Raw genomic sequence first — 44066 nt, 5'->3', positions numbered from 1 at the left:
CGGCCCCGGCCCTCTCCCCGCACGGCATCGATCTCGACGGCGGTCCGCGCTCGGTGGCGATCATGGAGGACCTGTTCGCGGCGCGAACGGCGGGTCCGCCTGCGGCGAACGTGCCCGGCACGCGGCGCGTGGGCGACCCGGTCTCGGCCGCGCTCGCCCGCCTCCGCGCGGGGCTCGATGCCGCGGCCCGCGAGGGCGCGCGGGTTCCGGTCTGGTGGCGGGACGACGACGCGGTCGCGGCGACGCCCGCCTTCGACCGGCTGCTCGCCCTCTCCGAGCAGGCGGGCCTGCCGGTGCTGATCGCGGCCATTCCGGGCCGGGTCGAGCCCTCGCTCGCGAGACGCGTCGATCGCGCGCCGGGGGCCTGCCTCGCCGTCCACGGCCTCGTCCACGCCGATCACGCGCCGCCGAGGAGCCGCCCCGCGGAGTTCGGCCCGCACCGGTCCCTGCCCGTCCTGATCGCGGAGGCGGAGGAGGCGCTGCGGCTTGCGCGATCGCGGCTTCCGGCCGACCAGCTGCTGCCGGTCTTCGTGCCGCCCTGGAACCGGCTGGACGGACATCTCGCCGCGGCCCTGCCGGATCTCGGATACGAGGCGCTCTCGGCCGCGCCCGGTGCGGCCGGGGAGGTCCCCGGCCTCCTGCGCCACGACCCGCAGATCGATCCGATCGACTGGCGTGGCACCCGCAGCCTCGTCGACCCGCACCGCCTCGTCGATCGCCTGCTCGCCATCCTGACGGAGGCGCCGGAGACGCCGATCGGGCTCCTCACGCACCACGGCGCCCACGACGCCGCGCTCTGGGATTTCCTCGAACGCCTCCTCGACTTCCTCGCCCGGCATTCGGCCGTGCGCTTCGCCGACCCCCGCCGGCTGTTCCGGGCGGCACTGGCGGCCGCGCGACCCAGGGCCAGGAGCGCCGCCTGCGCGAGGCTGCCGTGAGCCCGCTCCTGTCGATCCGCGACCTGTCGGTCGCCTTCCGGACCGATACCGGGAGGGCCGAGGTCCTCCACGGCCTGTCGCTCGACGTCGGGGCCGGCCGGACGCTCGCGCTCGTCGGCGAGTCGGGCTCCGGCAAGTCGGTGACGGCGCAGGCGGTGCTGCGGATCCTGCCCCCTGCCGCAGAGATCACCACCGGCCGCATCCTGTTCGCGGAGGGGGCCCAACCGACTGACATCGCTGCTCTTATCCCCGATGGAGCGGTGATGAGCGCTCTACGCGGCCAGCGCATCGCGATGATCTTTCAGGAGCCCATGACATCCCTGTCGCCGCTCCACACGATCGGCGACCAGATCGGCGAGGCCCTGCGCGTCCACACCGGGGCGAGCCGCCGGCAGGCGGATGCCGAGACGCGCGAGGCGCTCGCCCGCGTCGGCTTTCCCGACCCGGCCCGCGCCCTCACGACCTACCCGTTCGAATTGTCGGGCGGCCTGCGCCAGCGCGCCATGATCGCCATGGCGCTGATCCTCAAGCCCGCCCTTCTCGTCGCCGACGAGCCGACCACCGCCCTCGACGTGACGACGCAGGCGCAGATCCTCGCCCTCCTGCGCCGCCTGCAGGACGAGACCGGCATGGCGATGCTGCTGATCACCCACGATCTCGGCATCGTCGCGAACATCGCCCACGACGTCGCCGTGCTCTATCGCGGCCGGCTCGTCGAATCGGGACCGCGCGACACCGTCCTGCGCCGGCCCGGCCATCCCTACCTGCGCGCCCTGATGCGGGCGGTGCCGCGCTTCGACATGGCGCCGGGCGAGCGGCTCGCGCCGATCCGCGCGGCGCGGGCCGAGATCCCGCCGATGGACCGGCACGCCGCGCCGGCCGGGGACATCCTGCGGGTCGAGGGCGTCGGCAAGAGCTTCGTGCTGCGGGCCGGCCGCCTGTTCGCGAAGCCCCGTATCGTGCGGGCGGTGTCGGACGTGTCCCTGCGCCTCGCGGGCGGCCGGACCCTGGGGCTCGTGGGCGAATCCGGCTCGGGCAAGACCACCGTCTCGAAGATGGTGATGCGCGCCCTGGCACCCGATTCGGGGCGAGTCCTGTTCGATGCCGGCGCCGGCCTCGCCGACGTGCACGACCTCGAAGGGGCAAGGCTGTTCGCCTATCGCGGCCTCGTCCAGCTCGTGTTCCAGGATCCCTACGCCTCGCTCGATCCGCGCATGAGCGTGCGCCAGATCCTCGGCGAGCCCATGGAGATCCACGGGGTCGAGCCCCGGCTCCGGAGCAGGCGGGCCCGCGACCTCATGGCGATGGTGGGTCTCGATCCGGCCGCGCTCGCGCGCTATCCGCACGCCTTCTCGGGCGGCCAGCGGCAGCGGATCTGCATCGCCCGCGCGCTCGCGCTGAATCCGCGCCTGCTCGTCCTGGACGAGCCGGTCTCGGCCCTCGACGTCTCGGTCCAGGCGCAGATCCTCAACCTTCTCAAAGACCTGCAGGCAGCCCTCGGCCTCTCCTACCTGATCGTGTCCCATAATCTCGCGGTGGTCGACTACATGGCCGACGACATCAGCGTGATGTGCCGAGGCCGGATCGTCGAGGAGGCGCCGCGCGCCGCCCTGTTCCGCAATCCCGCCCATCCCTATACCCGCGCGCTGCTCGCGGCCGTGCCGGATCCCAGCCTCGACCACCCGCTGGATTTCGCCGCCGTGACCGGGGAGGCGTCCGACCCCGACCGATGGCCGGAGCCCTTCCGCCTCGCCCCGGACGAGGCGGGAACGATGCGGGCGATCGAGCCGGGCCACCGCATTCGCGTCGGCGCCGCGCACGCACGGGAGGCGGCCTGATGCGGGCGCGGCCGATCCTCCTCGAACGGCTGCGCCGCCGGATGCTCGTGCCGTTCTTCGACCGCCTCGGCTACGATCTCGTGCCGGCCGATCCCGACTGGATCCACCGGCCGCTCTCGGGCCGGGAGGTCGAGCATCTGCTGGCGAACGCGGCAGCGATCCTCGAGGCGGACCTCGCCGCCGCCGGCATCCCGGTGCGCGGCTCCGTGCGCGCCATGGTCGAGGAGTTCTGGTCTCTCATCCCACACGCACCCGTGAGGCAGCGCCGTGGGGGCAGCGGCTTCAACGGCGCCCTGCAGCTCTACGTCGCGATGCGCGCCCTCGCGCCGCGCTTCGTTATCGAGTCCGGCGTGTTCCGCGGCCTGACGACCTGGGTGATCCGGCAGGCCTGCCCCGAGGCGCAGATTCGGTGCCACGACCCGGACCTGTCCGGCCTCCAGTACCGCGACGCGCGCGCGCACTACGCGACCGTCGATTGGGCGCGGGCGGATCTGAGCGCGCTCGATCCCGACGCGACCGTCGCCTTCTTCGACGATCACGTCTCGCAGGCCCGTCGCGTCGTCGAGGCCAGGGCGCGCGGCATCACGCGGCTCCTGTTCGACGACGACGCGGCCGGCCACCGCATCCATGCCCACGGAGGCCCGGCCCACCCGACCATCGCCATGGTCACGGCCCTGCGCGACGATCCCGAGCCGATCCGCTGGCTGCACAACGGCCGCGCCTTCGAGCAGCGTCCCGACGACCCGCTGATGCGCGAGGCCGCCGCCTGCATCGCGCGCGCCCACGCCTTCGACGACCTGCACCGCGCGACCGGATACGCGCCGGCGCGGCTGACCGCCGTGACCCTGCGCCGGCGCGGGGCCGGCCCCGAAGGGGCGAGCCCGTGAGCGTCGATCGGACCGGCCTCCCGCAGGAAGCGCCCGGGCGCGAGCGCGCGGCCGCGGAGGGCGGCCTGTCCCGGCGCAGCCTTGTCACCGGCCTGACGGCGGCCGCCCTTCTGCGCCCGGCCGCGCCGCAGGCCGCCCCGGAGGCGGGTGCGGCCACGCGCCTGCCCGAGACCCCGCTCGTCGTCGATCTCGCCGCCCGGGGGCGCCGGCGCGGCACGGCCGGGGGCAGCATCCGCACGCTGATCGCCAGGGCGCGGGACGTCCGCTATCTCTCCGTCTACGGCTACACCCGCCTCGTCGGCTACGACGCCGATCTCGTCCTGCGGCCGGACGTGCTCGAGCGCTGCGACGAGGAGGGGGGCCGCTTCACCTTCCGCCTCCGCAAAGGGCATTGCTGGTCGGACGGCCACCCGTTCACGACCGAGGATTTCCGCTACTACTGGGAGGATGTCGCCAACGAGCCCGAGCTCAGCCCCGGCGGTCCTCCGGACTTTTTCCTCGTCGACGCCAAGCCGCCGCGCGTCGAGATCCTCGACGACATCACGATCCGCTATCTCTGGGAGCGGCCGAACCCCCGCTTCCTGCCGGCGCTCGCCGCACCGCGCGACCCGCTGATCTACCGCCCGGCCCACTACCTGAGGCCGTATCATCCACGCCATGCGGGCCGCGAGGCCGCGGAGGCCGCCGCGAAGGCGCAGAAGCTGCGCGGCTGGGCGGCGCTCCACAACCGCCTCGACGACAATTACGAACTCACCAACCCCGATTGCCCGACCCTTCAGGCCTGGCGGCCGCGCACGCCGAGCCCGGCCACGCGCTTCGTCTTCGAGCGCAACCCCTCCTATCACCGCGTCGACCGCGACGGCACGCAGCTGCCCTATCTCGACGGCATCCTGATGGATGTGACCGCGTCCGGCCTGCTCACCCCGAAGACGAATGCGGGCGAGGCCGACCTCATGTTCCGCGGCCTGTCGATGTCGGACATTCCGAGCCTGAAGGAGGGCGAGCGGGCGCACGGCTACCGCACGCTTCTCTGGCCGATCGCCCGCGGCTCCGAGATCGCGCTCTACCCGAACCTCACCACCCTCGACGCGGGCTGGCGGGCGCTCAACCGCGACCTGCGGTACCGGCGGGCACTCTCGCTCGCCATCGACCGGCGCACCCTCAACAACACGCTGCTCTTCGGCCTCGGCACCGAGGGCAACGACACGGTCGTCGCCGAGAGCCCGCTCTTCGCGCCCGAATTGCGGACGCTCCACGCGGTCTACGATCCGGAGGAGGCCGTCCGCTTGCTCGACGCGGCGGGTCTCGACCGGCGCGACGCGGCGGGCATCCGCCTGATGGCGGACGGGCGCCCGGTCGAGGTGGTGGTCGAGAGCGACGGCGAGGCGGCCATGATCCTCGACGGTCTCCTCCTCATCACGGAGTTCTGGCGCGAGGTCGGCATCCGGCTCGTGGTCAAGCCGCAGGAGCGCACCAACCTGAGGCGCCGGTCGCTCGCCGGCATGACGGTGATGGTGGCCGCGCAGGGGCTCGACCTCGCGGTCGCGACCGCGATCATGCCGCCGACGGGCCTGAGCCCGGCCCAGCCCGACCATTATGCCTGGCCGCGCTGGAGCCTGAATGTCGAATCGCGCGGCCGGAGCGGCGAGCCCTGCGACGTGGCGGCGGTCCAGCGCCTGATCGCGCTGAATGAAGAGTGGAACGGGACCGACGACGCAGGCCGCCAGGGCGAGATCTGGCGCGAGATGCTGCGCAATCACGCCGAGAACCAGTGGGTGATCGGCACGGTCGCGGGCGCGCTGCAGCCGGTCGTCGCGGCCGACCGTCTCGCCAATCTCCCCGAGCGCGCGCTCTTTTCCTGGGAGCCGACCGCGATGATCGGCGTGCAGCGCCTCGACGAGGTGTTCTGGGATCGCCCCGCCGACCGAAGGGCCGAGGCCAAGTGATCGGCCTCGTCCTGCGCCGCTGCGCCACGATGGCGGTCACGCTCCTCGTGATCTCGGCCCTCGTCTTCCTGGTGATCAAGCTGCCGCCGGGCGACTTCCTGACGAACCGCATCGCCGAATTGCGCGCGAGCGGCGAGGCCGCCTCCGTCGCGAAGGCCGAGCTCTTGATCCGGCAATACGGCCTCGATCGCCCGGTCACCGAGCAATACCTGATGTGGATCGGCCTGTGGCCCGGCCCGGCGGGGTTTTCCGGCCTCATCCAGGGCGATTGGGGCTGGTCCTTCGAGTACGACCGGCCGGTCGCCGAGGTGGTGGGCGACGCGCTCTGGCTGACCCTCGTCGTCAACCTCGCGGCGGTGATCTTCGTCCACGCGGTGGCGATCCCGATCGCGCTCTACTCGGCGACCCATCGGCACTCGGCCGGCGACGCGCTCGTCACCGTGCTGGGCTATGTCGGGCTCGCGGTGCCGGGCTTCCTGCTCGCCTTGATCCTCCTGTTCTACGCCAATCGATGGTTCGGTCTCTCGATCGGCGGCCTCTACGACGCGGAGTTCACCGGCAAGCCCTGGGATTGGCCGAAGGTCCGCTCGCTGCTCGCCCACCTCGTCGTGCCGACCCTGGTGATCGGGCTCGGCGGCACCGCGGCGATGATCCGGCGGATGCGCGCCAACCTCCTCGACGAGCTCGCCAAGCCCTACACGGTCACCGCCCGCGCCAAGGGCCTGCCGCCGCTGCGCGCCCTCCTGAAATACCCGTTCCGGATGTCGCTCAATCCCTTCGTCGCCGACATCGGCAACCTCCTGCCGCATGTGGTCTCGGGCTCGGTGCTCGTCTCCCTCGTCCTCAGCCTGCCGACGGTCGGCCCCCTGCTGCTCGACGCCCTGCGCAGCCAGGATCAGTTCATGGCGGGCTTCATCCTGATGTTCATCGCCGGGCTCACCCTGGTCGGCATGCTGATCTCGGACCTCGTGCTGGTCTGGCTCGACCCGCGCATCCGCCTCGGTGCCCGATGATGGAGAGGGTGGGCGGTCCCGGTCATTTCGTCGACACCGGCCCCTTCGATCCCGATGCGGGCGATCCGGGCCGCGGGGAAGCCGCCTCCGCGTGGAGGCTGTTCCTCCGGCGGTTCCTGCGCCACCGGCTCGCCGTCGCCTCGGCCCTCGTCCTCGCCGCCCTCTACGCGAGCGTGCCGTTCGTCGAGTGGCTCGCACCCTACGGGCAGGCCCGGCGGAACGGGGACTTCATCCACGCGCCGCCGCAGGGTCTGCACCTGTTCCACGACGGACGATTCGTGGGGCCCTTCGTGTATCCCTATCGCGCCGAGCTCGACCTGCAGACCTTCCGGCGCGACTATCGCAGCGATCGCAGCCGCCCGCAGCCGCTGCGCTTCCTGTGCCGCGGCGACGGCTACCCGTTCCTCGGGCTCTTCCCCGCCGACCGCCACCTCGTCTGCCCGCCCGAGGGCGGCACCCTGTTCCTGCTCGGCACCGACCGGCTCGGGCGCGACCTGCTCTCGCGCCTCGTCTACGGCGCCCGGGTGTCGCTGATCATCGGGCTCGTCGGCGTCTCGATCTCCTTCGCGCTCGGGCTGATCCTCGGCGGGATCGCCGGATATTTCGGCGGCGCGGCCGACGCGGCCGTGCAGCGCCTGATCGAGATCGTGCGCTCGCTCCCCGAACTGCCCCTGTGGCTCGCCCTCTCCGCCGCGCTCCCGCCGACCTGGAGCCCGCTCTGGGTGTTCTTCGGGATCACGATCATCCTCGGCCTGCTCGACTGGCCGGGCCTCGCCCGGGCGGTGCGCGCGAAGCTCCTCGCGCTGCGCGAGGAGGATTTCGTGCAGGCGGCCGAACTGATGGGCGCGACGCCCGCCCGCGTGATCGCGCGCCACCTGATCCCGAACTTCATGAGCCACCTGATCGCCTCGGCGACGCTCGCCATCCCCACCATGATCCTCGGTGAGACGGCCCTCTCGTTCCTCGGCCTCGGCCTGCGCCCTCCGGTGACGAGCTGGGGCGTCCTCCTGAACGAGGCCCAGAACCTCGCCGCCGTCCAGCTCTACCCCTGGCTGCTCTGGCCGGTCGTGCCCGTACTCGTGACGGTGCTCGCCTTCAACTTCCTCGGCGACGGGCTGCGCGACGCGGCCGACCCCTACCAGTGAGGCGACGATGTCCGACCTCGTCCACCGCCTGGCAGAGCGCGACGCCGAGATCGGCGTGATCGGCCTCGGCTATGTCGGCCTGCCCCTGGCCCTCGCCGCCGTGCGGGCGGGCTTCCGGGTCACGGGGTTCGACATCAATCCGGATCGCGTCGCCCGGATCAACGCGGGCGAGCCGGTCATCGCCCATCTGGACACGGACGGGTTGCGGGCGGCTCTCGCGACCGGGCGCCTCCGGGCGACGGCGGACATGACCGGGTTGTCGCGCCCCGACGCGATCCTGATCTGCGTGCCTACGCCCCTGACGCGTCAGCGCGAGCCCGATCTCTCCTACGTCGAGGCCACCGCGCGGGACATCGCGGCGACGCTCCGGCCCGGTCAGCTGATCGTTCTCGAATCGACCACGTGGCCCGGCACCACCACGGAGGTTCTCAAGCCGATCCTCGAAGCCACCGGGCTCCGGAGCGGGCGCGACTTCCACCTCGCCTTCTCGCCCGAGCGCGAGGACCCCGGCAACAGCCGTTACGCCCTCGCCGACATGCCCAAGGTCGTCGGCGGCGACGGGAACATCGCGCGCGATCTCGCCTGCCTGCTCTACGACGGCATCGTCGCGCGGACGGTCCCCGTCTCGTCCACCGCCGCAGCGGAGGCCGTGAAGCTCACCGAGAACATCTTCCGCGCCGTCAACATCGCCCTCGTGAACGAGCTGAAGGTCGTCTACGACGCACTCGGCATCGACGTCTGGGAGGTGATCGAGGCCGCGGCCACGAAACCCTTCGGCTTCATGCCGTTCCAGCCGGGGCCTGGCCTCGGCGGCCATTGCATCCCCATCGACCCGTTCTACCTGACTTGGAAGGCGCGGGAGCACGACGTCGTCACGCGGTTCATCGAACTCGCGGGCGAGATCAACCGGCGCATGCCCCACTCCGTCGTCGAGCGCCTGGCGCTCGCTCTCGAACGGCAGCTCGGCCGGCCCCTGCGCGGCGCGCGCATCTTGCTGGTCGGCATGGCCTACAAGCGCAACGTCGACGACGTGCGCGAGAGCCCGGCCCTCAAGCTGATGGACCTGATCGAGGCGCGCGGCGCCGACGTGACCTTTCACGATCCTTTCGTGCCGGTGATCCCGCCGACCCGGGCGTTTCCCCACCTCGCCGGGCGACGCTCGACCGACATCAGCCCGCAGATCCTCGCCAGCGCGACGGCCGTCCTCATCGTGACGGATCACGACGGTGTCGCATACGAAACCATCGTCCGGCACGCACGACTTGTCGTCGACACGAGGAATGCCTGCGCGAGAGCCGGCCTCGCTTCCGAAACCGTCTTCAAGTGCTGATCGGCGTTTCCCGGCCCTCGAAGGGCCGGCTCATGACGGTCCGATCCGATGCCCTGACTGGATGGCCCGGTGCCCGCACGAGGGGAGGGGCGGGGGCGCCCGCAACGAAGGTCGAGCGGATCCACGGGCGCAGCCCTCCTGGATTGCCGCACCGACCGGCCCGGTCCGTTCCGGCCTGCGTCCGCCCTCAGGAAGACCCGGCCCGGGTGCGCTCACGGAACCCGAGGTGCACGATGCCGCCGGAGCCCTCACGGTCTCGAACGCTGCGATGCGGACACGACCCTCGGTGAACGGACTGTCGGCTTCAAGCGCGCCGCGAGTTCACGGTGATCGGCTCGCCAGCAAATAGAGCACGACGAGCCCGAGCAGGACGGAGAGCAGCTTCCAGAAGAGGACGGGATGTCGCTCCAGGAGGGGTGCCCGCCGCACGCCCGGCAGCGACGGGTTCGGGTGGCGCAGGTCGTACACGAAGGCGGAGAGGGCCTCGTAGCGGTGGGACGGGTTCGGATGCACCGCCTTGCGCAGAGCCGCGTCGACGTAGGGCGGCAGGCCCGGGCGCGCGGCGGCGACGGAGACGTAATGCAGGCGCCGAGCCCGGGCCTCGCTGAACGCGCGCGAAGCCTCGGCGCCGTAGGGTAGGCGCCCGGTGAGCATCTGGTAGGCGATGACGCCCACCGAGAAGAGGTCGGCGCTCTGCGTCGCGGGATGGCCGGCGAGGCATTCCGGCGCGGTGTACTGGACCGTTCCGAGCAGCGGCTCGTCCACCGAACCCTCCTCGGCGAGGCCGGCGACCCGGGTCGAGCCGAAATCGATGATCCGCACGGTCCCGGCCCCGTCGATGAGGATGTTCTGCGGGCGCAGGTCCCGATGGACCATCTCCCGCCGGTGCAGGGCGCGCAGGCCGCGGGCAATCTGCTCGACGATCCGCCGCACCTCCTCCAGATCCGGTTCCGGATGATCGCGCATCCACTGCGCGAGGGTCTGGCCCTCGACATACTCCATCACCGTGTAGAGGTGGCTCCGTCGGCGGGTCTGCGGAGGCGCGCTCAGCACGTGCGGGCTGTCGACGCGCCGCGCGATCCACTCCTCCATCACCAAGCGGCGCAAGCCCGCGGGATCGCTGCGCAGCTCGGTCGAGGGTACCTTGAGGGCGACCGTCGCGCCCGTCTCCGGATCGGCCGCGAGATAGACGTGGCTGCGGTGGCTCGCATGCAGCGTGCGCAGTACCCGGTAACCGTCGAAGAGGGTCGGCGGATCGAGGAGCGGGGCCGGCGGCAGCTCATCGGCCCTGCCCGAGAGCTCGATCGGCTCCCCGTCCGGAACGGAATCGACGCGCACGATCTGGACGGTGAGATTGTCGCCACTGCCGTTCTCGTAGGCAAGATTGGCGATCGTCCGGGCGGCCCGGTCAAGATCGTCGCCGTGGCGGGCGATGGCTGCGACGACGGCCTCGGGCCGCAGATGCTCGTGCACGCCATCCGTCGTCAGGACGAAGACGTCGCCCCGCTCGATCCCGACCGGGTGGTGGTCGATCTCCACGTGGGACGACGCGCCGAGCGCCCGGCCGAGATAGGATTCGCCCGGTGAGAGGACGACGCGGTGATCCTCCGTGAGAATTTCGAGCGACCGGCCGATCACGCGCGCGATGCGGGCGTCACCCACGTGGAAGACGTGGGCGGTCCGCGATTTCAGCACGAGCGCACTGAGGGTGGTGACGTAGCCCCGGTCCCGGCTCCCCTCGGGATCGTGCAGGTCGCGGTTGCGCCGCGTCTCGGCGTGGAGCCAGGAATTGGCGGCGGCGATGACGCGGCGCGCCGACAGCTTCACCGGCCAGGTGTCGGGCGTGTCGTAGTAGTCGGTGAGGAAGCTCTTGACCGCCGTCTCGCTGGCGACGTGGCTGACGGCGCTGCTGCCGATCCCGTCCGCGATCGCGACCGCGGCGCCCTTGAGCGCCAGGGTGGGGCGCTCGGGGATCAGGGCGCCGTGGAAATCCTGGTTGGTCGCCTTGCGGCCGCGCTCGCTGTGCTGCCCGAGGGAGAGCGTCAGGTCTGAGGGCATCGCGAGCCTCGGCGGGGCGAGCCCCGGGCCATGCGGCCCGAGGTCCTTCCGGTCAAGCCCGGGATCAGGCCGCGAGGCGGCGCTCGGTGCGGATCGCGGTCCGCTTCGGAGCGGTGCGGACGTGCGTGGTGTAGAGCGTCAGGCCGGTGAAGGCGAGGCCGCCGACGAGGTTGCCCAGCACGGTCGGAATCTCGTTCCAGAAGAAGTAGTCGGCGATCGAGAAATGGCCGCCCATCAGCAGTCCGAAGGGGAACAGGAACATGTTCACCACCGAGTGCTCGAAGGTCATGTAGAAGAACACCATGATCGGCATCCACATGGCGATCACCTTGCCGCTGACGGTGGTGGAGATCATGGCGCCGACGACGCCGGTGGAGACCATCCAGTTGCACAGCATGCCGCGGATGAAGATCGTGAACCAGCCGCCCATCCCGTGCGCTGCGTAGCCGACCGTGCGGCGCTCGCCGATGCCCGCGATGTAGGTGCCGACCTGATCGGGGGGCGAGGTGAAGCCGAAGGTGAAGACGAAGCCCATCATCAGGGCCACGGTCAGGGCGCCGAGGAAGTTGCCGAGGAAGACGAGCCCCCAGTTGCGCAGCACGCCGCTCCAGGTCACGCCCGGCCGGCCGTCGAGCAGGGCGAGCGGCGCCAGCACGAACACGCCCGTGAGCAGGTCGAAGCCGAGCAGGTAGAGCATGCAGAAGCCGACCGGGACCAGGGCGGCACCGAGGATCGGGATGCCGGTCTGCTGCGTGATGGTGACGGCGAAGACCGCGGCGAGGGCCAGGATGGCGCCGGCCATGTAGGCGCGGATCACGGTGTCGCGGGTCGACATCAGGATCTTGGATTCACCGGCATCCACCATCTTGGTGGCGAATTCTGCAGGCGCGAGATAGGCCATGTCGTGTCCTTGTCGGTTGAGAGCTTCTGCAAAGCGTGCCGGCGTCGCCGGGCAGGATCCCGGCATCCGGCCGCGCTCCGTTGCGCGGCTTGCAGCAGGCGTGCTGGGCGGGAAGCCTGCACGACGCCTGTCGGCAGCCCGCAAGGCAAGATCCGGACCCTTTGCGGCCGCGGACTCCTCAGCGCCCTCTGAGCCCGTCCCCGGACACGCGGGTCCGGCCGCTCTGGCCTCGCCCCGACGGGCCGGGTTTACTGGGCGTATCGCGACGCCGGATCGATCGGGCTCGCGCGTCGACGGGTGGAATCCGATGGATGCTCTGCCGGCCTTCGTCGGGCTGTTCGTCACCGCGCTGATCGCCGGCACGTTCCTGCCGTTCCTGCCCGGGTCTTCCGAGATGGCCATGGCCGGCCTCATGGCTGCCCAGGCCGGAAGTCCCGTCGCCCTCGTGGCGACCGCCGTTGCCGGGAACGTCACGGGCGCGACCGTCAACTACCTGATCGGCCGCAATCTCGCCGGCCTCGCGGGGCGCCGCTGGTTTCCCCTGTCCCCGGCCACCCTGGACAAGGCCGCGGCCTGGTTCGAGCGGTACGGGGTCTGGGCATTGGCCCTGTGCTGGCTTCCGACCTTCGGTGATGCCGTCACGACCGTCGCCGGGCTCCTGAGAGCCGATCTCCGCCTCTTCCTGCCCTTGGTCCTGCTCGGCAAGCTGTTCGGTCACGGAGCGGTCGCCCTCGGCCTGACCTGGCTCATCGGCACCTGACCCGCGGGACGCGAGGGCGGCGAGGAGCGGTTCGGCGGCGGCGGCGAGGAGCGGCACGGCATCGGAACCTTCACCCGGACCCTCCGCTTGTCCGGGTGCCGCAGCGCATCGACGGTTGACCGCAGCTTGATGACCTCGCTCGTCCCGCCGTTCGAGGCGCAGAGACCCTGCCGCATCCTCCTCGTGGCCACCATGCGCAACGAGGGACCCTACATCCTCGAATGGCTGGCCTATCACCGCGCCATCGGCTTCACGGACATCGTCGTCTGCACGAACGACTGCGTCGACGGATCGCCCGCCCTGCTCGACCGGCTCCAGGCGCTCGGCCTCGTCACCCATCTGGCGCACGCCGTCGCCCCGGACGACAAGCCGCAACTCGCGGCCTACGCACGGGCGGAGGCGCTGCCCGTCCTCGCCGAGGCGGCCTGGATCATGGTCCTCGACGCCGACGAGTTCCTCAACGTCCACGTCGGGGAGGGGCGCGTCACGGACCTCATCGAGGCCGTTCCGGGGTGCACGGCCGTCCTCGTCAACTGGCGCGTCTTCGGCAGTTCCGGCCACCATGCGTGGTCGCCGGACTTCGTGACGGAGCGCTTCACCCGGGCGGCCCCGCGCGGGCACGGGGTGAACCGGCCCTACAAGACGCTCTTCACCAGGGCCGGGGCGTACGGGTGCAAGCTGCTGCCGCATCAGCCTCGCTTCCCACGTCCCGAGGCCCTCGGCACGCTCCGCTACGTGAACGGGGCCGGCGACGTGCTGCCCGCCTACTTCCACGACGAATCGCGGAACGAATTCCTGCAATCGGAACCGGGCGCGGTCTCCTGGAGGCTGGCTCAGGTCAACCACTACAACACGCGCTCCTGGGACGATTACGTCGTCAAGCATCGCCGGGGCGGAGGCCTGAACATCGACTGGGATCGGGATGCGAACTGGCCGGTCTTCGACCGCAACGAGGAGGAGGATGCGACGATCGCGGGCAGGCTGCCGGCCGCCCGTACCCTCTACGACGCATTCCTGGCGGATGACGGCGTACGGGCCTGCCATGCGCGCTGCTGCCGTCTCTACGGGGCGCATGTCGCCGCATCGACCCCTTCCGCGATCCGGCCCGGGTCGCAGGCCCCCGCCGGCACCTGAGGAGCCCCGACCGTGGCCGAGCCCTTCACCTTCGGCATCCCGCTGATCGCCCGCGAGGCCGCAGCCGACTGGCCCCTCGTGACGGCGCTTCTCGGCCTGACCCTGGCCTCCGCCGCCGCGCAGACGGACCGCTCCTTCCGCATCGTCATCGCCGCCCATGACGAGCCGCCCCTTCCGTGCCTCGCCGACCGGACGACCATCCTTGCCGCCGACTGGGCCGCCGCCGACGTTCGGGCGGACAACCTCGACAGCGGGAGGAAGAAGCACGCGATCGCCCGGCACGTCCTCGCCCAGGGCGGCGGCCTGCTGATGTTCCTCGATGCCGACGATTGGATCGACAGGCACTTGGTCGAGATCGCCCGGGCCACGATCCCGCCCGACGCGCTCGGCGGATACATTGCCGAGGGTTTCGCCGCCGACGTCCGGTCCCTGCGCGCCACCCCACTTCCCGATCCGGAGATCTTCGACGGCGCGTTCCACCGTCTCTGCGGCTCCAGCATCGTGGCTCGGCTCATTCCGGACTCCGCGGATCCGCTGCGGCGCGATCCGCACGCCGCGCTTCACGAACATTACCGCTGGCCGGAAACCGCCCATGAGCGCGGAGCGAAGGTCGTCCGCCTGAGGGCGACCGGCGCCTATGTAATCAATACCTCCGCCAATCACTCGGAGACCCACGGTCCGTACAGCGCCTGGCGGCGCGACATGAGCGCCCGCGTCGGACGGACGGGCTTCCCGTTCGACGAAGCCTTCCTGTCCCGCTTCGGCCTGACGCCGGATCAGGTCGGCGGCCTTCTCCGTCGAGGCAGCGGGGAAGCCTAGCCCCGGGGTCTGGGCCGGGCCTCCGGCCAATCTGCCGAGCCGCTCGCCGGACCTTTCCGCTCGGCACGAATGCTTGGATTTGCAAAGTGAATTATCAAACGTTCTGGAAGTGCGAGGGCACAGTACGTTATATCGTCTTCCTGCCGCGCTGAATTCTCGCGAGGGCACGAGGCCCGTCCGGAGGGGCGGCCCGGCCGCAGCGAGACGACTTCCCGAGGAAGGACGGTGCGATGACGACGCTGCGTGCGATCTTCGCCCACCACGTCGGAACACGTCCGGAGGTGCGGACGGTCTCGGCACAGGATCTCCGGTTCGCCCTGGCCAAAGGCGTCGAGGACTTCCTCGCGATGCCGACGCACGTGCTCTTCGTGATCGCGATCTATCCGGTCGCGGGCCTGATCATCGCCACCGTGACGTTCGAGCAGGATCTGATCCCGCTCCTGTTCCCCCTCGCATCCGGCTTCGCGCTGGTCGGCCCCTTCGCGGCGATCGGCCTCTATGAACTCAGCCGGAGGCGGGCGGAGGGCCTCGATCCGAACTGGGCGCGCGCCTACGCGCCGCTGCGCACCCACGCCTCCGGGCCCATCCTCGCGGTGGGCCTCCTGCTCACGGCGATTTTCTTGGCCTGGCTCGTCGCCGCGATGGGGCTCTACTGGACCCTGTACGGCACCGACAGGCCCGAGACGATCCTCGGTTTCGTGGCGGATGTGCTCACGACGGCGCGCGGGTGGGCGCTGATCGTCGTCGGCAATCTCGTGGGCTTCGCGTTCTCGCTGCTCGCTCTCGCGATCAGCGTGATCTCCCTTCCCATGCTCGTCGATCGCAACGTCGAGGCCCTCGCGGCGATCGAGACCTCCCTGGACGCCGTGCGGACCAGCCCACGCACCTTCCTGATGTGGGGCTTCATCGTGGCGGGGCTCCTCGTCGCGGGAATGCTTCCGCTCTTCGTCGGCCTCGCCGTGGTGCTGCCCATTCTCGGGCACGCGACGTGGCACCTCTACCGGCGGACCATCGCCCCCTGAGGGGAGGGAAGGCATCGGACATGGCGCCCGTCCTCGTACTGATCGCCGTCGGATCGATCGCCTTCCATCTCCTCAGCCCATGGTGGTGGACCCCGATCGCCTCGGATTGGGGCTACATCGACGCGACGCTGATCATCACCTTCTGGATTACGGGCATCGCCTTCACGGCGATCGTCCTGTTCATCGCCTACTGCCTCGTCCGCTTCCGTCACAGGCCGGGCGCGCGGGCGGCCTACGAGCCCGAGAGCCGCCGCCTCGAGGTCTGGCTCACCGTCGTGACGGGGCTCGGCGTGGCGGCCCTCCTCGCGCCGGGCCTCGTCGTCTGGAACCGGTTCGTGAGCGTGCCGCCGGGCGCCTCCGAGGTCGAGGTCGTCGCGCAGCAATGGCGGTGGGCGTTCCGCCTGCCGGGCGCGGACGGGCGCCTCGGCGCCGCGAACATCCGCCATGTCGGCGAGGAGAACCCCCTCGGCCTCGACCCGGAGGACGCGGCCGGGCGCGACGATGTCGTCATCGACGGCGACCTTCATCTGCCCCTCGGCAGGCCCGTGAAGGTCCTGCTGCGCTCCGTCGACGTCATCCATAACTTCTACGTGCCGGAATTCCGGGCGAAGATGGACATCATCCCGGGCACGGTCACGTATTTCTGGCTGACGCCGACCCGGGTCGGCACCTTCGACGCCCTCTGCAACGAGGTTTGCGGCGTCAGCCACTACGCGATGCGCGGCCGCGTCGTCGTCGACGCCGAGCCCGACTACGCGTCGTGGCTCCAGCGCCAGCGGACATTCGCCCAGCTTCCGGCGGGCAGGGGGCAGCGGCGCGTCGCCGCCCAGCAAACCGCCCCGTCGGACCGATGAGGAGGCGCAGCCGATGGCCGACGCTCAGCTGGGAACCGCCGGGCCCCTGCCGGGGGCGGAGAGCGAGGACGTCGAACTCTACCATCCTCACAGCTGGCTGACGAAGTACGTCTTCAGCCAGGACGCCAAGATCATCGCCATCCAATACGCGTCGACCGCCCTCGCGATCGGCCTCGTTGCGCTGGTCCTGTCATGGCTGGTGCGGCTTCAGCTCGGCTTTCCGGGCGCGATCTCGTTCATCGGACCGAAGGAATATTACCAGCTCATCACCATGCACGGGATGATCATGGTGATCTACCTGCTGACGGCCCTCTTCCTCGGCGGGTTCGGCAATTACCTCATCCCGCTCATGCTCGGCGCCCGGGACATGGTGTTCCCCTACGTCAACATGCTGAGCTACTGGATCTATCTGCTGGCCGTGCTCGTCCTCGTGGCGAGCTTCTTCGCGCCGGGCGGCCCGACCGGCGCCGGCTGGACCCTCTACCCGCCGCAGGCGATCCTCTCCGGCACGCCGGGCCAGGAATGGGGCATCGTCCTGATGCTCCTCTCCCTGATCCTGTTCATCATCGGCTTCACGATGGGCGGCGTGAACTACGTCGTGACCGTGCTCCAGGCGCGGGCGCCCGGCATGACCCTGATGCGGATGCCGCTCACGATCTGGGGCATCTTCACCGCCACGATCCTGGCGCTGCTCGCCTTTCCGGCCCTGTTCGTGGGCGCCGTGATGATGCTCCTCGACCGCCTCCTCGGCACGAGCTTCTTCATGCCGGCGATCGTCGAGGCCGGGCAGCGCCTCCGCTACAACGGCGGCAGCCCGATCCTCTTCCAGCACCTATTCTGGTTCTTCGGCCATCCGGAAGTCTACATCGTGGCGCTTCCCGCCTTCGGGATCGTCTCGGACCTGATCAGCACCCACGCGCGCAAGAACATCTTCGGCTACCGGATGATGGTCTGGGCGATCGTCGCGATCGGAGCCCTGAGCTTCGTGGTGTGGGCGCACCACATGTATGTCAGCGGCATGAACCCGTATTTCGGGTTCTTCTTCGCCACCACGACGCTCGTGATCGCCATTCCGACGGCGATCAAGGTCTACAACTGGGTTCTGACGCTCTGGCGCGGGGACATCCACCTCACGCTGCCGATGCTGTTCGCGATCGCCTTCATCGTGACCTTCCTGAACGGCGGCCTGACCGGTCTCTTCCTCGGCAACGTGGTGGTCGACGTGCCCCTCTCCGACACGATGTTCGTCGTCGCGCATTTCCACATGGTCATGGGCGTCGCGCCGATCCTGGTCATCTTCGGGGGCCTCTATCACTGGTACCCGAAGGTCACCGGCCGGATGCTCGACGAGCGGCTGGGGCAATTGCACTTCTGGGCCACGTTCCTCGGCGCCTACGCGATCTTCTTCCCGATGCACTATCTCGGGTTGATGGGCGTGCCGCGCCGCTATTTCGACATCGAGGGCCTGAGCTTCGTCACACCCTCGGTCGCGACGCTCAACGCCTTCATCAGCGTCGTCGCCCTCCTCGTCGGCGCCGCCCAGATCGTGTTCCTGTACAACCTGGTGCGCAGCCTGACGCACGGCGCCCCGGCCGGCCCCAACCCGTGGCGGGCCACCACCCTGGAGTGGCAGACCCCCGAGACGCCGCCCCCGCACGGAAACTGGGGCGCGACCCCGCCCGTGGTCTACCGCTGGGCCTACGATTACAGCGTGCCGGGCGCGGCCGAGGACTTCATCCCCCAGAACCAGCCGGGCCGCGCTCCCGGGCCCGCACCGGCATGAGGACGCGATGACCCTCGTGCTCCTCTATCTCGCCGTTCTCGCCGCACTGTCCGCGCGGTGGCTGTCGCGTCAGCGGCTCGCCTCGAAGCCGTGGCTCGAGACCGGGATGACGCTCGGCGTGCCGGCGGGCCCCCACCCGGTCGCGCCGGCGAGGCTCGGCCTCGCGGTGCTCCTCGCGGCGATCGGCCTGCTCTTCGCCCTTCTCGTCGCCGCCTACACCATGCGCGTCCCGCGGGAGGCCTGGCAGACGCTGCCCGATCCGGGCATCCTGTGGTCGGTGACCGGCCTGCTCGCGCTGGCGAGCGTCGCCCTGCACGGCGCCGTGCGCGCGGCGAGCCGGGGCGAGCGTGACGGCCTCCTCCTCGCGCTCGCGGCCGCAGGCACCGCCACGGCGGGATTTTTCGCGTGGCAGTGGCTCGCCTGGCGCCGGCTCCTCGACCTCGGGGCCGGCCCCGGCTCGGACGCCGCCGCCGCCTTCTTCTACCTGCTCACGGCCCTGCACGGCCTGCACGTCGCGGGCGGGGTCGCCGCCCTCGCGGTGATCGCCGTGCGCGCGCTCAGGGCGGCCGACCCGCGCGACCTGCGCCCGGCGGCGTTCCTCTGCGCCGTCTATCTCGACGCCCTCCTGGCGATCTGGCTCGTCCTGTTCGGTGTCCTGTACCGGACGCCCTGGTCGGGCTGGATCCTCGCCCTGTGCGGCCCCCTGTGAGACCAGCGAGAAGAGCATGACCGGCTTCGCGTTCCGATCCGTCGCTCCCGCCGAGACCCGGCCGAGTCAGTGGCGCCGGCTCTCGCGCGAATGGTCGGCCGACCGGCAGGCCTTCGGCGGCGCATCCTGGCGGAAGGCCATGATGTGGATCTTCCTCCTGAGCGACACCTTCGTGTTCGGCTGCTTCCTGCTGTCGTACATGACGGTGCGGATGTCGACGACCGTGCCCTGGCCGAACCCGAGCGAGGTCTTCGCCCTCGAGATCGGCGGCACGAAGATGCCGCTGATCCTGATCGCGATCATGACCTTCGTGCTGATCTCGAGCAGCGGAACGATGGCGATGGCGGTGGCCTTCGGCTACCGGCGCGACCGCGTCAGGACGGCGCTGCTGATGATCGTCACGGCCCTGCTCGGGGCGACCTTCGTCGGCATGCAGGCCTTCGAGTGGACGAAGCTGATCCACGAGGGCGTGCGCCCCTGGGGCAATCCCTGGGGGGCCGACCAGTTCGGCTCGTCGTTCTTCATGATCACGGGCTTCCACGGCACCCACGTGACGATCGGCGTCATCCTGCTCGCCGTCGTCGCCCGGAAGGTCTGGCGCGGGGACTTCGAGACGGGCCGGCGCGGCTTCTTCACGAGCCAGCGCGGGCGCTACGAGAACGTCGAGATCCTCGGCCTCTACTGGCACTTCGTCGATCTGGTCTGGGTCTTCATCTTCGCCCTGTTCTATCTCTGGTAGGAGACGTCCGATGTCCGCCGGCACGGCAGGGGGCCCGGAGCAGGCCCACCCGATCCGCCTCTATCTCCTCGTATGGGGGTGGCTGTTCGTGCTGAGCGGCTGCTCGTACCTCGTGGATTACTTTCACCTCCAGGGATCCCTGCGGTGGTTCCTGATCCTGCTGTTCATGATCGTGAAGGCCGGCCTGATCGTCGCGGTCTTCATGCACATGGCCTGGGAGCGACTCGCGCTCGTCTACGCGATCCTCGTTCCGCCCGCGGCGCTGCTCGTCTTCGTCGCGATCATGACGTTCGAGGCGAGCTACACCCTCCTCACCCGCTTGGCCTTCGCCGGGCTCGGCTGACCGGAACGGCGTGCTCCCCCGGCCGGGCCGGCCCGTGGGCTCGCAAAGGGAGGGGCCTCGGGGAGGGGCCTCGGCCGAAACCGCTCCCCGCATCATCGGCCGAGCGGCTCTCGAGGCGGCGCGGCGGCGCTCGCACGGAGCCGGGCGCCGCGGCCGAGCGTCGGTCCGACAGGGGGCTTCGATCCGCGCTCGGTCGCTCCCCGCGGCACCGGCGCGCCGGTCCGCGATGCGGCGACAGACCGTCCGGTCGCACAGAGCCACTGCACGGCCTCCGCCAGGGCGCCGGCGATCGGGGCCGGCCGGTAGCCGAGGGCGGTGCGGGCGGTGCGGTCGTCGACGCGCGCGGCGCGCAGGGCGAGGCGGACGCCCTCGCGCGTCGCGGCCGGCGGCGCGCCGGTGACGTGGTCCGCCACCCATTCGGCGAGTCCGGCGACCGGAAGGGCGAGGCTCGCGGGAAGGGTGAGGCGCGGCATCCTGCGGCCCGACACGCGCTCCACCTCGGCGAGCAGATCGCGCAGGGCGACGGTCTCGCCGCTAAGGACGTAGCGCTCGCCGGGCAGCCCGTGCTCGCCCGCGAGGGCGAGGCCGGCCGCCACGTCGCGCACGCCCACGAGGTTGAGGGTGCAATCGAGATAGGCGGGGGTCCGGCCGGCGAGGACGCGGGCGAGCATCGCGGCCGGCGGGGTGAGGTTGCGGTCCTCTGCCCCGATGGGCACGGTCGGGCTCGCGATCACGACGTCGAGCCCGTCGCGAGCCGCCGCGAGCGCGGCCGCCTCGGCCGCGTGCTTGGATCGGGTGTAGGGCCCGGCCATGGCCGAGAGCGGAGGCAGGCGCTCGGCCAGCAGCACGGCCTCGGTCGAGCAGTGGACGACGCGACGCACCCGGGCCGCGGCGGCGGCCCGAAGCACCCTCTCGGTTCCGCGGGCATTCACCTCGGCGAGATCCGCCCGGCGCCTCACCCAGAGGTGCGAGATGCCCGCGACGTGGAAGACCCGATCCACGCCGCGCATCGCGGCCTCAAGGTCGCCGCCATCGAGGATCGAGCCGCGCCGGAACGCGGCACCCTCCGGCCTCCCGTCCGGATCCGCGACGTCGAGGATCCGCACGTCGAAGCCCTGCGAGAGCAAGCACTCAACCAGATGACGGCCGATGAAGCCGCAGCCTCCGGTCACCAGGGCCCGGGCCATCGCACACCCCCTTGCATGTCGCACATCTTCATCTGTTCACCCATACTCGGCCGTGCGAACCCGCATTTGCGAAGACCGGTCTGCCAGTGCGGTACATGACATGGAAGTCTTGTCAAAACGCGCCTAGACTTCCCGTACTCCTTTCGGCGTAGAGGCATGGATGGTCGACGGGACTGTCTCTCGGCGCCGGCTGCGCATCCTCCTGTCGGAAGGCGGCAGCACGTCCGCCCGGGAAGCCATCACGGCCCTGGCGCTCGCGGGCCACGAGGTGTCCTATTGCGATCCCGAGCGGGTCTGCCTCGGGCGGTTCTCGCGGCTCGTCGCCCGCCGCTACCGCTGTCCTCCCCTCGGGTCCGAGCCGGAGAGCTACCGCGTCTTCGTGCGCGACCTCCTCGCGACCGGCCGCTTCGACGTCCTCCTGCCGATCCACGAGCAGGGCTACCTCTTCGCCCGGATCGCCGACGAGGTCAGGCCGCACGCGGCCCTGGCGGTGCCGCCCTTCGAGAGCTACGCGCGCCTCCACTCGAAGCTCGGATTCAGCCGGTTGCTCGATGCGCTCGGCCTCTCGCAGCCGCGCACGACGATCCTGGAGGACGGGCGGGAGGTCCGCCGGCTGGAGGATTACCCCTTCGTGCTGAAGGCCGCGCTGGGCACCGCGAGCCGCGGCACCTGGATCGTCCGCGACGCGCCGGAGCGGGACCGGGCCGCCGCCGAGCTCTCCGCCGCCGGCACCGGCCTGCCCGTGCTCGTCCAGGCCTGGATCGATGCGCCGCTCGAACAGGCGCAGGCGGTGTTCCAGGGGGGGCGCCTCGTCGGCTTCCACGCCGCGCGCCGCCTCATCGAGGGTGGCGGCGGGGGGGCGGCCCTCAAGGAGAGCGTCGCCCGCCCTCAGGTACTCGCCGACATGGCCCGGATCGGAGAGGCCCTGGCGTGGCACGGGGCCCTCTCGCTCGAGTACTTCCTCGATGCGGGCCAGCGCCCTCTCTACATCGACGGCAACCCGCGGCTCGTCGAGCCGATGGGAGCGGCCCTGTCGGGCCTCTGCCTGACCGACCTGCTGATCGGCGTCTCGCTCGGCGAGGCGCCCGCGGGCGTCGCCACGAGCCGGCCCGGGATCCGCACCCGCCTCGCCCTCCAGGCCCTGATCGGCGAAGCTCTGCGCAGCGGATCGCGAGCCGCCCTGCTGCGCACCGGCCGCGACCTCCTCGCCCGGCGGGGCGCCTTCGCGCGGGCCGAGGAGGAGCTGAGCCCGGCCGGCCTCGATCCGCCGAGCGCGATACCCGTCGTCGTGGCGGCCCTATCCCTGCTCGCGCGTCCGAGCCGGGCCGCCGCCTGGACCCGCGGGGGCTGGAGCCGCCATCTCCTCACTCCGGAGGCCGTGCGGACGATCGAGGCCATGCGGTGAGGGCGCCTCGGTCGGTGGGCCAGCCCGGGCCTCGCCGCAGGGCATCCTCCCTTGGCATGCGGCGCGCGCAGACGAGGCTGCGCCGGAACGGGCTAGGATGGGCGGTCCGTGGCGGACCGGAAACTGCGCCGGAGCAGGGTGGCACCCCGCGTTCGAGCAATCCGGTCGATCGGGAGCCGGCGATGACGATAGGGCGACGCGTCCCCCCGCGCAGGCGGGCTTCCGCATGATCTGGCGGGCGCTCATCCTCATCCTGACCGTCCCGGTGGCGATCTGCGCCGCGGCCTGCCTGGCCTGGCTGCTGCTCGCCAGTCCCGTCCTGCTCCTGGCCGGCTATCTCGGCTGGATGCCCCGGACCCTCGCGATCGACTACGCCACCTTGCCCGCCCTGTTCCTGGCCCTCTGCGCGGCGTTGCAGAGCATCGTCCGGCTGATCGTGTCGCGCCTGGACGACGAGTTGCGCACGGGCAACTGGATCACGTTCTGGTGGCGGCTCTGGTGGAGCCGTCTCAGCTGACCGCGGCCGCTCCCATCGCCGCGGCGCCCCGGCCCTTGATCGGACCGGACATCGCCCGGTTCGTGGCGGCAGACCGTAGGGGAGGGGACCCGGGCTCAGCGCCGGAAGCGGCCCCCGCCGTGGAAGCCCCTGCCCGCGACGGCACCGCGGCCGCCATAGACGCCCCGCCGGGCATAGCCACCGCCGCCGCGGTAGACGCGGCCGCCATAGGCCCGGCGTCCGTACACGGCGCCCCCGCGATACACCGCGCCGCCGCGATACACCGCGCCCCCGCGGTAACCGTAGGCCCCGCGCGGACCGTAATAGGCGCCGTAGGCATTGGGCCGGCAGGATCCGTAGGGCCCGCGATGGAATCCGGGACCGCAGCCCTGAGCCGCTTCGGCGGATCGCAGGCCGACCGGGCCGGGCGCCAGGAGGCCGGCGAGCGCGAGGCCGAACGCCAGGATGGTCGCTGCGGCTGATCTGCGTGGCGTCATCTCCTGCACTCCCACTCTGCCCGCGCGCCTCCCGTTCCCGAACGGAAGGCGGGCGACGCAGAGTGACGCCCGTGCGATCCGGCTGCTTGATCCTTCGGGACAAGCGCGGCGAGGCCGCGGGGTCCCCTCATCGATACGCCCAGCGGAAGCCCCGGCGCACCCGATCCCGTGCGATGCGCCCCCCCTGCAGGTGGCGCCGGAACAGCCGGTCCAGGGCGAAGGCCGCCTGGTCGTGCTCGGCCGCGCAGCCCCGCGCCCGCTCCTCCGGCAGGTCGCCGCGCTCCACGAGATAGCGGAAGGCGCGCCGGTCCGAGCCGTAGGCGAGGCACAGGAGATTGTAGAGGCGCTGCTGGACGAGGCCGTGGTCGTCGGCGAGCGCCTCCCTGTCGGCCGTCTCCTCCCGGGCGTAGCTTCCCATCAGGAAGGCGCTGCCGTCGATGATCGGCCGGGCCTGGGAAGCCCTCAGGCGCAGCAGCACCAGCGCGGCGAACTGGTCGGCCGCGTCCTCCTCCCGTCCGAGGACGGGCACGTCGAGCAGGTGGAAGAGGGCGTGCCCGGTCTCGTGCAGGAAGACCTGCGCGATCGGGCCGACGATGGCCTCGTGGCGGGTCACGCCCGTCGGCGACGTCTCCTGCGGCGCCCGGGCGTGCATGTCCTGGATGTACTCGTAGCAGACCGTCACGGAGCGGGTCTCGGGCGCGTACCACGCATTGGCCTCGCTCCCGCATTCGGACAGGCGAAGGGTGAGAGGCCGCGGCAGGCGAACGACGCTGAGGATGTCGCGCAGGCCCTCCAGGACCCGCCGCCCCTTCATGTCGCGGTAGATCTCCTGCATCGCCGCAGCCCGCGGAACGACATAGTCGATGCGGACGCGGCTGGCGGCGGCGGTCGACGGGGCCGCCCCCGCGGGGAGGGCCAGGGCGAGCCCGATCAGAAGCGCCCGGATCATGGTCGGGCCTCCGGTGCCTCATCCGAGATCCGGCGGATCCCTCGGAGCGGCGGAGTTCGTCACTCTCACGCACCGCCCTCCGGTCGCCGGGACAGGTCCGCGGGACGGTTGGCCTTGCGCCAAGCGCTCGGCGTCGTGCCGGACCACCGCCGGAAGGCGTGGGTGAAGGCCGCGGGCTCGGAGAAATCCAGGACCGCCGAGATCTGCGCCAAGCCCATCGTCGTGTCGGTGAGGAGTTGCTTGGCCACCTGGAACTGCACCTCGTTGGCGAGCCGCCGGAAGCTCGTGCCCTCGGCGCGCAGCCGCCGGCTCAGGGTGCGCCGGTGCAGGAACTTCAGGCGCGCCACCCGCTCCGCGCGGCAGCGCCGGCGGGTCACCGCCGTCCGGAGATACTGGCGCAGGTCGTCCGCCAGGGTGTGGGGCTGGGCCGCCTCGAGGCACCGGACCTGATCCTCCACCCGCCGGCGGATGGCAGGGTCCGCCCCTGCGATGGGCAGCGCCAGGACGGGGGCGGGAAAGACCAGGGCGGCCATTTCCTGGTCGAACCGGACCGGCGCGCAGAAGAAGTCCTGGTACGGGCCCGTGTCGGGGGGGACCGAGCGCGGCAGAAGCACCTCCAGCGGGACCCAGTCGGATCCGCACAGGGCGCGCAGGATATTGGTCGTCACCGCCAGCGCCCGCTCCGATTGGAGGGCGGCGCCCTCGGAGACCGGCTCGTGCGGCGCGTAGCTGAGGACCGCCAGCTCCGCCTCGATGCCGAGCCCGACCACGGCGCCTCGGTCCTGCACGCCGATATGTGCCTCGAGCGCCCGCAGGGCATCCCCGACCGTCGCGCAATGGCGCATCAGCAGCCCGACCAGACCGAGCGACCCCAGGTCGGCGTGCTGCCCGACGAGGAGGCCGAGATGGGGGCAGCGCGTCCGTTCGGCCGCCAGGGCGAACAGGCGCCCGAGCGCGACGAAGGGGACGCTCAGGCTGCGGCCGTCGAAGATCCGCGGATCGAGCTCCGCCGCGCGGACGAGGCCCTCGGGATCCGCGTCGCGTTCGATCAGCACCGTGCGGAGGCCCTGCGCCACCCTGACATCCGTGAAGCCGAAGGGACAGGCAGCATCCCGGGCGGCAGCCTCGAATGAACCGGGATGAAGGGGGCACATTTCGGTACGCGGCCCGACAGAAGAGGTCATGGCGCCCTCCGGCATGTGCTTGTCGAATTGGCGTATTTGACCAGTATTATTTAAGCTGAACAAGAGAATGTCTTGATCGTACCGGCTCTATTCGATAAGTATTATTTGATACTATAAAAAATCACCTTCCGGAACAGATCCGCAGCCCTGCCCGCCGGCCGGACACCTCGCCTCGCGCCGAGCGCCTCCGGCAGAGCCGGCCGGGCGGCGATCGGAACCGGCCGGGCGGCAGGGCCTTTCCCGGAGGAGGAGCGTGCGGCGACGCGGCCGGCCCCGGGCCGATCGGGGCCCTCACGCGAACGGGAGAGCGAGAGCATGGAGCAGGATACCCCGGCCGCCGATCGCGTCGCCCGGACGATCGCCGAGAACGTCTACGCGGCCTACACCCGGCAGATTTCGGGCGCGACCCACCCGCAGACCGAGCAGACGATCCTGGCGCGCCTCGTGGAGGCGATCCGCCCGCGGGTGGACGCCGCCGCACCCGGCGAGATCGTCGCGGCGGCCAACGGCGTGCTCGATGCCTGGGAGCGGCAGGATCCGCGGATCCGCGGCCCGCGCGTGAACAGCGTCGACCCGATCGGGGGAGGGGTCGGACTTCGACCGGCCTGAGGTGTTTCGGGCGCGAAGGGAGACCCGCGACTTCCGCGGCCGGGCCGAATCGGCGATAGCCCCCGCATGCGAAAGGCAGTTCTCGGCATCCTCGTCGTCCTATCCCTCCCGGTGCCCGCGACGCGGGCCGACGAGACGACGGCCGGGCACGCCCAGGACCTCGACAGCCTCAGGCACGCATGGCACCGATGCGTGCGCAACGCCTTCTCCGGTCAGCCCGAGAGCCTCGGCAAGCTCGCCGCGGAGAGGGAGGCGCTCGCGGCCTGCAAGGCCGGCGAGGACCGCTACGTCGCCGCGCTCCTCGCCGCCCGCGCGGCCGAGGAGGAGGCGGCCCGGCGCGAGGGCCGGACCCTGGTCTCCCGGGCGCGGGCATGGGCCGCCTCGATCGCCGCCTACGTCATCGATCCGGTCTCGTCCTGGCTCGCGGCCCCGACCCGCTAGATCCTCCCCTTCCGGGGCGCCGGCCTCACTCGGCGGCAAGCCGCAGCGCCTCGACCGCCGTCCGCTGGCCGCGGGAGGCCTGGCCGGGCAGGAACACGCTGAAGGTCGTGCCCGAGCCCGGCCGCGAGGTCAGGTCGATGCGCCCTCCGAGGGCGCGCACGAGCGCCTTCACGTGGGCGAGCCCGATGCCCTCGCCCGGCTGGTCCTGGGGGCCGGCGCGGCGGAACAGCTCGAAGACGCGGGCATGGTCCTGCTCCGCGATGCCCCGCCCGTTATCCGCCACGTCGAACCGGGCATAGCCGCTCGCGACGACCCGGCCGGTCACCGCGATGCGGCCGGGCCGGGCGGGGTCGAGATACTTCACGGCGTTGTCGATGAGGTTGCCGAAGATCTGCTCGACCGCGAGCCGGTCGGCCGTGATGCCGGGCAGGTCCGGCGCCACCGTGACGCTCGCTCCCCGGGTCTCGGCCTGATGGCGCTGGGCATCGCGCAGGCCCCGCACCAGGGCCGCCATGTCGAGGGGCTCGGGCACGAAGGTGCGGCGCCCCTCCCGCGACAGCTTGAGGATCGCCGCGATCAGGCTCTCCATCCGCGTGACGGCCGCCTGGATGAAGCCGAGCGCCTCACCGAGATCGGCGTCGATCCGCTCCGCCTCCGGGTGGCCGGCGAGCGCGGCGCGCACCTCGCCGCGCGTGGCCGCGATCTCGCTCGTGAAGCCCATCACGTTGACGAGCGGCGCCCGGAGGTCGTGGCTGACGATGTAGGCGTAGCGCTGGATCTCCTCGTTCGACTCGCGCAGCTCCGCTTCCGCCTCCCGCTGCTCCGTGATGTCGGTGTGCACGCCGACCCATTCGCGGATCGAGCCCGTCCCGTCGAAGACCGGCACGCCCCGGATCGCGAAATGGCGCCAGCTGCCGTCGACCGAGCGGAGGCGGTGCTCGAAGACGAAGGTGCGGCGCTTGGCGACCGTCTCGTTCCAGGCGTCGATGCTGGGCTGGGCGTCGTCCGGATGCACGGCATCCGCCCAGCCGTAGCCCTGGTACTCGGCCCGGCTCTGCCCCGTGATCGCCGCCCAGCCCGGCTGCTCGCCGACCATCCGCCCCTCGGCGTCGTTCGTCCAGAGCACGCCGCGCACCGCCTGCACCGCGGCGCGGAAGCGCTCCTCGCTCATGCGCAATTCGGCCTGGACGCGCTGCTGGTCGAGCGAGGAGGCGAGCATGGCCAGGAACAGGATCAGGAAGGTGGCGCCCGCCACGGCGAGGGCGAGGTTCTGCTGGTCCGCCCCGAGGCTCGCGGCGTGGGCGGCGTGGGCGCCCGATCCTTGCGCGGTGATCGTGGCGGCGGCCATGCCGGTATAGTGCATGCCCGCCACCGCCACGCCCATCACGCAGGCGGCGGCGAGCTTCTGCCAGACGCTGTTGTGGCGGAAGGTCAGCCAGAGCGCGGCGGTGGCCGCGGTCACCGCGATGGCGACCGACACGGCGACGACGGGCGGGCTGTAGGCGAGGCTGCCGGGCATGCGCATCGCCGCCATGCCGGTATAGTGCATCGCCGCCACGCCGAGGCCCATCAGCGGCCCGCTGACGAGCACCGCCCGGATTCCGGCCGCCGGGCGGCTGACGACGGTGAAGGCCGCTCCCGTCACGCCGACGGCGATGAGCAGGGACAGGACCGTCAGGCCGAGGTCGTAGGCGGCGGGCAGGCCCATCTCGAAGGCGAGCATGCCGACGAAGTGCATCGACCAGATGCCGCCGCCCATCGCCACCGCCGCCCCCGCGACCCAGGCCCAGCGCGGCCCCGCCGCGCCGTCGCGCAGCCGCGCACCGAGATCGAGGGCGGTGTAGGAGGCGAACACCGCGATCGCGATCGACAGGGCGACGAGCGCCGGGTTGTAGCCGGTATGGACCATCGGGAGCGCCGGGCAGGAAGCCGCGGCAGGCCGCGGAGGAGGCCGCACGCTAGCCCGGCCGCGCCAGGAGCGCCACCGCCGGGCGGCGACAGCGGCGCGCCGAAATCCGCCTCGCCCAAGCCCCGCCTCAGCCCTCCTCCAACGCGTCGGCGCGAGCCCGGCGGCGCAGCCGGTTCCGGAAGCCCGGTCCGGCTCCCGCGATCGGGCGGGGCTCGCGCGGGCAAGCGTTGCAGGCGGGAGGTGTCGCAGTCGGGAGGTGTCGCAGGCGGGAGGTGTCGCAGGCGGGAGCTTGGGCGGACCTGCCCGCGTTCCCCGGAACGAGAACCATCTCACGAGGTCACCGAGCATGTTGAGAAACCCCCGCGCCGGCCTGGCCGCGCTCCTCCTGGGCGGCCCGCTGGCCGGCGCGATCCCGCCCGCCTCGGCCCAGGCACAGACGCCGACCACGGGGCAGGCCCAGCTCACGAAGGTCGCCAGCTTCGAGCATCAGGTCACCGGCGTGACCGTGTCTCGGGACGGACGGATCTTCGTCAACTTCCCCCGCTGGAGCGAGGACGCGCCCGTCTCGGTCGCCGAGTTGAAGGACGGCAAGCCGGTGCCCTATCCGGACGAGGCCTGGAATTCCTGGCGCAACGCCAAGGCCGACGAGATCTCGCCCAAGGACCATTTCGTCTGCGTGCAGAGCGTCGTGGCCGACGGGCAGGACCGGCTCTGGGTGGTCGACGCCGCCGCCCCCGCGATGGCGCACGTCGTCAAGGACGGGCCGAAGCTCGTCGGCCTCGACCTCAAGACCAATCGCGTCGTCAAGACGATCCCCTTCGACACCGACACGGTGATGCAGGCCTCCTACATCAACGACGTGCGGATCTCGCCGGACGGCAAGACCGCCTACCTGACCGATTCCGGGGCCGAGGGCGCGCTCATCGTGGTCGATATCGACAGCGGCAAGGCCAAGCGCGTGCTCTCCGGCCATCCCTCGACGATGCCGGACAAGAGCGTGACCGTGACCTACGACGGCAAGCCGCTGCGCCGGCCCGACGGGCGCGGCGTCGAGTTCTCGGCCGATGGCATCGCCCTCTCGCCGGACGGCGGGACGCTGTACTGGCAGGCGATCAAGGGCAAGACGCTCTACAGCCTGCCGACCGACGCGCTCACCGGCTGGGCCACGGCTTCGGTCGTGCCCGAGATGCTCACCGACAGGACGCTCGGCTCCAAGATCGTCACGGTCGGCGAGAACGGAGTGGCGGACGGCCTGCTGATCTCCCGGCACGACGGGCGCATGTACGTGACCTCGCCGCAGGACAACGCGGTGAAGGTGCGCGACCTGTCGGGCAAGGGCACAGGCCTGACGACGCTCGTGCAGGACCCGCAGCTTCGCTGGCCCGACACGTTCTCCGAAGGACCGGACGGCACGATCTACGTCACGACCTCGCACATCCAGGATTCGGCGGACTACAAGCCCGGCGCGCCGGTCAGCCTGCCGACGGAGCTCTGGAGCCTCAAGCCCGGGACAACGGAGGCGACGGGCTCGACCCGGCCCGGCAGCGCCCGCTGAGGCCTCTCCCGCCCGGCCCCGCCAAGGGGCTGCGGCCGGGCTAAATCTCCCGTATGCCTCGCCGGCCCTCTCCCGCCCGGGAGAGGGCTCCTGCTCCGCGAGGAGCGGGCCGGAAGCCACCGATACCCTGTGGGCACGTCACGGTCGGATGGAACGCCTCGATACCCCGGACCCCCGGTCCGTCTTCTCCTCCCTCGCCTATTTCCGCCTCCTCGAAGCCTGCGGGCTGACCGGGAGCTGGTGCTGGACTTTCGCCTCCGGCGAGCAGAGCTGGTCGCCGGGCCTCTTCGCCCTGCTCGGGCTGGAGGCGAGCGCCGTGCGCCCGAGCTACGGCGCCCTGCGGGCGCTGGCCCACCCGGCCGACCGCGAGGTCCTCGAGACGGAGGTCGAGGTGCTCGGCGCGGGCCTCCTCAGGGCCCACACGGTTCGGATCGTCCGGCCCGACGGGTCCGTGCGTACCCTTGAGAGCCGGGGCGAGATCTTCCTCGACGCCGAGGGGCGCCCGGCCGCGGCGTCGGGCTTCATCCTCGACGTGACGGACCGGGAGGCCCTGGCGGACGCCCGCCGGGCGGAGCAGCGCCGCCGCTGGGCCCTGTTTCGGGAGGCCCAATCCTGGACCCATGCCTCGCTCTACGCACAGGCGCAGCGCGTCGGCTCGCGCGAGCTCCTCAGCCTGACCGGCGTCACGCAACAAGCGTTCCGTGACGATTGCACCTGCGTCGTCGCGGCGGAGGACCGCTCCCGCACCCGTGAGCATGTCGGCTCGCTGATGCGGGCGGGCCGGCCCTTCGAGGCATTCAAGCGCCTCGTCCTCGCGGACGGGGCGTCCGGCTCGTTCCGGTTCGTCTACGTGCCCGTCCGCGATGCGTCCGGCCGCATCGAGAGCTGGGCCACCCTGGCCTCGCGGGTCGGCGGCATCCCGTCGGCCCCGGTCGACGGCTTCCTGAGGGACGAGCTCGAATCCGCGCTCGGGGGCAAGCACCTGCGTGCCGCGCGCAAGATGCTGGGCTGGTCGATGATGGATTGCTCCCTGGCGAGCGGGCTGTCCTTCGCGACCATCCGCAAGCTCGAGGGCGAGACCGAGGCGTCGGCGTCCTCGGCCCGGCGCCGCGTGGTCGCGGCCCTGCGGCGCGGGGGCATCGGCTTCTCCCTCGTCGACGGAAGCGGCATCGCCATCGCCCGGACCTGACGGGCCTTCCGCCGGCGCGCCGCGCACGGCGCCTCGTCACCACCGGAATCGCGCCGGCGGGCCCGGCGCGGGTTGCCAAGCTTGACCATATAGGCCAAGATCTACGTAAGTAGTGCCTACGATTCCCCTCGCATCCGGGAGAGACGATGCTGGTCAACCACGAGCGACGCCTCCTCAGAAAGGCTGCAGAGGCGGCCGACCGTCAGATCACCATCAAGCAAAGACCGGACAGAACTTGGCCGGGCGACCACAGCAGGCTCGTAGCCCTCGAGAGCCGCGGCGCTCTTCGCTCGCTCCGCCCGCTCCCGGACAGGGGATTCAGCGACACCTTCGCCACCTGGCAGATCACCGAGCGCGGCCTCAGCGCGCTCGCGCGCCTGTCGGGACGGGACGCCTGATGGCCTCGATCAAGGTTCGTGCGGTCGCCGACGGAAGCTTCGCCGTCTACCAGAACGGCACCGCGCTCTGCTCCGGGCTCACCCGCGCGCAGGCCGAACGGCTCGCGGCCGTGCTGAGATGGGTCGAGCCGGTTCTGTGATGCGCGCCAGCGGGGTGATCGCCCTCCCGTGACCGACCCGGCGGGGCGCGGCGGAAGTCTTGCAACTTCACGTTAACCCAGGTGATGGTGCGCCACCACCGGTCTGCGAAACACTGATTCGTGTTCGCACGCGCGTGGAGCTTGCGCCGATGCCGACAGTGCCACCCCCGGGATCGCCCCCCTGCGCCTTCATGCGGGAACTCCTGTCGATGCTGCGGGAGGGCGAGGGCGCGGACGCGCTGTTCCTCCGGCTGCTCATGCTGGAATTGCGGGCGCTCACCTGCGGCGCGTCGGACGACACCCTGCAGGCCATCGTGACCGCGCGCACGGCGATCGGCTTCGCGACCCTCGGCGGCCTGCCCGGGATCGCCCGCCCCGCCTGACCCCCGCTCCCAGGGATCCGTCCGGTTCCTGACCCGGCCGGCCCCGGCGCCGCCCGCAGCCCCCTGTCAACGGACCGGCGTCTCGGACCTTGGTCGGAACGACCTCGGACGAACGGCCGTATCGACCCGCGCCGCCCCGATGCGAGTGGTGGTCCGCACCGGCCCGCCCGCGACAGGTTCCGAACCGTCTCCGCGGGCCCCGACAGCGGAAGAGGGGAGAGAACCATGGGCCTCGATGATCTCGTCGGCGCGGACGACAGCCTGATCTATGCCCTGTACGACGGCCTGCTCGGGCGGGCGCCCGACGCGCCGGGCCTCGCGTCCTGGATGGGCCACGTCAGCGGCCTCGACTCGCTCCACGACGTGGTGGAGAAATTCCTGAAGTCCGGCGAGGGCAAGGGCCGGCACGACGGCCTCGACGACCGCGGCTTCGTGAACAAGCTCTACGAGGACAACCTCCATCGCACGGGCGACGACGGCGGCGTGTCCTACTGGACCGGCCAGTTGAGCCACGGCGCCTCGCGGGAGGACGTGGCCCTCGGCTTCGTCCTCTCGGACGAGCACCTCGCCCATCTTCGGGGAACGTTCGAGGCGGGCGACGTCGCGCGGCTCTATTACGGTCTCCTCAACCGCGCGCCCGACGCCGGCGGCCTGCACCATTTCCGCGACGCGATCGAGCACGGCGCCTCGCTGCACGACGTGGCGCAGACCTTCCTGGGCTCCGCGGAGTACCAGGGCCGCGCGGCGGGCCTGAGCAACGCGGCCTATGTCGAGGACCTGTACGAGCACGCCCTCGGGCGCGGGGCCGATGACGGGGGCTCGCGCTACTGGCAGGGCGAGCTGGAGCACGGCGCCTCGCGCGCCGCGGTGGCGGCGGCGATCACCGATTCCGCCGAGGCCCACCACCACCTCGCCGCGGGCGTCGAGCAGGCTTGGCACATCTGAGCGGGCTGAGGCCCCGGGTTTCCGGAGCCGCCGGCCCGGCGCGACGACGTCAGGCCGGCGGCCTCGGCTGCAGGACGGCGAGGATCGCGTCCCGCAGCTCCGCCCCGCGCGCCCCGGATTCGCCGAGCCGCGTCAGCGCCACCGCGATGCCCGCGGCGACCGAGGTGGCGCGCACGCCCGCGTTCAGGCGGCGGGCGATCAGGTCGATGACCGCGTCGGCGATCTCCTCCACGTCCGCGACCGAGCGATCGTCCATGACAGGCCTCCACGACACGTCTGCCCGGCGGGTCGGCCCGGGCCCTTCGCCGGGATGCCGGCGCGGGCGAGGGTAGGGGCGGGGGCGCCGCGCCGGCAAGTCCCGGACGCGACCGGAGGCGCGGCCCCGTGCTATGCTCAAGCTCGCCCCAGCCGCGGCGAGCCCTCCCCGAGCGCGCGATGATCCCGCCTCCCTCAGCGCCCCGACCTCCGGGACCGGCCAGCCCGGTGCCGCTCCGGACCGAGACCGGGAGCGAGGCGGGCTTCGCCCTCGTCGCGGTGATCTGGATGATCGGCCTCATCGGGCTGATGATCGCCACCTACATCGCGGCGGCCCGCTACCGGGCGATCGAGGCGCGCGCCACCGCGCAGCTCGCCCGCGCCGAGGCCGGGGCCGAGGGCGCCGTCCACCTCGCGATCCTCGAACTCCTCGCAGACGTCCCCCGAGGGCAGGAGGCCGCCGCCCGGCCGAGACCGCACGGCCCCCGCCTCTGCGCCCTGGAGGACGGCACGACGCTCGCCGTCGCGGTCGCCGACGAGAGCGGCAAGGTCGATCTCAACGCGGGCACGCCCGAACTCGTGGCCGCCCTCGTCCGGGGCGTCGCGCCGGAGGCCGGCCCGGCGACGCTCGGCCTCCTGCGCCTGCGCGAGGCGGCCAAGCGGGAGCCGGGCCGCGGGGCGGCCGAGCCCGCCCCGCCGCTCTTCCGCTCGGTGATGGAGCTGGCGCAGGTGCCCGGCATCGACCGCCCCCTGTTCGAGGCCCTGGTGCCTCTCGTCACGGTGCATACCGGCAGCCCCGGCCTCAACGCCCGGGCCGCCCCGACCGCGACCCTGCTCGCGGTCACCGGAGCGCGGACCCGCGCCGAGGCCGAGCGCTCCGGCACGCCCTTCTTCCTCGCCCAGGCGCCGGGGCGGACCGTCCTGATCCGCGGCGAGGCGGTGACCCGCTCCGGCGCCCGCGCCGCCCGGGAGGCGATCGTCGAGTTCACCCCGGGCCCGCCCGCGGGCTACAGCATCCGGGACTGGCGCGAGGGCGGTCCCTCCGGCGCCCTCGTCCCGGCCGCCGGCGGGCAGGTCCCGTGCTGAGCGTCCCGCGGTGAGGGCCCGTCGGTGAGCGGTTCCCGATGAGCCTCGGCCCCGAATCCGGCGCCCTCCTCGTGCTGCTGCTCCTGGCGGGCGCCGCGGCGGCGAGCGACATCCGGGCGATGATCATCCCCGACGCGGTCAACCTGCTGATCCTCGCGACGGGGCTCGGGGCGAGCCTCCTCCTCGGCACGGTCGAGCCGGCCTCGGCGCTCGCCGGGGCGCTCCTCGGCGGCGGGCTGCTCCTCGGGGTGCGGACGGCGTTCCGGTCCCGGCGGGGCTATCACGGGCTGGGTCTCGGGGACGTGAAGTTCGTCGCCGCCGCCGGGACCTGGACCGGCCTCGAGGGGCTCGCGCCGATGCTCCTCCTCGCGAGCCTGACGGCCCTCGCCTACATGGGCGGCCGGCGCCTCCTCGATCCCGGCTTCGACACGGGCCGCCGCATCCCGTTCGGGCCCTTCCTCGCCCTCGGCACGGCGGGGGTCGCCGTCCTGCAGATCGGCACCGGGACGAGCGTCCTCGACCTGATCGACCGGGCGCTCGGCGCCTGAGGGGGCTCACGAGCCGGGAACCCGGAAGGACAGGTCGAGGGGCTCGACGCGGCCGCCGAGATCGAGCTCCGCCCGGAGCCGGACGAGCTGCGGCAGGCGGGTCGCGTCGGTCCAGGCATCGTGCCAGGCGGCCGGCCGCCCCTCCCGGAGCGCGCCGAAATAGCCGAAGCGGGCCCCGGCGACGCGGGCGATCAGGGTCTGGCGCGCCACCTGGTCGGGCAGGAGCGAGGCCCCGACGGGCAGGGGCGCCACGTCGAACAGGATCGAGCCCGTCGGGCCGCCCCGGTCGCGTCCGTTGAAGCCGACCGTCACGGCGAGAAGCCCCGCCGGCTGCACGTCGCCCCGGCTCGCCGTGACGAAGGTGAGGCGGTCGGGCCGCCCCTCGAACAGGACCGGTCCCGGACCCGCCGGCGTCGCCGGGCGGATCGGGGCGGCGGCGGCGAGCCAGCCCCCGAGCGCGCCCCCGCCCGCCACCGTCTGGGCGAGGACGTCCCGCCCGTGACCGGCCTGCGAGAGCCGCCGGGCGAAGCCGAACATGCCGGCCGAGAGCCCGAGGGTGAGGGCGAGGAGGAGGAGCGCGACGAGCGCCTCCGCGATCACGAATCCGGACATGCGCGCGTTGATCGCGATCATCGCCGCCCCGCCCGGTCGAGCACGAAGGAATGCAGGGTCAGCGAGCGCCCGCCGCGCTCCGGCGGCTCGGCCACGCTCACCGCCACGCGGTAGCCGGCGGCCGCGCTCCCCGGCCCGAGGGGGACGAGGGCGTGGCGGGCGATGTCGGCGCGCCAGAGATAGCCGTTCGGCAGCACGCCCCCCGTCGCCCCCGGACGCAGGGGGTAGTCGACGCCCGCGGCCGCGAGCCGGCCCTTGGCCAGGGCGCTCCCGAGGGTCAGGAAGGCGGCCTGGTGGTCGCCGCGCATCGCGACCGCGAGGGCGGCCAGGATCGCGGCGAGGAACAGCGTCAGGATCGTGAAGGCCGCCAGGAATTCCAGCAGGGCGAAGCCGCCCTGCGCCGCCCGGCCCGCGTCAGCGCCCGGCGGCATGGGCTGAGAGACCCTGCTGCGCGAGAACCTGCCCCGTCGCCCAGACGACATCGAGCCGCCCCTCGGATCCGCCGAGGCGCAGGCGGATCCGGCCGCCCGTCGAGCGCCCGCTCGGGAAGAAGCGGATGCGGCCGGCCGCGCCCGCCCGCTCGCCCGGATCGGGCAGGTCGAGGCTCACCTCGGTGCGGGGGTCGATCGCGACGGACGGCACCGCCGGGGAGGCGAAGCGGCGGTGCTCCGCGTCGAGGACGAGGGCGAGGGGCTCGTTGCGCATCATCGCGGCCGCCCGCGTGATCCGGAGCGCCGCGGCGAGCCGGCCGAGATCGGCCCGCAGCTGCAATTCGGCCGGCGGGCGCCGCAGCAGGGGCGCGGCGAGGAGGACGACCCCCGACAGGATCGCGACGGCCACGAGGATCTCGACGAGGCTGAAGCCCGCCTCGCGCGTCCGGCCGTGGCGCGGGCCCGTCATTGCAGGGCGAGGTCGTTGATCGAGAGGATCGCGCTCATCACCGAGAGGATGATCGCCGCGATCATGCCGGAGACGAGCACGGTGACGGCCGGCGTCAGGATGGCGAGCAGGCGGTCGGTCCGGGCCTGGTCCTGCCGCTCCAGGATGAGGGCCGCGCGCAGGAGCATGTCGCGCAGGCGCCCGCTCTCCTCGCCGACCGTGATCATGTGGCGGGCGGCGAGGGGTAGGGCGCCCGCCCGCTCCATCGCCGCGCCGATCGTCGCGCCGGCCCGCACGTCGGCGATGCTCGCCTCGAGCCGGGCGCGGGTGACGCTGTTGCGCACCAGGGTGCAGGCGGTCTGCAGGGCCTGGAGGGGGGCGACCCCGGCCTTGATCAGGGTCGCGAAGGTGCGGGTGAAGCGGGCGGCCTCGCGCGTCTCCGCGATCGGCCCGGTGACGGGCAGGGCGAGGCGCAGGCGGTCGAGCCACCGCCGGATGGCGGGGCTGCGCCGGCCGAGGATGAGGGCGAGGCCGAGGGCGCAGAGGAGGCCGGCGGCGAGGGCGAGGATCGTCCCGGAATGCGCGCGCAGGGCGTCGAGGGCCGCCAGGATCGCGGGCAACTCCATGCCGCTCTCGTGGAAGATCGGCGTCACCGCGGGCACCAGGAGGCCAAGCACGATCCAGAGGGAGACGGCGGCGAGCCCGACGAGGAGCGAGGGGTAGGCCAGCGCCGAGCGGACCCGCGCGCGGATCTCGACGCGGCGGTCGAGGAGGTCGGCGAGGTCCTGCATGGCGGCGCCGAGATCGGCGCTGACGTCGCCGGCCTGGACGATCCGCACGCAATCGGGCCGGAACGCCTCGGGCATCCCCTCCATCACCTCGCCGAGGGAGGCGCCGCGCAGGATGCCCTCGCGCATCCGCAGGGCGAGGTCGGCCATGCGCCGGTCCTCGGCGGTGGCCGAGGCGATGCGAAGGGCCGCGTCGAGGGGCACGTCCGCCTGGAGCAGCACGGCGAGGTCGCGGGCGAGGCGGGCGAGCGCCGCGTCGGCGGCCCTGGCGCCGGGCATCTCCAGCCGGACCTCCTTGAAGAGGAGGTCGAGGGGGCGCGCCGCGCGCAGGGCGAAGGGGGTCGGCCCGCTCGCGCGCACCAGGGCGCGGGCCTCCTCCGCGCTGGCGGCCTCGATCTCCCCGACCAAGAGGTTGCCCGCCCCGTCGAAGGCCTCGTAGCGGAACTTCATGCCGGCGGCGCCTCGATCCCGCTCGTGACGCGCAGCACCTCCTCGACCGCGGTCAGGCCCTGCCAGGCCTTGACGATCCCGTCCTCGTAGAGGGAGCGCACGCCGCCGGCCCGGGCGAGCGCCTCGATCTCGGTGCCGGAGGCGCGCCGCAGGACGGCGTCGCGCAGGCGGGAATCCACCGGCATCAGCTCGGCGATCGAGAGCTGGCCCGCATATCCGCTGCCCTGGCAGGCCTCGCAGCCGACCGGGCGGCGCAGGTCCGGGGCGCCCGCGCCCCGGAGCGCGGGCACCCGGTCCGGCAGGTGGGCGGCGAGCACCGGGGCGTCCGGGTGGGGCGCGGCGCAGGCCGGGCAGAGGCGCCGCACGAGCCGCTGGGCGACGATGCCGCGCACGGTCGAGCCGAGCAGGAAATGCTCGATGCCCATGTCGATCAGGCGGGTGATGGTCTCGGCGGCGCTGTTGGTGTGGAGCGTCGAGAAGACGAGGTGGCCCGTGAGCGAGGCCTGTACGGCGATGCGCGCCGTCTCCTCGTCGCGGATCTCGCCGATCATGATCATGTCGGGGTGGTGGCGCAGGATCGAGCGCAGGATCGCGGGGAAGTCGAGGCCGATACCCTCCTGGGTCTGGACCTGGCTGATGCCGGAGAGCTGGTACTCGATCGGGTCCTCGACGGTGAAGATCTTGGCGGTCGGGCGGTTCACCTGCCGCAGCATCGTGTAGAGCGTGGTGGTCTTGCCGCTGCCGGTCGGGCCGGTGACGAGGATGATCCCGTTCGGCTGGGCGGCGAGCTGGGTCAGGGTCTCGATCTGGCCCCTCTCGAAGCCGAGGCTCGCGAAGTCGAGGGTGACGCGGCTGCGGTCGAGGACGCGCATCGTCACGGCCTCGCCGTCGATCGTCGGGATCGTCGCGACGCGGAAATCGACCTCGTGGCCCCGGACCGGGATCTTGATGCGCCCGTCCTGGGGCAGGCGGCGCTCGGCGATGTCGAGACGGGCGAGGATCTTCACGCGGGAGGCGACGGCCGCCGAGAGCCGGGCGGGCGCCTCCTCGACGACCCGCAGCACGCCGTCGACCCGGTAGCGCACCCGCAGGGAGGCGGTGGTCGGCTCGATGTAGATGTCGGAGGCGCCGGCCTCGACGCCGCCCGCGATGATCTGGTCGAGGAGGCGGATGACGGGCGCCTCGCTGGCGCTGTCGCGCAGGCGCTGCAGGTCGGTGTCGCTGTGGTCGGCCTCCAGCCCCGTTCCGGCTGCCCCGGCCGCGCTCCGATCGGCGTAGAGCTGGGCGGCGAGGCGCTCGAAATCGGCCGGCGCGATGATCTCGACGCGCACGGGCTCCTCGACGACGAGGCCGACCGATTCCAGCGGCATCCGGTCGAACGGGTCGACCACGGCGAGCGTCAGCACGCCGCCCTCCAGGCGCACCGGCAGGACCCGGTTCTCGGTGACGAAGCGGGCCGGCAGCGCGTCGGGCAGCAGGCGCTCGGGCGCGCCCTCGCCGGGCACGTGGAGCGGCAGGCCGAGGAAGCGCGACAGGCCCGCGGCGAGCGCCGGCTCCGAGAGGATGCCGAGCTTCGTCAGCACCGCGTCGAAGCGGTCGCCCGAGAGGGTGGCGGCGCGGCGCGCCCGCTCGACGGCGGCCCGGTCGAGGAGGCCCTCCTCCGCGAGGAAGGCGCCGAAGCGCTCCGCGAAGGCCGGGGAGGCGGGATCGAGGCCGCGGAGCGAGGACCGAACCTGTTCCATCCCGGCCGCCCCGCTCACTCGATGCTGCGCTTGACGTTCGTCATCAGGCGCTGGACCGGGTCGCGGGTCGGCATGACGCTGCGGACGCGGTTGCGGTACTCGTCGGTGACCGCCGCCGCCTCGTTGAGGTCGCGCACGACGCGGGGCGTCAGCATGATGATCAGCTCGGTCTTCTCGACGAGGTTCTGCTTCTCCTTGAAGGCGTTGCCGATGATCGGCAGGTCGCCGAGCACGGGCACCCGCGTCTCCCCGATCGTGGTCCGGTCCTGGATCAGGCCGCCCAGCGTGATGCTCTCGCCGTTGTTGACGACGACCGTGGTGCGCACCTTGCGCCGCCCGAAGGAGGGCGAGTCGATGTTCGAGGAGGTGGTGCGCTGGACCGTCGAGACCTCCTGCTCGATGTCGAGGAGCACGCGGCCGGACTCGCTCACCCGCGGCGTCACGGAGAGGATCACGCCGGTGTCCTTGTAGGCGATCGAGTTCACCACCGGCGCGCCGGGGGTGAGGATGCTCTGGGCCGACTGGGTCTGGATCGGCACCTGGTCGCCGATCTGCAGGACGGCGGTGCGCCGGTCGAGGACCATCAGGCTCGGGGAGGCGAGGACGTCGACGCGGGTGACGTCGTTCAGCGCGTTCAGCGTCACCTGCCCCCCCGCCGCCCGGGCCACGAAGGAGAAGCCGGGGAAGGCCGAGCCGACCGCCCCGCTCACGAGGTCCGAGAAGGTGCCCGAGCGCGAGCCGTTGCGGTTCTGGAAGAACCAGCGCACGCCGAGGCGCAGGTCGTCGTTGAGCTGGACCTCGGCGATGGTCGCCTCGATCAGCACTTGGTTCGGCAGCACGTCGAGATTGGCCAGCACCCGCTCGACCCGCCGGTAATCGCTCTCGGCGGCGAGGATCAGGAGGGCGTTCTGGGACGGGTCGGCGACGATCTTGATGCGGGGCTCGCCGTTGTCGCCCGCGCCGATCCCGGCCGAGCGGTAGCTCCCGTTCTCGTCGACCCGGGGGAGGGGCCCGTCGAGGAAGCGCTCGGAGCCGGACAGGCCCGTGCCCCCCGCCCCGAAGCCGCCGCCGACCGCGATGCCGCCACCGCCGAAGCCGCCGCCACCGAGGCCGCCCCCGCCGAACTGGCTCCCCCCGCCCACCGAGAAGCCGCCCGGCCCGGCATCGCCGCCGAACCCGTTGCCGTTGCCGTTGCCGAGGGGCGCCCCGTTGCCCGGCCCGTCGCCGAGCCCGGTGCGGGCGGAGCGGGCGGAGCGGACCTCGCGGGCGGCCGTCTCGTCCGAGAACATCGCGTTCAGGACGTCGACCACGTCCTTCGCCTGCCGGTTGCGCAGGACGTAGGTGAAGAATTCCTTGCGGCGGCCCCCCGCGACGCCGTCGAGATTGCGGATCCAGGACTTGGCCGTGAGCAGGTACTCGGGCTGCTTCGAGATCACGAGCACGGATTTCAGGCGCTTGTTCGGGATGAACTGCACCATCCCGCTCATGGCGCCCTCGCCGTTCGTCGCGAAGGCCTTGCTCAGGTTCTCGACGACCTCCTCCGGGTCGAGGGAGCGCACCGGCACGAGGGCGAAGGACATGCCCTTCATGTAGTTCACGTCGAAGACGGACGCGGCCTCCCGCATCGCGGCGATCTCCTGGTCGGTGCCGGAGAGGAGCAGCGCGTTGCGCGAGGGATCGATCCGGACGACGCCGCCGTAGGAGGCGATCGGCTCCAGGAGCCGCTTCATCTCGGCGGCCGCGACGTAGCGGAGCGGCAGGACCTTCACGGCATTGCCGACGCCGGAGGGCCCGCCGCGGTCGGCCATCCCGATCCGGCCGCCCGCCGTCGCCTGCTCCGCCGGCACCACGCGCACGACGTTGCCGCTGCGGGCGAGGGCGCCGCCGACGTTGCGCAGCGCCGATTCGAACAGCTCCGTCGCGCCCGCCTTCGTGACGGCGTGCGTCGTCTGGAGCGTGAGCTTGCCCTCGAGCTTGGGGTCGATCGTGTAGTTCACGCCCAGGATGTCGCCGAGCACGGCGGCGGCGGCCTCTTGGATGCTCGCGTCGACGAGGTTGAGCGTGTGCGTCCCGGCGGCCGACTCCGCGGGCGGGCGCGCCGGCCGCGGCTCGCCGTAGAACTTGCCCGAGCCGATGCCGATGCGGGTCTTGTCGGGGGCGCCGGGCGCGGCCGGATCCGGGGTGCGGGGGCTCGCGCCGAGGCGGCGCTTGCCGTCGTCGGGCAGGGCCGGGGCGGGATCGCGCCCGGCCCATTCCGGCATCTCGGCCGCCTGGCGCGGCGCGGCGGCAGCGGGGCGCAGCGAGGCCGCGCCGAGGCCGAGCGCGACCAGAACAGCCGCGCAGGCCCGCGTGACTCGACCAATGTTCCGAAGTCTGATGTGCGGACGGAGGGTCGCAGGCCTCAGTCGACGCGAATTACGGCCCGCCCCGTGTCCCGGCAGAAACATCGCACTGCCCGCCCCCGTTCACCTTCACCTATGCGGGCGTAGGAAGAGGAGCACTTCCTGACCGTCGCAGGACAGGTTCACGTTTTCAGCGGTGACGGTCAATACTTTCCATCCATCGGACGTTGTTTTTCCCTCGCCGATCCACCAGCCGCGATCGCCCTTGTGCCTGCGGAGCAACACTTTGCGACCCGAGGCCGAAATCAGGACACCGCCCATCGTATAGCTCGGTACGGTACGGGACGGAGGCGGCGGGGGTGGCGCCTCGATCGTCTGCGCGGCCAGGACGGGCGCCTTCGGGGCGCGGGCGCGGCTCGGCGAGAACAGGGGCTTCTCGATCAGCATCTCGGCGACGCCCGTCTCGGCGGCGGCGTGCAGGAGGGGCAGGGCCGGCGCGGGGCGGGCGACGCGCGGCTCCGCCTCGGCGCCGGCGGCGGGGCCGACCGGGCCGAGGAGCCCCGCCCAGGCGACCCAGAGCGAGGCGGCGAGCGCGGGCGCGCCGCAGGCCAGGGTCAGGAGCCAGGACCGGCTCGGGGCCGAGACCCCGCGGCGCGGGGCTACGCCCTCCCGCGGAGAGAGCAGTCCGGGCGGAGCCGGGAGGCCGCGGGAGGCCGCGGGTATCAGCTGCGCGACCATCCTGCCACTCCGTAGACCTCGACGCTGACCGAGACCGCGTCCTCGCCGGGCTCCTCCGCACCCGAGGCGGAGAGCTGCGCGCCCGCGGCGGAGAGCTGCGCGTTGCGGATGAACAGGAAGGCCGGGCCCCGCTCCAGGCTCGACAGCAGGGCGGCGGCCCGGTGGTCGCTCGCCTGGAACTCGATCCGCGCGCCCACGACCCGGCGGCCCATCGCCTCCCGCTCCGGCAGGCTCGCCACGGAGGCGAAGGCGACCCCGTGGCTCTCGGCGATCTCGCGCAGGCGCAGGAGCAGGTCGGCCTGCAGCAGGCTCTCGGTCTCGCCCTGCACGAAGCGCTGGGCGAGGTCCTGCAGGGTTGCGGGGTCCTGCTCGGACAGGGCGGCCGCGCGGGCGATGGCCGAGCGCGCCTGCTCCAGGCGCGGCTCCATCCGCGCGATCGCCTCCTGCTGGTCCGAGAGCAGGCCGAGCGCCGGCGACAGGATCAGGCCGCTCACGAGGAGGAGGGCGAGGGCGTTGCAGCCGAGGAAGACGGCGAAGCGGAGGGCGGGGCCGGGTCTCATGGCTGGCGGAGCTCCTCGGGGATACGGGTCTCGCGCAGGGTTGCGCGGATGGAGAAGCGCTCGCGGGCGCGGGCGCGGTCGAACACGATCGGCCCGGCCAGGACCGGCGCCTGCAGCAGGTGCGAGCCCTGCAGCCGGCCGATCAGCTCGGCCGCGCCCTCGCTGTAGCCCGTCAGGCTCACGCCCTCGCCCGACACCGCGATCTCGCTCAGATACGTCGTCGCCGGCAGGAGCCGCGCCAGCTCCTCCCACAGCGCCACCACGCCCGGCGCCGCCCGCAGCTGCGTGAGCCGGCCCGCATCCGCCACGAGGCCCTCCGCCCCCCGCAGCCGCGCCGCCGAGCCCCGCGCCGGCGCGTCCACCGCCCGGATCTCCGCCTCCAGCGTGCCGATCCGCGCCGCCTGCCGCCCCGCCAGGCCGCAGAAGCCCGTCAGAACCAGCGTCAGGCAGGCGAGACCCAGCCCCGCCGCCGCCCGCCCCGCCGAGGCCCGCGCAGGCGCGCGTGCCGGCCCGAACGGCAGCACCAGACAGGCCGCCTCCGGCGAAGCCATCTCGCCCTC

At 72.3% G+C, this 44066-nt stretch carries 45 protein-coding genes; 28 read left to right on the top strand and 17 right to left on the bottom strand.

Annotated features, from left to right (window positions below; all coding sequences use genetic code 11):
* From E1J50_RS27295 to E1J50_RS12535, 7 genes are all read left to right on the top strand, one after another.
* Positions 1-938: polysaccharide deacetylase family protein (locus E1J50_RS27295; RefSeq protein ID WP_483466574.1), on the top strand; the 938-nt coding region annotated here is incomplete at its 5' end.
* On the top strand, positions 935-2776 hold the full coding sequence (locus E1J50_RS12560) for an ABC transporter ATP-binding protein (RefSeq protein WP_132254089.1): 1842 nt from the start codon (positions 935-937) through the stop codon (positions 2774-2776). The genes E1J50_RS27295 and E1J50_RS12560, both read left to right, overlap by 4 nt.
* Positions 2776-3663, top strand: a complete 888-nt coding sequence (locus tag E1J50_RS12555; protein WP_132254086.1) for a hypothetical protein — start codon at positions 2776-2778, stop codon at positions 3661-3663. The genes E1J50_RS12560 and E1J50_RS12555 overlap by 1 nt, the downstream gene beginning before the upstream one ends.
* On the top strand, positions 3660-5609 hold the full coding sequence (locus E1J50_RS12550) for an ABC transporter substrate-binding protein (RefSeq protein ID WP_207919196.1): 1950 nt from the start codon (positions 3660-3662) through the stop codon (positions 5607-5609). Before E1J50_RS12555 ends, E1J50_RS12550 begins: the two co-directional genes overlap by 4 nt.
* Positions 5606-6622: an ABC transporter permease gene (locus tag E1J50_RS12545; RefSeq protein WP_132254084.1), complete on the top strand. Its 1017-nt coding sequence runs from the start codon at positions 5606-5608 to the stop codon at positions 6620-6622. Before E1J50_RS12550 ends, E1J50_RS12545 begins: the two co-directional genes overlap by 4 nt.
* Complete coding sequence (locus E1J50_RS12540) at positions 6619-7767, top strand: ABC transporter permease (protein WP_132254081.1); 1149 nt, start codon at positions 6619-6621, stop codon at positions 7765-7767. Before E1J50_RS12545 ends, E1J50_RS12540 begins: the two co-directional genes overlap by 4 nt.
* 7 nt (positions 7768-7774) lie before the next feature.
* Positions 7775-9097: a nucleotide sugar dehydrogenase gene (locus E1J50_RS12535; protein ID WP_132254078.1), complete on the top strand. Its 1323-nt coding sequence runs from the start codon at positions 7775-7777 to the stop codon at positions 9095-9097.
* A 321-nt stretch (positions 9098-9418) separates the two neighbouring features.
* Here E1J50_RS12535 and E1J50_RS12530 read toward each other — a convergent pair whose 3' ends face one another.
* Complete coding sequence (locus E1J50_RS12530; protein WP_132254076.1) at positions 9419-11155, bottom strand: bifunctional protein-serine/threonine kinase/phosphatase; 1737 nt, start codon at positions 11153-11155, stop codon at positions 9419-9421.
* Positions 11156-11219: 64 nt separating this feature from the next.
* Positions 11220-12056: a formate/nitrite transporter family protein gene (locus E1J50_RS12525; protein ID WP_132254073.1), complete on the bottom strand. Its 837-nt coding sequence runs from the start codon at positions 12054-12056 to the stop codon at positions 11220-11222.
* A 307-nt stretch (positions 12057-12363) separates the two neighbouring features.
* Between E1J50_RS12525 and E1J50_RS27290 the strand changes: the two genes are divergently transcribed.
* The 9 genes from E1J50_RS27290 to E1J50_RS12480 all read left to right on the top strand — a co-directional run bounded on the left by E1J50_RS27290 (position 12364) and on the right by E1J50_RS12480 (position 20219).
* Entirely contained in the window at positions 12364-12816 is a 453-nt protein-coding gene (locus tag E1J50_RS27290; RefSeq protein ID WP_165937851.1) for a YqaA family protein, read from the top strand.
* Between the two features lie 129 nt (positions 12817-12945).
* On the top strand, positions 12946-13950 hold the full coding sequence (locus E1J50_RS12515; protein WP_132254068.1) for a glycosyltransferase family 2 protein: 1005 nt from the start codon (positions 12946-12948) through the stop codon (positions 13948-13950).
* A 12-nt stretch (positions 13951-13962) separates the two neighbouring features.
* A complete protein-coding gene (locus E1J50_RS12510) occupies positions 13963-14769 on the top strand; it encodes a glycosyltransferase family A protein (RefSeq protein ID WP_132254066.1) in 807 nt (268 codons plus the stop codon).
* Positions 14770-14999: 230 nt separating this feature from the next.
* Complete coding sequence (locus E1J50_RS12505; RefSeq protein ID WP_132254063.1) at positions 15000-15791, top strand: DUF2189 domain-containing protein; 792 nt, start codon at positions 15000-15002, stop codon at positions 15789-15791.
* A gap of 20 nt (positions 15792-15811) precedes the next feature.
* Positions 15812-16645 (top strand): cytochrome c oxidase subunit II, encoded by an 834-nt coding sequence (locus tag E1J50_RS12500; protein WP_132254060.1) that lies wholly within the window; start codon positions 15812-15814, stop codon positions 16643-16645.
* 13 nt (positions 16646-16658) lie between these two features.
* The gene (ctaD, locus tag E1J50_RS12495) at positions 16659-18428 is read left to right on the top strand and encodes a cytochrome c oxidase subunit I (RefSeq protein WP_132254058.1); all 1770 of its coding nucleotides are present in this window, start codon (positions 16659-16661) and stop codon (positions 18426-18428) included.
* 7 nt (positions 18429-18435) lie between these two features.
* Entirely contained in the window at positions 18436-19137 is a 702-nt protein-coding gene (locus tag E1J50_RS12490; RefSeq protein WP_132254056.1) for a cytochrome c oxidase subunit 3, read from the top strand.
* Between the two features lie 16 nt (positions 19138-19153).
* The gene (locus E1J50_RS12485; RefSeq protein WP_132254054.1) at positions 19154-19876 is read left to right on the top strand and encodes a heme-copper oxidase subunit III family protein; all 723 of its coding nucleotides are present in this window, start codon (positions 19154-19156) and stop codon (positions 19874-19876) included.
* Positions 19877-19886: 10 nt separating this feature from the next.
* The gene (locus tag E1J50_RS12480) at positions 19887-20219 is read left to right on the top strand and encodes a cytochrome C oxidase subunit IV family protein (protein WP_132254052.1); all 333 of its coding nucleotides are present in this window, start codon (positions 19887-19889) and stop codon (positions 20217-20219) included.
* A gap of 92 nt (positions 20220-20311) precedes the next feature.
* On the opposite strand, the gene E1J50_RS12475 is transcribed toward E1J50_RS12480, so the two are convergent.
* Positions 20312-21406: an NAD-dependent epimerase/dehydratase family protein gene (locus E1J50_RS12475; protein WP_132254050.1), complete on the bottom strand. Its 1095-nt coding sequence runs from the start codon at positions 21404-21406 to the stop codon at positions 20312-20314.
* 160 nt (positions 21407-21566) lie between these two features.
* Between E1J50_RS12475 and E1J50_RS12470 the strand changes: the two genes are divergently transcribed.
* Both E1J50_RS12470 and E1J50_RS12465 read left to right on the top strand, forming a co-directional pair.
* Positions 21567-22811, top strand: a complete 1245-nt coding sequence (locus E1J50_RS12470; RefSeq protein WP_245516555.1) for an ATP-grasp domain-containing protein — start codon at positions 21567-21569, stop codon at positions 22809-22811.
* Positions 22812-23037: 226 nt separating this feature from the next.
* A complete protein-coding gene (locus tag E1J50_RS12465) occupies positions 23038-23328 on the top strand; it encodes a hypothetical protein (protein WP_132254048.1) in 291 nt (96 codons plus the stop codon).
* Between the two features lie 95 nt (positions 23329-23423).
* Here the strand turns inward: E1J50_RS12465 and E1J50_RS12460 are convergent, their stop codons facing one another.
* The 3 genes from E1J50_RS12460 to E1J50_RS12450 form a co-directional block, all read right to left on the bottom strand.
* Complete coding sequence (locus tag E1J50_RS12460; RefSeq protein ID WP_132254046.1) at positions 23424-23804, bottom strand: GCG_CRPN prefix-to-repeats domain-containing protein; 381 nt, start codon at positions 23802-23804, stop codon at positions 23424-23426.
* A gap of 127 nt (positions 23805-23931) precedes the next feature.
* Positions 23932-24753: a DUF4344 domain-containing metallopeptidase gene (locus E1J50_RS12455; protein ID WP_132254044.1), complete on the bottom strand. Its 822-nt coding sequence runs from the start codon at positions 24751-24753 to the stop codon at positions 23932-23934.
* 65 nt (positions 24754-24818) lie between these two features.
* Positions 24819-25829, bottom strand: a complete 1011-nt coding sequence (locus E1J50_RS12450) for an AraC family transcriptional regulator (RefSeq protein ID WP_245516554.1) — start codon at positions 25827-25829, stop codon at positions 24819-24821.
* Positions 25830-26252: 423 nt separating this feature from the next.
* On the opposite strand from E1J50_RS12450, the gene E1J50_RS12445 reads away from it, so the two are divergent.
* On the top strand, positions 26253-26546 hold the full coding sequence (locus E1J50_RS12445) for a hypothetical protein (protein ID WP_132254041.1): 294 nt from the start codon (positions 26253-26255) through the stop codon (positions 26544-26546).
* Positions 26547-26612: 66 nt separating this feature from the next.
* Positions 26613-26987 carry a hypothetical protein gene (locus tag E1J50_RS12440; protein WP_132254039.1) on the top strand — a complete coding sequence of 125 codons (375 nt, stop codon included), beginning with the start codon at positions 26613-26615 and terminating at the stop codon, positions 26985-26987.
* A gap of 25 nt (positions 26988-27012) precedes the next feature.
* Here the strand turns inward: E1J50_RS12440 and E1J50_RS12435 are convergent, their stop codons facing one another.
* Positions 27013-28896 carry an MHYT domain-containing protein gene (locus E1J50_RS12435; protein ID WP_132254037.1) on the bottom strand — a complete coding sequence of 628 codons (1884 nt, stop codon included), beginning with the start codon at positions 28894-28896 and terminating at the stop codon, positions 27013-27015.
* A gap of 346 nt (positions 28897-29242) precedes the next feature.
* On the opposite strand from E1J50_RS12435, the gene E1J50_RS12430 reads away from it, so the two are divergent.
* From E1J50_RS12430 to E1J50_RS12410, 6 genes are all read left to right on the top strand, one after another.
* Positions 29243-30451, top strand: a complete 1209-nt coding sequence (locus tag E1J50_RS12430; RefSeq protein ID WP_132254035.1) for an L-dopachrome tautomerase-related protein — start codon at positions 29243-29245, stop codon at positions 30449-30451.
* Positions 30452-30599: 148 nt separating this feature from the next.
* Positions 30600-31640, top strand: coding sequence for a PAS domain-containing protein (locus tag E1J50_RS12425; RefSeq protein WP_132254032.1), 1041 nt, complete (start codon positions 30600-30602; stop codon positions 31638-31640).
* 146 nt (positions 31641-31786) lie between these two features.
* Positions 31787-32038: a hypothetical protein gene (locus E1J50_RS12420; protein ID WP_132254030.1), complete on the top strand. Its 252-nt coding sequence runs from the start codon at positions 31787-31789 to the stop codon at positions 32036-32038.
* Positions 32038-32178: a hypothetical protein gene (locus E1J50_RS27285; protein WP_165937850.1), complete on the top strand. Its 141-nt coding sequence runs from the start codon at positions 32038-32040 to the stop codon at positions 32176-32178. The genes E1J50_RS12420 and E1J50_RS27285 overlap by 1 nt, the downstream gene beginning before the upstream one ends.
* A 149-nt stretch (positions 32179-32327) precedes the next feature.
* Complete coding sequence (locus E1J50_RS12415) at positions 32328-32561, top strand: hypothetical protein (RefSeq protein ID WP_132254027.1); 234 nt, start codon at positions 32328-32330, stop codon at positions 32559-32561.
* Between the two features lie 225 nt (positions 32562-32786).
* Positions 32787-33506 (top strand): DUF4214 domain-containing protein, encoded by a 720-nt coding sequence (locus E1J50_RS12410; protein ID WP_132254025.1) that lies wholly within the window; start codon positions 32787-32789, stop codon positions 33504-33506.
* A 49-nt stretch (positions 33507-33555) separates the two neighbouring features.
* Here the strand turns inward: E1J50_RS12410 and E1J50_RS12405 are convergent, their stop codons facing one another.
* Positions 33556-33762 carry a hypothetical protein gene (locus E1J50_RS12405; RefSeq protein ID WP_132254022.1) on the bottom strand — a complete coding sequence of 69 codons (207 nt, stop codon included), beginning with the start codon at positions 33760-33762 and terminating at the stop codon, positions 33556-33558.
* 227 nt (positions 33763-33989) lie between these two features.
* Here E1J50_RS12405 and E1J50_RS28335 point away from each other — a divergent pair, with 227 nt between their 5' ends.
* Positions 33990-34847 (top strand): type II secretion system protein GspK, encoded by an 858-nt coding sequence (locus tag E1J50_RS28335; RefSeq protein ID WP_132254020.1) that lies wholly within the window; start codon positions 33990-33992, stop codon positions 34845-34847.
* Positions 34848-34885: 38 nt separating this feature from the next.
* On the top strand, positions 34886-35395 hold the full coding sequence (locus tag E1J50_RS12395) for a prepilin peptidase (RefSeq protein WP_132254018.1): 510 nt from the start codon (positions 34886-34888) through the stop codon (positions 35393-35395).
* A 6-nt stretch (positions 35396-35401) separates the two neighbouring features.
* On the opposite strand, the gene E1J50_RS12390 is transcribed toward E1J50_RS12395, so the two are convergent.
* The 9 genes from E1J50_RS12390 to E1J50_RS12350 form a co-directional block, all read right to left on the bottom strand.
* Positions 35402-36028, bottom strand: a complete 627-nt coding sequence (locus E1J50_RS12390) for a hypothetical protein (protein WP_132254016.1) — start codon at positions 36026-36028, stop codon at positions 35402-35404.
* Complete coding sequence (locus E1J50_RS12385; RefSeq protein WP_132254014.1) at positions 36025-36438, bottom strand: hypothetical protein; 414 nt, start codon at positions 36436-36438, stop codon at positions 36025-36027. The genes E1J50_RS12390 and E1J50_RS12385 overlap by 4 nt, the downstream gene beginning before the upstream one ends.
* Positions 36422-36907, bottom strand: coding sequence for a GspH/FimT family pseudopilin (locus E1J50_RS12380; RefSeq protein ID WP_132254012.1), 486 nt, complete (start codon positions 36905-36907; stop codon positions 36422-36424). Before E1J50_RS12380 ends, E1J50_RS12385 begins: the two co-directional genes overlap by 17 nt.
* Positions 36904-38124, bottom strand: a complete 1221-nt coding sequence (locus E1J50_RS12375; RefSeq protein ID WP_132254009.1) for a type II secretion system F family protein — start codon at positions 38122-38124, stop codon at positions 36904-36906. Before E1J50_RS12375 ends, E1J50_RS12380 begins: the two co-directional genes overlap by 4 nt.
* Entirely contained in the window at positions 38121-39866 is a 1746-nt protein-coding gene (locus tag E1J50_RS12370; protein ID WP_132254007.1) for a GspE/PulE family protein, read from the bottom strand. Before E1J50_RS12370 ends, E1J50_RS12375 begins: the two co-directional genes overlap by 4 nt.
* A 14-nt stretch (positions 39867-39880) precedes the next feature.
* Positions 39881-42127 carry a type II secretion system secretin GspD gene (gene gspD, locus E1J50_RS12365; RefSeq protein WP_165937849.1) on the bottom strand — a complete coding sequence of 749 codons (2247 nt, stop codon included), beginning with the start codon at positions 42125-42127 and terminating at the stop codon, positions 39881-39883.
* Between the two features lie 210 nt (positions 42128-42337).
* Positions 42338-42946, bottom strand: coding sequence for a hypothetical protein (locus E1J50_RS12360; RefSeq protein ID WP_132254003.1), 609 nt, complete (start codon positions 42944-42946; stop codon positions 42338-42340).
* Complete coding sequence (gene gspM, locus E1J50_RS12355) at positions 42931-43506, bottom strand: type II secretion system protein GspM (protein ID WP_132254001.1); 576 nt, start codon at positions 43504-43506, stop codon at positions 42931-42933. The genes E1J50_RS12360 and gspM overlap by 16 nt, the downstream gene beginning before the upstream one ends.
* The coding region (locus E1J50_RS12350; protein WP_165937848.1) for a PilN domain-containing protein at positions 43503-44066 on the bottom strand (564 nt) is incomplete at its 5' end. The genes E1J50_RS12350 and gspM, both read right to left, overlap by 4 nt.

The sequence above is a fragment of the Methylobacterium segetis genome (assembly GCF_004348265.1).
Lineage (GTDB): Bacteria > Pseudomonadota > Alphaproteobacteria > Rhizobiales > Beijerinckiaceae > Methylobacterium > Methylobacterium segetis.
The sequence above is the reverse complement of the archived record's forward strand: the minus strand, read 5'-3'. Positions and strand labels throughout refer to the sequence as shown.

What these genes read in the sequence shown, in the direction of transcription:
- E1J50_RS12455 (WP_132254044.1), bottom strand. Translation starts at nt 24,753, where the DNA reads ATGATCCGGGCGCTTCTGATCGGGCTCGCCCTGGCCCTCCCCGCGGGG.
- E1J50_RS12475 (WP_132254050.1), bottom strand. Translation starts at nt 21,406, where the DNA reads ATGGCCCGGGCCCTGGTGACCGGAGGCTGCGGCTTCATCGGCCGTCAT.
- E1J50_RS12425 (WP_132254032.1), top strand. Translation starts at nt 30,600, where the DNA reads ATGGAACGCCTCGATACCCCGGACCCCCGGTCCGTCTTCTCCTCCCTC.
- E1J50_RS12405 (WP_132254022.1), bottom strand. Translation starts at nt 33,762, where the DNA reads ATGGACGATCGCTCGGTCGCGGACGTGGAGGAGATCGCCGACGCGGTC.
- E1J50_RS12390 (WP_132254016.1), bottom strand. Translation starts at nt 36,028, where the DNA reads ATGATCGCGATCAACGCGCGCATGTCCGGATTCGTGATCGCGGAGGCG.
- E1J50_RS12385 (WP_132254014.1), bottom strand. Translation starts at nt 36,438, where the DNA reads ATGCCGCCGGGCGCTGACGCGGGCCGGGCGGCGCAGGGCGGCTTCGCC.
- E1J50_RS12380 (WP_132254012.1), bottom strand. Translation starts at nt 36,907, where the DNA reads ATGACGGGCCCGCGCCACGGCCGGACGCGCGAGGCGGGCTTCAGCCTC.
- E1J50_RS12395 (WP_132254018.1), top strand. Translation starts at nt 34,886, where the DNA reads ATGAGCCTCGGCCCCGAATCCGGCGCCCTCCTCGTGCTGCTGCTCCTG.
- E1J50_RS12410 (WP_132254025.1), top strand. Translation starts at nt 32,787, where the DNA reads ATGGGCCTCGATGATCTCGTCGGCGCGGACGACAGCCTGATCTATGCC.
- ctaD (WP_132254058.1), top strand. Translation starts at nt 16,659, where the DNA reads ATGGCCGACGCTCAGCTGGGAACCGCCGGGCCCCTGCCGGGGGCGGAG.
- E1J50_RS12360 (WP_132254003.1), bottom strand. Translation starts at nt 42,946, where the DNA reads ATGGTCGCGCAGCTGATACCCGCGGCCTCCCGCGGCCTCCCGGCTCCG.
- gspD (WP_165937849.1), bottom strand. Translation starts at nt 42,127, where the DNA reads ATGCCGGAATGGGCCGGGCGCGATCCCGCCCCGGCCCTGCCCGACGAC.
- E1J50_RS12370 (WP_132254007.1), bottom strand. Translation starts at nt 39,866, where the DNA reads ATGGAACAGGTTCGGTCCTCGCTCCGCGGCCTCGATCCCGCCTCCCCG.
- E1J50_RS12445 (WP_132254041.1), top strand. Translation starts at nt 26,253, where the DNA reads ATGGAGCAGGATACCCCGGCCGCCGATCGCGTCGCCCGGACGATCGCC.
- E1J50_RS12460 (WP_132254046.1), bottom strand. Translation starts at nt 23,804, where the DNA reads ATGACGCCACGCAGATCAGCCGCAGCGACCATCCTGGCGTTCGGCCTC.
- E1J50_RS12500 (WP_132254060.1), top strand. Translation starts at nt 15,812, where the DNA reads ATGGCGCCCGTCCTCGTACTGATCGCCGTCGGATCGATCGCCTTCCAT.
- E1J50_RS12480 (WP_132254052.1), top strand. Translation starts at nt 19,887, where the DNA reads ATGTCCGCCGGCACGGCAGGGGGCCCGGAGCAGGCCCACCCGATCCGC.
- E1J50_RS12535 (WP_132254078.1), top strand. Translation starts at nt 7,775, where the DNA reads ATGTCCGACCTCGTCCACCGCCTGGCAGAGCGCGACGCCGAGATCGGC.
- E1J50_RS27285 (WP_165937850.1), top strand. Translation starts at nt 32,038, where the DNA reads ATGGCCTCGATCAAGGTTCGTGCGGTCGCCGACGGAAGCTTCGCCGTC.
- E1J50_RS12440 (WP_132254039.1), top strand. Translation starts at nt 26,613, where the DNA reads ATGCGAAAGGCAGTTCTCGGCATCCTCGTCGTCCTATCCCTCCCGGTG.
- E1J50_RS12490 (WP_132254056.1), top strand. Translation starts at nt 18,436, where the DNA reads ATGACCCTCGTGCTCCTCTATCTCGCCGTTCTCGCCGCACTGTCCGCG.
- E1J50_RS12555 (WP_132254086.1), top strand. Translation starts at nt 2,776, where the DNA reads ATGCGGGCGCGGCCGATCCTCCTCGAACGGCTGCGCCGCCGGATGCTC.
- E1J50_RS12375 (WP_132254009.1), bottom strand. Translation starts at nt 38,124, where the DNA reads ATGAAGTTCCGCTACGAGGCCTTCGACGGGGCGGGCAACCTCTTGGTC.
- E1J50_RS12505 (WP_132254063.1), top strand. Translation starts at nt 15,000, where the DNA reads ATGACGACGCTGCGTGCGATCTTCGCCCACCACGTCGGAACACGTCCG.
- E1J50_RS12465 (WP_132254048.1), top strand. Translation starts at nt 23,038, where the DNA reads ATGATCTGGCGGGCGCTCATCCTCATCCTGACCGTCCCGGTGGCGATC.
- E1J50_RS12430 (WP_132254035.1), top strand. Translation starts at nt 29,243, where the DNA reads ATGTTGAGAAACCCCCGCGCCGGCCTGGCCGCGCTCCTCCTGGGCGGC.
- E1J50_RS12515 (WP_132254068.1), top strand. Translation starts at nt 12,946, where the DNA reads ATGACCTCGCTCGTCCCGCCGTTCGAGGCGCAGAGACCCTGCCGCATC.
- E1J50_RS12525 (WP_132254073.1), bottom strand. Translation starts at nt 12,056, where the DNA reads ATGGCCTATCTCGCGCCTGCAGAATTCGCCACCAAGATGGTGGATGCC.
- E1J50_RS12485 (WP_132254054.1), top strand. Translation starts at nt 19,154, where the DNA reads ATGACCGGCTTCGCGTTCCGATCCGTCGCTCCCGCCGAGACCCGGCCG.
- E1J50_RS12530 (WP_132254076.1), bottom strand. Translation starts at nt 11,155, where the DNA reads ATGCCCTCAGACCTGACGCTCTCCCTCGGGCAGCACAGCGAGCGCGGC.
- E1J50_RS12470 (WP_245516555.1), top strand. Translation starts at nt 21,567, where the DNA reads ATGGTCGACGGGACTGTCTCTCGGCGCCGGCTGCGCATCCTCCTGTCG.
- E1J50_RS12415 (WP_132254027.1), top strand. Translation starts at nt 32,328, where the DNA reads ATGCCGACAGTGCCACCCCCGGGATCGCCCCCCTGCGCCTTCATGCGG.
- gspM (WP_132254001.1), bottom strand. Translation starts at nt 43,506, where the DNA reads ATGAGACCCGGCCCCGCCCTCCGCTTCGCCGTCTTCCTCGGCTGCAAC.
- E1J50_RS12420 (WP_132254030.1), top strand. Translation starts at nt 31,787, where the DNA reads ATGCTGGTCAACCACGAGCGACGCCTCCTCAGAAAGGCTGCAGAGGCG.
- E1J50_RS12435 (WP_132254037.1), bottom strand. Translation starts at nt 28,896, where the DNA reads ATGGTCCATACCGGCTACAACCCGGCGCTCGTCGCCCTGTCGATCGCG.
- E1J50_RS12540 (WP_132254081.1), top strand. Translation starts at nt 6,619, where the DNA reads ATGATGGAGAGGGTGGGCGGTCCCGGTCATTTCGTCGACACCGGCCCC.
- E1J50_RS27290 (WP_165937851.1), top strand. Translation starts at nt 12,364, where the DNA reads ATGGATGCTCTGCCGGCCTTCGTCGGGCTGTTCGTCACCGCGCTGATC.